Source organism: Bradyrhizobium sp. HKCCYLRH3061, assembly GCF_051168015.1.
Classification (GTDB): Bacteria; Pseudomonadota; Alphaproteobacteria; order Rhizobiales; family Xanthobacteraceae; genus Bradyrhizobium.
Map to the genome: position 1 here is coordinate 111398 of NZ_JBNPUE010000019.1, position 45422 is coordinate 156819.

Sequence of the window (45422 nt, forward strand, 5' to 3'; positions counted from 1 at the left end):
AATAGCCGAGGCAGGTCCGCGCGCCCGTCGCGCGTGATCCGCTCCTTCAAACCGACAAGCGAGCCAACGCCGATGTGCCTGCTCTGCGACGATGAAGCGGCCTACAAGGCCTATATGGACTATCTCGACGCCATGGAGCGGCAGGGCAAGGCCGCCGACCCGGACAAGGCCGTCAACGAGATCCTCGACCAGCTCGAAGCGGCCGCCAATACCAAGAAAGCCTCCCCTGCGAAGAACAAGTTCTTCGCGGACGACGCCGCCGACGACAAGACGCTCTCCCCGTTCTTCTGCAGCCCGATCAACAAATGACCGATTTGACTTCGCTGACGCTCGCCGAGGCCCGCAAGGGTCTCGCGAGCAAGACCTTCACGTCGCTCGAGCTGACCGACGCCCATCTCAAGGCGATCGAGGAGGCGCGGGCGCTCAATGCCTTCGTGATGGAGACGCCGGACCAGGCGCGCGCGATGGCGCGCGACGCCGACGCCAAGATCACCAAGGGTGAGGGCGGGCCGCTGGCCGGCATTCCGCTCGGGATCAAGGACCTGTTCGCCACCAAGGACGTCCGTACCACCGCGTGCTCGAAGATCCTCGGCAACTTCGTCCCGACCTACGAGTCGACCGTGACCTCGCAGCTGTGGCGCGACGGCGCCGTCATGCTCGGCAAGCTCAACAATGACGAGTTCGCGATGGGCTCGTCCAACGAGACGTCGTGCTTCGGCCCGGTCGGCAATCCCTGGCGCCGCGAGGGCTCCAACACCACGCTGGTGCCGGGCGGCTCGTCCGGCGGCTCGGCCTCGGCGGTGGCGGCGCTCTTGTGCATGGGCGCGACCGCGACCGACACCGGCGGCTCGATCCGCCAGCCCGCGGCGTTCACCGCCACCGTCGGCATCAAGCCGACCTACGGCCGCTGCTCGCGCTGGGGCATCGTCGCCTTCGCCTCCTCGCTCGACCAGGCCGGCCCGATCGCGCGTTCGACCCGCGATGCGGCGATCCTGTTGCGCTCGATGGCCGGCCACGACCCGAAGGACACCACCTCGGTCGACATCCCCGTGCCGGACTACGAGGCCGCGATCGGCAAGTCGGTGAAGGGCATGAAGATCGGCATCCCCAAGGAGTATCGGCTCGACGGCATGCCGGCCGAGATCGAAAAGCTCTGGAGCGAGGGCGCGGCCTGGCTGAAGGCGGCCGGCGCCGAGCTGGTCGAGGTGTCGCTGCCGCACACCAAATACGCGCTGCCGGCCTATTACATCGTGGCCCCGGCCGAGGCGTCCTCGAACCTCGCCCGCTACGACGGCGTCCGCTACGGTCTGCGCGTGCCCGGCAAGTCGATTGGCGAGCTGTACGAGAACACAAGGGCCGAGGGCTTCGGGCCCGAGGTGCGGCGACGCGTCATGATCGGCACCTATGTGCTGTCGGCCGGCTATTACGACGCCTATTACATCCGGGCGCAGAAGGTCCGGACCCTCATCAAGAAGGATTTCGAGGACTGCTTCGCCCAGGGCGTGAGCGCGATCCTGACGCCGGCGACGCCGTCGGCCGCCTTCGGCATCGGCGAGAAGGGCGGCGCCGATCCGGTCGAGATGTATCTCAACGACATCTTCACGGTGACCGTGAACATGGCCGGCCTGCCGGGCATCGCGGTGCCCGCCGGCAAGGACAGCCAGGGGCTGCCGCTGGGCTTGCAGCTGATCGGCCGGCCGTTCGACGAGGAGACGCTGTTCTCGCTCGGCGAGGTCATCGAGCAGGCGGCGGGACGCTTCACGCCGGTTCGGTGGTGGTAAGCGTCGCCGATTTCAAGACGAGCCTCGCGGGCGACGCGCCCGCGGCCGGCCTGACGCCGGTGCTCACCGGCCTGTGGTGGCTGGCGAGGGGCGACTGGGACCGGGCGCACAAGATCATTCAGGACGAGCCCGGCCGCGACGCGGCCTGGGCGCACGCACATCTGCATCGCGTCGAGGGCGACCTCGGCAATGCCGGCTACTGGTATCGCCAGGCCGGGCAGCCGGTCGCGAAAGATGCGTTGGATATCGAATTCGAGCGGATCGTCTCCGCACTGCTTGGGAGTTAGAGCCATGACGGCAACCAGCGGCAAGCTGATGAAGGGCGCCACCGGCGACTGGGAGGTCGTGATCGGCATGGAGATCCATGCCCAGGTCACCTCGAAGTCGAAACTGTTCTCGGGCGCCTCGACCGCGTTCGGCGGCGATCCCAACAGCCACGTCTCGCTGGTCGACGTGGCGATGCCGGGCATGCTGCCGGTCATCAACGAGGAGTGCGTGCGGCAGGCCGTGCGCACCGGGCTCGGGCTCAATGCCAAGATCAACCTGCGCTCGGTGTTCGACCGCAAGAACTATTTCTACCCCGACCTGCCGCAGGGCTACCAGATCAGCCAGTACAAGGACCCGATCGTCGGCGAGGGCGAGGTCACGGTCGAGCTCGACGGCGGCAGGACCGCCACTGTTGGCATCGAGCGCCTGCACATCGAGCAGGATCCGGGCAAGATGCTGCACGACCAGTCGCCGTCGCTGTCCTATATCGACTTCAACCGCTGCGGCGTGGCGCTGATGGAGATCGTCTCCAAGCCTGACATCCGCGACGCCGAGCAGGCCAAGGCCTATGTGACCAAGCTGCGCTCGATCATGCGCTATCTCGGCACCTGCGACGGCGACATGGAGAAGGGCTCCCTGCGCGCCGACGTCAACGTCTCCGTGCGCAAGCCGGGGGCTCCGCTCGGCACCCGCTGCGAGATCAAGAACATCAACTCGATCAGCTTCATCGGCCAGGCGGTCGAGGCCGAGGCGCGGCGCCAGATCGAGATCATCGAGGACGGCGGCACGATCGAGCAGGAAACCCGCCGGTTCGATCCCGACAAGGGCGAGACGCGCTCGATGCGCTCCAAGGAGGAGGCGCATGATTACCGTTACTTCCCCGACCCGGACCTGCTGCCGCTGGAGTTCTCGCAGTCCTTCGTCGACGAGCTGAAGGCGGCGCTGCCGGAGCTGCCGGACCAGAAGAAGGCGCGCTTCATCGCGGATTTCGGCCTGTCGCCCTACGACGCCTCCGTGCTGGTCGCCGAGCGCGAGAGCGCCGCGTTCTACGAGGCCGTCCTGGAGGCGCTGTCCGACCGGGCGCGCGACGGCAAGCTCGCCGCCAACTGGGTGATCAACGAGCTGTTCGGCCGGCTGAACAAGGAAGGCCGCGACATCGCGTCGTCGCCCGTCTCGGCGTCTCAGCTTGCGGCGATCGTCGCGCTGATCGGCGAAGGCACGATCTCCGGCAAGATCGCCAAGGACCTGTTCGAGATCGTCTGGAGCGAAGGCGGCGACCCGCGCGAGCTGGTCGAGAGCCGCGGCATGAAGCAGGTGACCGATCTCGGCGCGATCGAGAAGGTCGTCGACGAGATCATCGCCGCCAATCCGGACAAGGTCGCGCAGGCGAAGGCCAAGCCTCAGCTCGCCGGCTGGTTCGTCGGTCAGGTGATGAAGTCGTCGGGCGGCAAGGCCAACCCGCAGGCGGTGAACGATCTCCTGAAGAGCAAGCTCGGCATCTGAACGACGCTCGCTCGTCTTCGTTCCAGCGGCGCGCACCTGGTGCGCGCCGTTTGTTTTGGCGTCGCGGTCCGGCGAATCGCCGCATGCGATTCGCAAAAAAGCCACCGTTGCCGAGCGTTCGGACGCACACGAGGACGTGTGCAATGAAAATTTTTTCGTTGCCAAAATTTACGACTCAGAGTCCGCGCGTTGCTCTCACCATGCGAGTCTGCACGCCGGCACGCCGGCATCGCCGCGTGCGACGTGTCCTACAGCTGTTCAGAAAAATACTTGCAGCACAGGCTTTTTGCGCAATCGCGATTAGTAGCGATCGCGGCCTTGCGCAGAGCGACGTTTGGATTTTCGCGATCGATCGATGCGCTGCTTCGCGCGTTGCGCCAGCCGCGTGCGCGCGCGCCTGTCAACACTTCCTTAAGCCGGAAGCTGTTTTTTTTCACTCGTTGGTGTATCGATGAGGAGTGCAGCTCGATTCCCGAGTGCACGCATCGACTAAGCCATCTCACATCGGAGGGCAACATGGCCAAGAAAGCGAAGAAGGCGAAGAAGGCAGTGAAGAAGGTCGCGAAGACCGCGGCGAAGAAGACTGCCAAGAAGACCAAGAAGGTCGCCAAGAAGAAGTAACTCTCGCAGTCCTCTGCGAGATGAGTCCGGCAGCTGATGCCGGCACGTCGTTGGAACGTTAGGTCTGCATGGCTCCTCGAGAGCCGGGCGGATCTCCTGAAGCTCCAACAGACGATAGAGGGTGTCGGCGAGACATCAGGTCAACGGTCGGATCGAACTCGAGAGCGGCTTCGCTCGCGGTGCGGTCCGGTAGAAGAAACAGGATTTCTTCGTTCGGTGCAGATCGCGTTTCCGGTCTGCAATCTCACGAGCGGCTATCAGCCAGAGTGGGATCTGATCCTGACGTGTTCGCCGACGCCCTCGATCCCTGAGCACCGCGCCCTTGGCGACTGTGTGCCTCCAACCTCCCCATAGACGAACAGCATCATCGGCAGCTCGGCGCAGGCGTGCGCGCGCTGCGCAATCTCCCGCACTTGCTGTCGGGACGTGTCCAGTCGCGGTGCGGCTGTTGACCAGCGGCGTGGTGCGCTCCGCGCCAGCGCGGTGAGGCGCTTTCGCGGATGGTTATGAGTTTGCCAAACAGAACGGTAAACCGCTCTTTGCCGGGTTGAAGAATCCATTTCGAATCAATGCATTGAACCCGGCCCCGGAAAATGCGGGGTTCCGCGTTCAGGGCTCGTTCAGCACGATGTTTAAACTGCCTTTCAAACTTGATCGGTCATCCTTCGCGCATAAGCCGCGAGACGGCATGGGGATAACCAGGCGTTGAACAGTTGGACGGGGGCGTGCTCGGGTGACCGGCCGCCTCCTCGAAGCGAAGGAGAGCGACGATGTTTCAGGGACAACTCAATTTCGATGACGTGACCACCGCGGAGCAGGGCGCCAGCGGCGATGTGCTGTTTGAGCTCGGCATGCTCTATGCGAGCGGTCGCGACGGTGCGGTCGATCTGATCGCCGCGCACAAATGGTTCAATCTCGCCGCCCTCAGGGGCCGCGTCGATGCCGTGGCCATGCGCCGCGAGGTCGCCGAGCAGATGTCGGACGCCGAGATCGCGACCGCGCAGCGCGAGGCGCGCGCCTGGATGACCGCGCACTGAGCGAGCCAAGCCGCGGCTTGGCGGATCTCGCCCGATCGCTCATTCTCGTCGGAAGCGGGCCTCGTCGCGCGCCCATGAATCTCCTATCTGTCGTTCGGTGTGACGCAGACAAGCGGGATTGACGGCATGGGCCAGGCACGGCGACAGGCGCGGCGGCAAGAGCTGATCGACTGCCATGACTGCGGCAGCGGCGTTTCCTTCAGCGCAGTGGCGTGCCCGCATTGTGGATCGACCGAGCCGGCCGGGCCTGCGGTGCAAAGCCGGCGCGAATTGAAGCGTCTGCGGGTCGAGGCCCATAATGACCGCCGCCTCGTCGTGGTGACCGCCCTCTGTGCCGGTCTCGGCGCCATCTATGGTGCCGCGATGGGAGCAGGAGGCGCAGCGTCATGGTGGGCTGCGCTCGGCTATGGGTTCGTCGGCACCATCATCGGCGTGCCCGCCGCCTTCGTGATCAACATCAGCCGTGGCTTGTTCGATTGAACCGCGCGGGATCGAGCGGCAACCGTGATCACGACGGCCACGCTCCGTTGCGATCCGGCAGGTGCGTGAACGGCTCGGCTTTGATGCGGATGATCTGGGGGGAGGGGGCTGTTGGCCGCGCCCAAGGGCGGCTGGCGGAGACGGAGGGATTCGAACCCTCGATAGGGCTTTACAACCCTATAACGGTTTAGCAAACCGCCGCCTTCAGCCACTCGGCCACGTCTCCGGCGACGGTCGGTATGCCCGACGCCGCGCTGAGCCGCAAGCGGCAGATTGCATGCGGTTTCGAAATCCTCACAGGGCCGCGGCTTCGCCGGACCGGTGCGGGCGGTGGTCTTCACCTTCGGCTCATCGATCCGGGCTGGACCTGCCGTTTGATCGGCCGCGGCACGCGTCGAAGTCGACGGGCGGTGCGAGCCCTCTCGATGATCCCTGACGCGGAGGACCCCTAGTATAGAGGGTCGTCTGCAGCAAAGGCGGCCGGCGGGAGGGGACGCAGACGGCAGCGTCCTCCAGCCCGATTCTCGTTCAGCGCGTGGCTGGATTTCTCGGCCCCGGCGCCTGACTTGGGGCGGGTTCCGGGCGGGCGAGTGCTCGCGGCCTTAAGCACCTCAAATTGCGTTGTGACAAAACGACAACATAAACAGCGACTTAGATGTTCCCGCAGAACCACGGTTCCGTGCCTTTTGTGCAACACCGGTCCGAAAAGGCGCCGCTTGGGCGCCGCAATGATGGTTCCTTTGTTGCGTGTGCAAAGGCCTTCGGTAATTCTGCTCGCACGACGAAGGGGGGCATCCCGACGTCGTCCCGTTTAGGTCGTTCGCTCAAGTCCCTCGCGTTCATGCGGGTGTGTCCGATAGCGCGAAGCGGCTGAGCGACGGGTCGAAGAGGGATAACGGGTCCAACCCCAAGGGTGTCTCTCACCCAGCGGAGGCGGAACCTTCCCTGACTGAGCAACTTGGAGGTTTAACATTATGAACACGATCAAGAGCCTTGTCCTGGGCTCGGCGGCCGCTCTCGTCGCCATGTCCGGGGCTCAGGCAGCTGACCTTCCGATCAAGGCCAAGGCGGTCGAATATGTGAAGGTCTGCTCGCTTTACGGCGCTGGCTTCTACTACATCCCCGGCACCGACACCTGCATCAAGCTGGGCGGTTACCTGCGTGCTGAAACGTCGTTCGCCAGCAACGGCCAGTACAACAACGCGGTCAACGGCGTTGCCGGCGGCATGAACCGCCAGAGCAACTACTACTACAGCCGCGCTCGTCAGGACCTCAACATCGACACGCGCACCGCGACCGAGTACGGCGTGGTCCGCACCTTTGCTGACCTGACGTTCACCTGGACCAGCGGCACCTACGCTGGCTCGGGCTCGGCGACCGGCGCGACTGCCTACTCGACGGCTGGCGCTCCTGGCGCTCAGGCCGACGGCAACATCGCTCAGGGCGGCATCGGCGTGTACTACGCCTTCATCCAGTTCGCCGGCTTCACGATGGGTAAGGCCGTGTCGCAGTTCGACGCGCCCTGGACCAACTACCCGGGCAACAACTTCGACGGCCTGTGGGGCGGCGGCGGCACCGTGACCGGTGTCAACCAGTTCACCTACACCGCCGACTTCGGCTCGGGCATCACTGCGGCGATCTCGGCGCAGGACGCGAGCCAGTACTACACCACCAACATGTGGAACGTGTCGGGCATCACCGCGGCCAGCATCATCGGCGGTTCGTACGGCACCAACACCTTCGGTGGCAACGTGTCCCCGGACATCGTCGGCATGGTTCGTGTCGACCAGGCTTGGGGTCTGTTCCAGGCGTCGTTCGCGGCGCATGACAACCACACCGGCTACTACGGCGCCACCGAGCTCACCGGTCACCCGGCTGACAAGTGGGGCTGGGCTGCTCAGCTGGCCCTGTCGATCAAGAACATCCCGACCGGCCCCGGCGACACCATCAACATCCAGGGCGTCTACACCAACGGTGCGAGCCGCTACAACGCTCAGAGCCTGGTGCCGACCACCTACGCGATGTACGGCGGCAGCAGCACGGCTGGTGTCTACGGCACGCTCGGCTTCGCTGGCGTCAGCGACTCGGTCTTCGTGACCGGCGGTGAGCAGCAGCTGACCACGACCTACGGTATGCGCGGTGCGTACACCCACAACTGGAACCCGGCCTGGAACACCGCGATCTACGGTTCGTGGGCTGCCGTGTCCTACAACAGCACTGCCAAGGGCCTGATCTGCGGCAGCGCGGCGATGGGTGCGATCGCGGGCGCAGGCTTCACCTGCAACCCCGACTTCAACATCTCCTCGCTGGGCTTGATCACCCGCTGGACCCCGGTCAAGAACCTGACCTTCTCGGCCGACGTGGCCTGGACCAACCTCGACCAGAAGTACTCGGGCAACATTGTTTCCCCGGCTACGACCACGACTTCCAAGCCGGCTGCGGTCTATCAGCTCAAGGACCAGAACTCGGTGTCCTTGCTGCTCCGCGCTCAGCGCAACTTCTGATCCTGATCGTCTGATCGGGTTCAAGAGCCCCCGGCAGGAAACTGCCGGGGGTTTTTGCTTGTGTACGGGCGCTCATTCCGGAGTGACTCCGGGTCCGGTGCGCTCGAGAAGCGATCGATGCCAGATCGATGGATCGAGCCAATTGAGCAGAGCTTCGATTGCCTGTAGCTCGAAAGTCGCATTCGTTTCAGTAGGTTGGCTGCACGCTGGTATTTTTTTTAAAAATGGTGTTGAAAACAGATGAGTTGATAAGCTAATTTTCTCATGCCTGAGTAATCATTCGTCCTCGTGAGGACGACACCGCAGACGCAAGACGACGATCATACGATGTTAGACTCCAGGAAGCCTCCGGCGATGCCCCGCCGGAGGCTTTTTCACATCGGGATCTCCTCGGCACCCAAGATCTGACGTTGCCTCTCGATTGCAGAGCCTCAGCGTGATCTCCGCAGGCGCGTGCCATCAGCGCATACATCCATCGTCTCACCAAAAATCGTTGTGCATCGGCTTGACCGGGAAATGCCGGATGGTCACCATGACCGTCAGATGACGGGGCCACACCGTCACGCCAGTGAGGAATGTGTCCAAAGATGAGTTCGGAAGGCTCTGTGGGAGTGCTGCGTCCGTGGTCCGAGCAAGACGATCTGGCGGGCGCCATCACGCGGCTGCTGGAAGCGCGGCCCGAGGGCCGGGCCGAGCTTGCGGAATGTCTGGCGGTTGCGCAGCGGATCGACGCCAGCGACGACGAGTCCTGGTATCGCGAGTGGATGCAATGCGCGGACGCCATGAAGGCTGCCGCCGCCGACGCCGTGAGCAGCGGTCGTCCCGAGCTGGCGTTTCGCAAATGGTCGCGCGCAGTGGATTGTTATGAGGCTGCGGCCTGTCCGTTCAGCAGCTCGCGTTCCCGCCAGGACGTCGTGCTGTCCCGCATGCGCGAATGTGCGCGCGAATTCCTGCGCTGTGCCGATCCGCAAGGAGAGGTCGTCACAATCCACTGGCGCGCCGACTATCCGCTCGAAGCCTATTTCCTGCCGGCGCGTGGCGAGGCGGGCAGGGCGCCCACCGTCATCTGCATCGGTGAGCCCGGCCGTCGCAAGGAAACGTCGCTGTTCAAGCTTGCCGCCCATGCGGAGCAGCGTGGCTTGGCGCTGCTGGTGGTCGATCTGCTGGGCAGCGGACCGGACTGCCGCTTCGAGGAGATCGTCGGCCGTCGCGATCTCGAATCGGCCATCGCGAGCGTGACGGACTACGTGACGTCCCGCGATGACGTGGACGAAGGCCGGATCGCGATTCTGGCCGACGACTGGAGTTCGTCCTTTGTCGCGCGCGGCATCGCACTCGATCCGCGTTATGCTGCGGCGGTCTGCGACGCCGGCTTGTGGGATATTCACGAGCGTGTCTTCCTGTCGCGCCGACCCGGTGCGTGTGAGCGGGGCAGGCCGCCGATCGCGACGGAAGGGCTGGCGGCGCGGCAGATCATGTGTCCGCTGCTGGTGACGGTGCCGGAGCGTGGCTGGCTTCGAGCCGACATCGCAACCCGGCTGATCGCGCAGATCAAGCGCGAGCACCCGGACATCACTCTGAAGATCGTCTCCAGCGCGGGCGCCGATTGGCTCGAAGCCGATGCCTTCGTCTTCGACTGGATCGCCAGGCGCCTGGCGGGGTCTCAGCGGCCTCCTGGCTGATGCGACCACATATCTGGGCCCGCTGCCTGTAAGAGGCGATTGGGCCGTGGTCGCCTCGGGGGCCTCAGAGCCCCATCGTGAGTCGCGCGCTGGCCTTCTCGAAACGGTCCTTGAGGCCAGCCAGCTTGTCCGTGAACGTCGCCAGCTCGCGAGCGTCGAATTCCTCGAAGATGAAGCTGAAGATCTGCGCCTGCTGGGCTTCCAGCTCGGCGAACTGCTCCGATGTCTTGGTGGTGAGCGACATCCGGACCACGCGTGCATCGTTGGGGGCGGGCTTGCGTTCCATGAAGCCCTTCTTCTCCAGCAGCTTCGACTGCGTCGTGACGAACGAAGGGTCGACGTGCAGCCGCTTGGCCGCCGCATTCACGGCGACTCCCTCGCCTTGATCCAGCTCGGAGATCGCCATCAGGATCATCCATTGCGGGCCACTGATGCCGATTCGCTTGGCCCAGAAGTACCTCAGCTCCTCCAGATGGACGTTGATCGTGGAGATCTCCCTGGCGAAGCGAAGAATGGCGTCGCGATTCTTCGGCAGATGTTCGGCAGTCTGCGGTTGCGCGTCCGCTTCCACAGGTGCGGCAGACATGTTCTTCAAGGGCGCCATTGCTCAGGAGTTCCAGTACGAAGCTCGACCCTAAAGAAAAAAAATCCGCAACAAAATCACTTATCTAGGAGGACATGCGCCGTCCCCCGTGCGCTGCACAACTAGCTGCCATTGTGTTGCCCTCAAGACACATTTCGGCTTCATTCAATTACCTGACTGCATAAACTATTTTGCTTACCGAATGAGCGAAGGCATAGTTCCTGGCGACGGTGGGGGGTTACTCGATCGTCCCGTGACAGGTGGTTCGCTTAAGTCCCTCGCGTGATGCGGGTGTGTCCGATGGCGCGAAGCGGCTGAAGCGGTTTTTCGGGAGCAGAGGAAGCGGATCGTCCTGGGGGATCTTGGTCCGGTTCTTTCTCAAAAGAGCAACTTGGAGGTTTAAATGAAGACGGTTAAGAGCCTTGTCCTCGGCTCGGCGGCAGTTCTGCTCGCCATGTCCGCGGCTCAGGCGGCCGACCTTCCGATCAAGGCCAAAGCGGTCGAGTATGTGAAGGTTTGCTCCCTGTATGGTGCGGGCTTCTACTACATTCCCGGCACCGACACCTGCATCAAGCTCGGTGGCTATCTCCGTGCTGAAACGGCGATCGGCACGAACAGCGACTTCAACGGCACGTACAGCGGCCAGGGTGGTGCGCATAACCGCCTGAGCAACTACTACACGGCCCGCGCTCGTCAGGACATCAACATCGACACGCGCACGGCGACCGAGTACGGCGTGGTCCGTACCTTCGCTGACCTGACCTTCAGCTGGACCTCCGGCGGCTATGCCGGCACGGGTTCGGCCACCGGTGCGACCGCTTACTCGACCGCTGGTGCGCCGGGCGCACAGGCCGACGGCAATATCGCGCAGGGCTCGGTCGGCGTGTACTATGCCTTCATCCAGTTCGCCGGCTTCACCATGGGTAAGGCCGTGTCGCAGTTCGACACGCCCTGGGTCAACTATCCGGGCAACAACTTCGACGGTCTCGCCGGCGGCGGCGGCACGGTCACCGGCGTCAATCAGTTCAGCTACACTGCTGACTTCGGCTCCGGCATCACGGCCTCGGTCTCGGCTCAGGATGCGAGCGCCTACTACCAGAACAACCTCTGGAACGTGGCGGGTTCGACGGCGGCTGGCGTGATCGGTGGTGCTTACGGCACCAGCAACTACGGTGGCAACGTCTCTCCGGACTTCGTCGGCATGGTCCGTGTCGACCAGGCCTGGGGTCTGTTCCAGGCGTCGTTCGCGGCGCATGACAACCACGTCGCTTACTACGGCGCGTCCGAGACCTCCGGCCACCCGGCCGACAAGTGGGGCTGGGCGGCTCAGCTGGCCCTGTCGATCAAGAACATCCCGACCGGACCTGGCGACACGATCAACGTGCAGGGCGTCTACACCAACGGTGCGAGCCGCTACAACATCCAGAGCCTGATGCCGAACAACTACGCGATGTACGGCAGCACGGGTCTGGCTGGCGCCTATCAGAGCATCGGCTTTGCCGGTGTGGGCGACTCGGTCTTCACGACCGGTGGTGAGCAGCAGCTGACCACGACCTACGGTATGCGCGGTGCGTACACCCACAACTGGAATCCGGCCTGGAACACTGCGATCTACGGGTCGTGGGCTGCCGTCCGCTACAACGGCACGGCCAAGGGCCTGATCTGCACCAGCCCGGGCGTTGTCGCGGCCTTCAACGCGGGTTCGACCTGTAATCCGGACTTCGATCTGGCCACCCTCGGCTTGATCACGCGCTGGACCCCGGTCAAGAACCTGACCTTCTCGGCTGACTTCGCCTACTCCTGGCTCGACCAGAAGCACTCCGGTTCGGTCACCGCTCCGGCTGCTGCTGCTGTCGCGAAGCCGGCCGCGGTGTACGAGCTGAAGGATCAGCAGTCGGCTGTGCTGCTGCTCCGCGCTCAGCGCAACTTCTGATCCAGATCGTCTGACGACGGTTTGACGAACCCCCGGCAGGCAACTGCCGGGGGTTTTTCTTTGCCTCGCCAGCGCGTGCTCCAGCGCCGAGATCCGCATTCCTCGCCGCTCCGCTCTGTCGCTGACAAACATGCTGCAGACCCGCCCGAGAACCACACCGCGCGGCCACGCGACGGAGTGCGATCTGGATGGAATTTCGCGACCGCCTCGTGGCCATCCGGCTCAAACATGCGTGAGAGGCGGTCGGCGGGCGCTCGGTTCGACCGCACGTTTGAGCCAAGCTTGGCCTGCGTGATCCCGGGCAGGCGAGGGCCCGTGTCACGATCGCCGGGATGACAGAGCCAGAAAATTGGAGCCTCGCGCTCGCCGCGCTTCTCGACGCGCGTCCTGCTGCATTCCCGCCACGAGCGCGACACGCATTCGGCGGCGAAAGTCTTCCCTGACACATTACTCTTGGGGATCTGGCGACCGTGTGCCGTGCCGCGGCCGCGCCACATGCGTGATCCGGCCGGTCACGAGAATGGTCCGATAAAGCACCAACTCTGCCTCGCGATCGTTCCCACTGCAACGCTATGCGCGAGCACTGTGGTGCAGCTGGAGACGGGCTGACCGTTGGGGCGGTCGTTCGATGTCGAGCCGGGCCGGTCTGAACTGAGCAATTTGGAGGTTAGTATGAAGACTGTGAGGAGCCTTGTTCTGGGCTCAGGGGCGGCGTTGCTCGCCATGGGTGGGGCTCAGGCCGCCGACCTTCCGATCAAGGCCAAAGCGGTCGAGTATGTCAGGGTCTGCTCGATGTACGGCGCCGGATTTTTCTACATTCCGGGTACCGACACCTGCATCAAGCTCGGCGGCTACCTGCGTGCCGAGGCCGGCTTCGGTACGAATACGATCTTCCAGAATGCCGTGAACGGCGTCGCCGGCGGGCGAAATCGTCTCAGCAACTACTACACGACGCGTTCGCGCGCCGACCTCAACATCGACACCCGCACCGCGACCGAATATGGCGTCGTGCGCACCTTCTTCGACGGTGTCTTCCAGTGGACCGGGGGCAGCTATTCCGGGACCGGCTCCCCCACGGGCGCAACCGCCTATTCGACGGCGGGCGCGCCTGGAGCGCAGGCTGACGGCAACATCGCGCAAGGCGGGATCGGCGTCTTCTATGCCTTCATCCAGTTCGCCGGCTTCACCATGGGTAAGGCCGTGTCGCAGTTCGACGCACCCTGGGCCAACTACCCCGGCAACAATTTCGACGGTCTGACCGGCGGCGGCGGCACCATCACCGGCGTCAACCAGTTCACCTACACCGCGGACTTCGGCTCGGGCATCACGGCCGCGATCTCGGCCCAGGATGCGACGCAGTATTCGCAGTCGCAGATCTGGAATACGGCGGGACAGACGGCTGCCGGCGTGCTCACCGGCAGCTATGGCACGTCGAATTTCGGCGGCAACGTCGCGCCCGACATCGTCGGCATGGTGCGCGTCGATCAGGCCTGGGGCCTGTTCCAGGCGTCCTTCGCGGCGCACGACAACCACGCCGCCTTCTTCGGTGCCAACGAGACGACCGGGCATCCCGCCGACAAATGGGGCTACGCCGGTCAGCTCGCCCTGTCGATCAAGAATATCCCGACCGGCGCCGGCGACACCATCAATCTGCAGGGCGTCTACACCAACGGTGCCAGCCGCTACAACTTCCAGAGCCTCGCGCCGATCAACTACGCGATGTACGGCGGCAGCAACATGGCCGGCGCTTTCCAGAGCCTGGGCTTCGCGGGCGTGTCGGATTCGGTGTTCGGGGCGAATACCCAGCAGCAGCTGACGACGACCTACGGCGTCCGCGGCGCCTTCACCCACAACTGGGATCCGGCTTGGAACACCGCGGTGTACGGCTCATGGAGCGCCGTGCGCTATAATGCGACAGCGAAGGGCCTGATCTGCAACGGTGCGGGTATGGTCGCTCTCGGCATCGTCGGTGCGAACTGCAACCCGGACTTCAACATCTCTACTCTGGGTGTGATCACGCGCTGGACGCCGGTCAAGAATCTGACCTTCTCGGCTGACGTCGCCTGGACCCGGCTGGATCAGAAGTTCGCGGGCGTCGCCAATGCGCCGGCGGTTGCGGCGGTTGCCAAACCGGCCACGACCTATCAGCTGAAGGACCAGGATTCGGTCTCGCTGCTGCTGCGCGCTCAGCGCAACTGGTGATGAGAGGCGAATAGGGAGCAGGGAGTAGCGAATAGCGATTGACGACGATCCGATGTCGGTTTCGCTACTCCACCACAGCGCCGCGGCGCAGATCGGCCTCGATCTGTAGCCGCGAGCCGCCGCCGAAGCGGGCGCGATAGACCTGCAGGTTCTCCATCACCCGCTGCACGTAGTTGCGGGTCTCCGCGAAGGGGATCAGCTCGACCCAATCCACCGCGTCCACCTTCGGATCGCGCGGGTCGCCATAGCGTTCGACCCACTTCCTCACGCTGCCGCGGCCGGCATTGTAGGCCGCGAACGTCATGATGTACGAGCCGCGATAGTCCTCGAGCAGGCCGCCGAGCTCGGCCGCGCCGAGCTGCGCGTTGTAGACCGGGTCGGTCTTCATCCGGTTCAGATCGAAGCTGACGCCCGCGCGCTTGCAGACGTAGCGGCCGGCATCCGGCGTGACCTGCATCAGCCCATAGGCCTGGGCCGGCGAGACCACCGCCTGGTTGAAGGCACTCTCCTGACGCGCGATCGAGAAGACCACGCTCGGCTCGACCTCCGGTCCGAGCGAGCGGAACGCAGGAATGCCGGTGACCGGATAGGCGTAATGGTCGAACGGTAGCCCGCGATTGAGCGCGGCCTTGCCGACCAGCAGCATCGCCCGCGCATCGCTGTTTCGCGCGGCGGCCTCCGCGATTCCGACCAGGACGTCGGGGTCGCCGTTGTCGCCCATATCGGCAAAGATCGGGATCGCGACCTCGCCCTCGTCGAGCTCGTAGAGCAGTTGCACCGCGCGCACCACCTCGAGCCGCTCGACGCCGCGTCCGCGGCCGCTCGGAGCGGCATTGAGGCCCAGCTGCGGCAGGCCGAGCTTCGCCCGCGCCAACTGGCCGTAATAGCTCGTGGACTGCTCGGCCGCCGACATATAGGCCGCGCGCGCCTCCTGCATGCGCCCCATCGCTTCTGCCGCGCGGCCCTGCCAATAGCCGGCCCGGGCCAGGGTGGTCGGATTGACGCTGCCGATGCCGATGCGCGCAAAGTGCTGGGCCGCCGTGGCGGGATCGTTGAGGAAGCGCAACGCGATCCAGCCGGCGGTGAATTCCTGCTCGGTCTTGTAGATGTCGCGGTTCGGCAGCGCCGCGTCCCGCGCGATCAGGTAGGCGCTGCGATAATCGCCGGTATCGATCATCTTGCGCGCCAGCAGGCGGCGCTCGATCCACCATTCGTCCAGATTGTGCAGGCGGCCGGGATCCCTGGGCGCGCTGAGCATCAACTGCGCCGCCTCGGCGAACTTCTCGTCGCGCCGCAGCACCTGGATGCGGCTGAAGATGTAGCCGGCATCGCCGTGCAGCTCGCGCGGCACGGCATCGAGCAGGCTCTGGCTGTTGGAGGCTTTGCGGTAGGTCGCGATTCGCGCCTTTGCGAGCGCCACGTGGCCCGAGCCGAGCCGCCGTGCAGCGCGCATCGCCGCCTCGTGCTCGCTGCCATACAGCAGTGTGTCCATCCGCGCCTTGTGATCGCCGCCGGACAGCAGGGCGCCGTACTGGTCCAGGATGTTGGTCTCGGTCTCCTCGGACATCGCGTCGTTGCGCCAGGCATCGCGCACCAGGCGCTCGGCGTTGGCGCGGTCGCCGCGATTGAGCATCACCCGGGCCAGCGCGAACTTGCCCTTCGCCGACAGCGGCGATTCGTTCTCGAACCACGACCAGACGACGGAATCGTCGCGCTTGTCGTCCCACAACGCGGCCTCGAGCCGGCGTCGCAGGAAGGTCTGCGATGGCCAGGACGGATTGGCGGTGATGAATGCGCGGTAGCGCTCGACGCTGGCATTGTTGTTGTCGCTGCGCAGGATCACCCATTCGGCGAGCTTCCGCGCGACGGGATCCGAGATCGCCTGCACGACCTCGGTGGCGTCGCCGGGCTTGCGCTTGCGGACGAGCTCGATCACGTTTTCGAGCGCCTCCTTGTCGGATTGCGAGGTCGATGACGTCGCAGCGATCGCAGCCGGCACCACGGGCTTGCGGGAGGCGGGCAGGGCGGCATGCTGGCGGACCGGCAGGGCCGCAGCCGCGGCACCGGGCGTGATGTCTCTTGGCGCCGCGCCGGCGCCTTTGGGAGTGTTCTTGATCTCGGCCTTCGCCTCGGCGTGCGCGTCGACCTTGCTCTTCGTCCCGGCCGCCTCGTTGGTGTTCGTCTTGGAGACCGCGCCGCGCGCGATCGGACGCGCCTTCGGCACGGGAACCTTGGCCGTATGAGCCTTGGATCCCGAAACCTTGGACTCTGAAACCTTGGACTTGGCAGCCTGGTCCTTGGCGAGGGCGCCATGTCCGGCGAGAGCCCATCCGAGTGTCAGGCCGGCGGCCAAGGACACCGAGAGTGACACCGACAGGGCGGTCGATCGCAATGCAGTGGCGCGGGCAGAAAAGGGCACGGCGTTCCTTTTGCGGCGGATGACTTCGATCCCCTGACCAACATGGGTCTATCGAAAAGGTGAACAAATCCTAAATATACAGGGAAGGATTGCAACCTGCGCCAACACCGCGGCGAAATCACGACCGAAGGGCGGCGTGCGGCCGCGCGGGTCGGAGAGAAGGGTGCTCACGCGTTTATCGGTGCGGAGCGTGCGGGGCCGGGGTATCGCGGGCGCGGCAAAGCGGCTCGAGTGATTCGTGTGCCTGTTGAGAAGGCAGCCCAACCGCGGGCGGGCCTTCCGCCCCGTCGGTAGACCCGGTATGAAGTGGCTCGCACAGGGGCCAAACGGCGTTTGGGAGGGAGTTTCATGGCAGCCAAGACGAATTTCCGGGGTTCTTTCACCGCCTTGGTCACTCCTTTCAAGAACGGGTCCGTGGACGAGGCCGCTTTTCGCAGCCTCGTGAACTGGCAGATCGACGAGGGCACCAACGGCCTCGTGCCGGTCGGCACGACGGGCGAGAGCCCGACGCTCAGTCATGACGAGCACAAGCGGGTGGTCGAGTGGTGCATTGCCGAGGCCCGGGGACGCGTGCCGGTCGTCGCCGGCGCCGGCTCCAATTCGACCAAAGAGGCGGTCGAGCTCGCCCAGCACGCCGAGAAGGCGGGGGCGGACGCGGTGCTGGTGGTGACGCCCTATTACAACAAGCCGACGCAGGAAGGCCTGTATCAGCACTTCAAGGCGATCAACGACGCGATCGGCATTCCGATCATCATCTACAACATTCCGCCGCGCTCGGTGATCGACATGTCCGTCGACACCATGAAGCGCCTGTTCGAGCTGAAGAACATCGCCGGCGTGAAGGACGCCACCGCCAGCATGGTGCGGGTGTCGCAGCAGCGCGCCGCGATGGGCGAGGAGTTCAACCAGCTCTCGGGCGAGGATGCGACGATCATCGGCTACATGGCGCATGGCGGCCATGGCTGCATCTCCGTCACGTCGAACGTCGCGCCGCGGCTGTGCTCGGAATTCCACCAGGCCTGGCAGAAGGGCGATGTCGCCACCGCGCTGAAGATCCACGACAAGCTGATGCCGCTGCACACCAACCTGTTCATCGAGTCCAACCCGGCGCCGGTGAAATACGCGTTGTCGCTGCTCGGCAAGATCGAGGAGAAGCTGCGGCTGCCGATGGTGCCGGTGTCGGAGCCGACCCGGGTCGCGGTGCGCGAGGCGATGGTTCATGCCGGACTGATCAACTGAGCCGACGTATCTTGAGGGGGATGCGAGCATGTTGAAGGAATTCCGTGAATTCGCGATGAAGGGCAACGTCGTCGACCTCGCGGTCGGCGTCATCATCGGCGCGGCGTTCGGCGCCATCGTCAACTCGCTGGTCGGCGACGTCATCATGCCGATCATCGGCGCGGTCACCGGCGGCCTTGATTTCTCCAACTACTTTATCCCGCTGTCCAAAGCGGTAAATGCCGGCAACCTTGCCGATGCGAAGAAGCAGGGTGCGGTGCTGGCCTATGGCAGCTTCCTGACGATCACGCTGAACTTCGTGATCGTTGCCTTCGTTCTTTTCATCGTCATCCGGCTGATGAACACGTTGAAGCGGAAGCAGGAGGCTGCGCCGGCCGCTCCGCCGAAGCCCACACCCGAGGTCGAGCTTCTGACCGAAATCAGGGATCTCCTGAAGAAGGCCTGACGTGGCAGACAAGAACGAGCCCAAGATCACCGTCGCCGCAGAGAACCGCAAGGCGCGGTTCAATTATGCGATCGAGGACACCATCGAGGCCGGCATCGCGCTGACCGGCACGGAGGTGAAGTCGGTCCGCAGCGGCAAGTCGACGATCGCGGAATCCTATGCGGATTCGCGCGACGGCGAGATCTGGCTGATCAACGCCAACATTCCCGAATATCTGCAGGCCAACCGCTTCAATCACGAGCCGAAGCGGCCGCGCAAGCTGCTGCTGCATCGCAAGCAGATCAACAAGCTGATGGGCGCGGTCGAGCGCGAAGGCATGACGCTGATCCCGCTCAAGCTCTATTTCAACGAGCGTGGCCGCGCCAAGCTGCTGCTCGCCGTCGCCAAGGGCAAGAAGCTGCACGACAAGCGCGAGAGCGAAAAGAAGCGCGATTGGGGCCGCGAGAAGGGCCGGCTGCTGCGGGCGCGCGGCTAACGAGACCTTTGCCGCGCGCTCCTCGGCGGCACGCCTGAGCCTTGGGACAGCATCCGATGAATCAGAAGAACCTCTTGGATGTCGACTGGAGCCGGATTCCGGCTCCGACCGACGACGGCGCAGCCGATCATCTGGTCGGGACGATCATTCCCGCGATCGGACTGCGTGCCACCGACGACACGCTGGTCACGCTGTCCGATCTGCCGGGACGGACCGTCGTCTTCGCCTATCCGCGGACCGGCGAACCCGGCAAGGTGTCGCTGGTCGAGGACTGGGACATGATCCCGGGGGCGCGCGGCTGCACGCCGCAGACCTGCAGCTTCCGCGACCTGTTCGGCGAGTTGAAATCGGCAGGCGCCGCGCATGTGTTCGGCCTGTCGACGCAGAGCAATGCCTATCAGACCGAGATGGCCTCGCGCCTGCATCTGCCGTTTCCGGTGCTGTCGGACGAAAAGCTCGAGCTGACCAATGCCCTGCGGTTGCCGACGATGGAGATCGCCGGGCTGACCATGATCAAGCGGCTTGCCATGATCGTGGACGACGCCTGCATCACCCACGTGTTCTATCCGGTGTTTCCTCCGGACAGGAACGCGGGCGACGTGCTGGCGTGGCTGAAGGACAACCGCGTCGCCGCGTGAGGATGGGGCGGACCGACCTAATCCAGATCCGCCTTCACACGCGCGAACACGGCGTGGAACATCTCGGTCGTGAGCACGCCGGTGTTCGTATTGTAGCGTGAGCAGTGATAGCTGTCGTACAGCCTGATCCCGCCGGCCTGGTGCACGGCGCCGTGGGCGAAGGGCGCCGCGACCGCGCGCAGGCCCAGCAGCTTCAGCAGCGTGTCGTGGGAGATGCGGCCGAGCGCGACGATGCTGCGCAGCCGCGGCATCGCGGCGATGGTGGCGCCGAGGAAGCTCCGGCACTGGTTGATCTCGGCGGGCAGCGGCTTGTTCTGCGGCGGCACGCAGCGCACCGCGTTGCTGATTCGGCAATCCACCAGCGTCAGCCCGTCGTCGGGACGTGCCTCGAATCGGCCCTTCGCAAATCCGTAGTGCAGCAGCGTCCCGTAGAGCAGCTCGCCGGCATAGTCGCCGGTGAAGGGACGCCCGGTCCGATTGGCGCCCTGCAGCCCCGGCGCGAGCCCGACGATCAACAGCCGCGCATCGGGATCACCGAACGACGGCACAGGCGCGTTGAACCATGACGGCTCGCGCGCGCGCTGCGCCTCGCGGAATTCCACGAGGCGAGGGCACAGCGGACAGTCTCGATCGGGATTGGTCGAAGACAGGGCAGGCGGCGCAGGCTGAGTGCCCGTCCGCCTAGTCCTCGAAATCGTCATCGTTGGGCGTGGTGGTGGCGGTGGTCGTGGCGCGGGCGGCCGGCGTGGTGGAGCGCTGCAGGAATTGCGGGGAATGGTGGCGCGGCTCGCGCGGGGCGGGGCGCTCCGACGGGTCGCGGCCGAGCTTGGACTGCAACTCCATGAGGTCGGTGAAGACGTCGGCCTGACGGCGCAGCTCGTCGGCGATCATCGGCGGCTGGCTGGAGATGGTCGAGATCACGGTGACGCGAACGCCGCGGCGCTGCATCGCTTCGACCAGCGAGCGGAAGTCGCCGTCGCCCGAGAACAGCACCATCTGGTCGATATGCTCGGCGAGCTCCATGGCATCGACGGCGAGCTCGATGTCCATGTTGCCCTTGACCTTGCGTCGGCCGCTGGCGTCGATGAACTCCTTCGTCGCCTTGGTGACGACGGTATAGCCGTTGTAGTCGAGCCAGTCGATCAAGGGCCGAATCGACGAGTACTCCTGATCCTCGATGATCGCGGTGTAATAGAATGCGCGGAGCAGCGTGCCGCGGCTCTGAAATTCCTTGAGCAGGCGCTTGTAGTCGATGTCGAAGCCGAGCGTCTTGGCCGTGGCGTATAGGTTGGCGCCGTCAATGAAGAGCGCAATCTTGTTGGTCGAAGATGACATTCAGTGTCTCGCGTTCAGTTAGATTCTATTTTGGGCGCGACTCCAGTCGGTCGCGCACTCCATTTCAAGATACTGCCAAGGCGTCGGCGGTCCATCTGGTGTGAGGTTACCGCAAACCGGAGTGATCGGGGCAACAAAGGCGTACTTGTGACGACGTAATGAAGCGTTTTCTTGTCCAAGGCCCGAATTCCGCGGGTCTGGACGGAGCGCCAGTCAAGGTTGCCGAATTCGGTACTCCTTGCCCCTTACCGAACCCTGACGCCAGTTTTGCCTTGCGAAAGCCAGCCAGCCTCTATAACTAGCCCAGCATAATCAGCATATTAAGCACACAAAGGACCGGAGCGACAATGGCGCGCGTCACTGTGGAAGATTGTATCGATAAAGTCGACAACCGGTTCGACCTGGTTCTCCTGGCCGCGCATCGCGCGCGCATGATCTCGTCGGGATCACAACTTACAATTGATAGAGATAATGACAAGAATCCCGTCGTCGCACTCCGGGAAATTGCGGATTCGACCATTTCTCCCGAGGATCTGAAGGAAGAACTGGTGCATTCGCTGCAGAAGTTCGTCGAGGTCGACGAGCCGGAGCCGGACACGGTGCCGCTGATCGGCTCGGCCGGTGCCAGCGTCGATGCCGACGACACCGAGGTCGCCGTCGAGCGCATGACCGAGGAAGAGCTGCTGAAGGGCCTCGAGGGCCTCGCTCCGCCGGAAGAGCAGCCGGAAGAGGACGAGTGACGGTCTCGTCACCGTCAGCGCGAGCTCCAGCTGACTTGTGAGAATGTGAAGGCCCGGACCACGTCCGGGCCTTTGCATTTGAACGTGATTCCGTGATTACCATAGGGCTGCGACAAACGCCTGCCATCCGGCAGATTTGGTCACGAAGATAAAGGTTTAGTCATTTTCCATGGTGGTTTCGGGCCACACTCCTCAGCAGATGCAGGCGGCGGCCGAATCGGCCGCGTTGGCGCCTTCGCCGCCGGCTGAGCGGCCGCGGCCGCCGAAGCCGCGCTCCCGCATGATGCGACAGTACGATCTCGTGGAACGGGTCCGCTCCTACAATCCGGATACGAACGAGGATCTGCTCAACCGCGCGTATGTGTACGCCATGAAGGCGCATGGGTCGCAGACCCGCGCGTCCGGCGACCCGTATTTCACGCATCCGCTCGAGGTCGCGGCCATTTTGACCGACCTGAAGCTGGACGACGCCACCATCGTCGCGGCGCTGCTGCACGACACGATCGAGGACACCGAGGCGACCCGCGCCGAGATCGACCGCTTCTTCGGCCCCGAGATCGGTGCGCTCGTCGAGGGATTGACCAAGCTGAAACGGCTCGAGCTGGTTTCGCGCGAGGCCAAGCAGGCCGAGAATCTGCGCAAGCTCCTGCTGGCGATCGCCGACGACGTGCGTGTGCTGCTGGTCAAGCTCGCCGATCGCTTGCACAACATGCGCACGCTGGAGTTCGTGCCGGAGGCATCCCGGCGGCGGATCGCTGAGGAGACGCTCGACATCTACGCGCCGCTCGCGGGCCGCATGGGCATGCAGGAGATGCGCGAGGAGCTCGAGGATCTCTCGTTCCGGACGCTCGACCCGCAGGCGTACAGCGTGGTGATGCAGCGGCTCGATGCGCTGGCGGAGCGCAATCGCAACCTGATCGGCGAAATCGAGAGCCAGCTGGCCCGCAAGTTTCGCGAGCATGGCCTCACGGCACGGGTGTTCGGCCGCCGCAAGCGGCCATTCTCGATCTGGACCAAGATGGAACGCAAATCCATCGGGTTCGAGCAGCTGTCCGACATCTTCGGCTTTCGCGTCATCATGCCCGATCTCGAATCCTGCTACCGTGCGCTCGGTATCGTGCATACGACCTGGCCAGTCGTGCCCGGCCGCTTCAAGGACTACATCTCGACGCCGAAGCAGAACGACTATCGCTCGATCCACACCACCGTGATCGGCCCAGGCAAGCAACGCGTCGAGCTGCAGATCCGTACCGAGGACATGGACCAGATCGCCGAACTCGGCATCGCCGCCCACGCCTTTTACAAGGACGATCTCGCCTCGCCGACGGAGCGGCTGAAGCGCGAATCGAATGCCTTCGCCTGGCTGCGCCACACTATCGGCATTCTGTCGGAGAGCGCGAATCCGGAGGAGTTCCTCGAGCACACCAAGCTCGAGCTGTTTCACGATCAGGTGTTCTGCTTCACGCCGAAGGGCAAGCTCATCGCGCTGCCACGCCACGCAAACGTGATCGACTTCGCCTATGCCGTGCATACCGACGTCGGCAACAGCGCCGTCGGCTGCAAGATCAACGGCAAGTTCGCCGCGCTGTCGTCGGAGCTGCAGAACGGCGACGAGGTCGAGGTGCTGACCTCGGACGCGCAGTCGGCGCCGCCCTCGGCCTGGGAGACGCTCGCCATCACCGGCAAGGCACGCGCCGCCATCCGGCGCGCCACCCGAACCGCCGTGCGCGATCAATATGCCGGGCTGGGCCGGCGCATCGTCGAACGTCTGTTCGAGCGGACCAAGCTCGAATATGCCGACGACAAGCTCAAGGGCGCGCTGCCGCGTCTGGCGCGCGCCTCGATCGAGGACGTGATGGCGGCGGTCGGCCGCGGCGAGATCAAGGCCTCCGACGTCGCGCGCGCAATGTATCCGGACTACAAGGAAGAGCGCGTCGTGCGCTACGGCGCCAAGAAGACGGCCGCCGCGCCGGCAGCCAAGGCTGCCGCGCCTGCGGCCGAGCCCCACCGCGGCCCGTTTGCCATCCCGATCAGCGGGCTCAATTCCGGCCTGCCGGTGAAGTTCGCGCCCAACGGCGGTGCCGTGCCGGGCGACCGCATCGTCGGCATCGTGACGCCGGGCGAGGGGATCACGATCTATCCGATCCAGTCGCCGGCGCTGAAGGATTTCGAGGAGGAGCCAGAGCGCTGGCTCGACGTGCGCTGGGACGTCGACGAGACCTCGCCGCAGCGCTTTCCGGCGCGCATTCGCGTCGAGAACGTCAACGAGCCGGGCAGCCTCGCCCAGGTCGCCACCGTGATCGCCGAGCATGACGGCAACATCGACAACATCAGCATGAGCCGCCGCTCGCCTGACTTCACCGAGCTCACGATCGATCTCGAGGTCTATGACCTCAAGCATCTCTCGGCGATCATCAACCAGTTGCGCGCCAAGACCATCGTGGCGCGGGTCGACCGGGTGAATGGCTAATCTGCGGGGATGGCTGCGGCGTTCTGCTTCGGGATGAGCTAAACAAGCCGTAGTCTACTCGAAAGTCCTGCGAGCCGGCCCATGTCCGATCCGTCGAAGTCACATCCTCCGAAGCTGCGCCTTGGCGTCAACGTCGACCACATCGCCACCTTGCGAAATGCCCGCGGCGGCCGCAGCCCCGATCCGGTGCGTGCCGCGCTGCTTGCGATCGAGGCCGGGGCCGACGGCATCACGGCGCATCTGCGCGAGGACCGCCGGCACATCCGCGACGACGACATGGCGCGGCTGAAGGCCGAGATCTCCAAGCCGCTGAACTTCGAGATGGCGGCCACTGAGGAGATGGTGCGGATCGCGCTTGCGACGCGCCCGCATGCCTGCTGCCTGGTGCCGGAGCGGCGCGAGGAGCTGACCACCGAGGGCGGCCTCGACGTGGTCGGCCAGCACAACGCGCTGGCGCCGGCGATCGCCCGGCTCGGCGATGCCGGCATCCGGGTCTCGCTGTTCATCGCCGCCGACCCGGCGCAGATCGAGATGGCGGCGCGGCTGCGCGCGCCCGTGATCGAGATCCACACCGGCGGCTGGTGCGACGCCGTCACCGACGGCCACCACGACAAGGCGGACGCGGAGTGGGAGCGGATCGTCACCGGCACCCGGCAGGCCTATGCAGCCGGGCTCGAGGTCCATGCCGGCCACGGGCTCGACTATGCCACCGCCGAGCGGATCGCGACGCTGCCGGAGATCGTCGAGCTCAACATCGGCTACTTCATGATGGGGGAGGCGCTGTTCGTGGGCCTCGCCGAGACCGTCCGCACCATGCGCGAGGCGATGGATCGCGGCCGTGCGCGGTTGGGGACGGCGGCATGATCATCGGCATCGGCTCCGACCTGATCGACATCCGCCGCGTGGCCGAGGTGATGGACCGGCACGGCGAGCGCTTCCTGAACCGGATCTTCACCGCGGCCGAGCGCGCCAAGGCGGAGCGGCGGGCCAAGAACGAGAAGATGGTGGTCGCCACCTACGCCAAGCGGTTCGCCGCCAAGGAGGCCTGCGCCAAGGCGCTCGGCACCGGGATCCGTCAGGGGGTGTGGTGGCGCGACATGGGCGTCGTCAATCTGCCCGGCGGCCGGCCGACCATGCAGCTCACGGGGGGCGCGGCCGAACGGCTGAAGGCGCTGACCCCCGAGGGCCACGAGCCGCGCATCGACCTGTCGATCACCGACGACTGGCCGCTGGCGCAAGCCTTCGTCATAATTTCGGCGGTGCGCCGCGAGACATCCTGACGGGCGGCCGCCCCAGCAGGAAAAACAAAAATGCGATCGATTTCAGCGAGTTATGTAGTTTTGATGCGGCGATTGATTGCGCGGCCCCGCGCAGTCGTCTAAAACCCGCCGGGATCGAACCGGCTGCATCACGGGCGGATTCTGGGTCAAACCGGAGTTGGCCTTAACCACCAGAATCAGGACAGACTCCCTTAAGCCGCGGAACGGTATGGTGTTCGCGGACGGAGGGGTGTTCGGCAACGGCTGGCGAATCGTCGGACCATTCGCCAAGGGACATTGAAAGAGCGATGAGCGTGACCTCCGGAACCAAGACTGAGAGCGGCCTCGGTGAAACCGTTCGTGTCGTCGTTCATGCGCTACTGATCGCGCTGGTGATCCGTACGTTCCTGTTCCAGCCGTTCAACATCCCGTCGGGATCGATGAAGGCGACCCTGCTGGTCGGCGACTATCTGTTCGTATCGAAATATTCGTACGGCTATAGCCACTACTCGATCCCGCTGTCGCCGCCGCTGTTCTCGGGCCGCATCTTCGGCTCGGAGCCGAACCGCGGCGACATCGTCGTGTTTCGTCTCCCGAAGGACGATACCACCGACTACATCAAGCGCGTGATCGGCCTGCCTGGCGACCGCATCCAGGTGCGCGAAGGGCTGCTCTACATCAACGACAAGCCGGTGCAGCGCGAGCGGCTGTCCGACTTCATCGGCGAGGATCCCTGCGGGCAGCCGGACTCGACCGCGCGCGTCAAGCGCTGGAAGGAGACGCTGCCGAACGGCGTCAGCTATGAGACGCTGGACTGCGTCGACAACGGCTATGTCGACAACACCGCGGTGTATACCGTGCCGGCCGGCAACTTCTTCATGATGGGCGACAACCGCGACAACTCGACCGACAGCCGCTTCCTCAGCCAGGTCGGCTACGTGCCGTTCGAGAACATCGTCGGCCGTGCGCAGCTGATCTTCTTTTCCATTGCCGAAGGCGAGCATGCCTGGGCGTTCTGGCGCTGGCCGGTATCGGTGCGCTGGAATCGAATCTTCAAATTCGTGCGATGATCGACGACTCACCCGATATCCAGACCACGCAGGCTGCTGCATCGAGCCCGCAACCCGGCACGGGTGCGCTGGAGGCGTCGCCCAAGGCTGTGTCGCGGCCGAAGTCTGAGATCAAGCCCGAGCAGAAGAGCGAGCCCAAGACCGAGCCAAAGACCGAGCCAAAGGCCGATTCCAGGACCGAGGCGAAGCCGGTCTCCAAGCCAGACATGAAGACCGTCGAGTCCGAAACGGGGCCCGCTGGCCCGACCGACGATGGGGTGGACCCGACCGCGCTCGTTGCCGAGGCCGAATCCGATGGCAAGCCGCGCAGCAAGGCGAAGGGCAGCCGCCGTGCCAAGAGCGCGGGGACCGGCGCCGCCAAGGGCGCCAAGGCCGCGGACAAGGCCGCCAATGCGGCGATCGAGGCGCGCATCGGCCATCACTTTGCCGATCCGTCGCTGCTCAGCACCGCCTTCACCCACGTCTCGGCGCTGAAATCGTCCAAGAAGCGCGGCGACAGCTATCAGCGGCTCGAATTTCTCGGCGACCACGTGCTCGGCCTGATCGTGTCCGACATGCTGTACCGCTCGTTTCCGAGCGCGGACGAGGGGGAGTTGTCGAAGCGGCTCGCCGATCTCGTGCGCAAGGAGAGCTGCGCCGACGTCGCCAAGTCGCTCGGCCTGCTCGACGACATCAAGCTCGGCGCGGTCGGCGCCGGCGCCGGGGCGCGGTTGCGCAAGTCGGTGCTGGGTGACGTCTGCGAGGCGGTGATCGGCGCGATCTTCCTCGACGGCGGCTACACCGCCGCGGCGGGCTTCGTCGAGCGCAACTGGACCGAGCGCATGCACAAGCCGCGGCGCCCGCTGCGCGATCCGAAGACGGTGCTGCAGGAATGGGCGCAGGGCAAGGGCCTGCCGACCCCGGTTTACCGGGAGGTGGAGCGCACCGGCCCGCATCACGATCCGCAGTTCCGTGTCGCCGTCGACCTGCCGGGGCTGGAGCCGGCCGAAGGCATCGGCGGCTCCAAGCGCGCGGCAGAAAAGGTGGCGGCATCTGTCATGATCGAGCGCGAAGGCGTCAGCGGCGGCAGCAATGACGGCTGAACAACAATCGGTGCCGGCTGCCGGGACCCGCTGCGGTTTCGTCGCGCTGATCGGCGCGCCCAATGTCGGCAAGTCGACGCTCGTCAACGCCCTGGTCGGCTCCAAGGTCACGATCGTCTCGCGCAAGGTGCAGACGACGCGGGCGCTGATCCGCGGCATCGTCATCGAGGGGGCGTCTCAGATCATCCTGGTCGATACCCCCGGCATCTTCGCGCCGAAGCGCAGGCTGGACCGCGCCATGGTCACGACGGCCTGGAGCGGGGCGCACGACGCCGATGTCGTCTGCGTGCTGCTCGATGCCAAGAAGGGCATCGACGACGAGGCGCAGTCCATCATCGACAAGGCGGCGGCGGTCGCGCACGAGAAGATCCTAGTGGTCAACAAGGTCGACCTGGTGCCGCGCGAGAAGCTGCTGGCGCTGGTCGCGGCTGCCAACGAGAAGCTGTCGTTCGCACGCACCTTCATGATCTCGGCGATCTCCGGCGACGGCGTCGACGATCTCAGGCGGGCGTTGGCGGAGATGGTGCCGCCCGGCCCGTTCCACTATCCCGAGGACCAGATGTCGGACGCGCCGATGCGGCACCTCGCGGCTGAGATCACCCGCGAGAAGATCTATTCGCATCTGCATCAGGAGCTGCCCTACCAGTCCACGGTCGAGACCGACAGCTGGACCGAGCGCAAGGACGGCTCGATCCGCATCGAGCAGACGATCTTCGTGGAGCGCGACAGCCAGCGCAAGATCGTGCTCGGCAAGGGCGGCGCGACGATCAAGTCGATCGGCGCGCAGGCGCGCAAGGAAATCGCAGAGATCACCGGCGTGCCGGTGCACCTGTTTCTGTTCGTGAAGGTGCGTGAGAACTGGGGCGACGATCCCGACCGCTACCGGGAGATGGGGCTCGAGTTCCCCAGGGAATGACAATGAGCGTGCCGCGCAACGTGCTGTGGTTCGAAGTGCTGCTCTACATCTCGCTGATGCTGGACGCGCTGTCCGTTGCGGTGTCGGACCGGACGCCGACCTTCGACATGACCGAGGACATGATCACCGCGCAGACCGTGCTCAACGGGGTGGTCATCCTGCTGCTGTTCTATTTCGTCTATCTGGCGGCGCAGCGCCGCAGGAACTGGCCGCGCTGGGTGCTGCTGGGGGCGCTGGTGCTGTCCGACATCTCCCTGGTGCAGGTGATCGGCCAGAAGGGCATGACGCTCGATGCCGGCATCGAGGTCATCTCCTGCGCGCTGACGACGATGGGTCTGTACTACTCGTTCACGGGCGATGCGCGCGGCTGGTTCAACGCGTGACGCTTTGACCGTAAGGGCCGTAGAGCGCGGCGCGCCCACCAAGGTTGGGGGCTAGCGCAGAAGGCCACCAAGACGTCATTGCGAGCGCAGCGAAGCAATCCAGGGCTGCGATCCGACTTTGGATTGCTTCGCTGCGCTCGCAATGACGAGTTTTGTGGCGGCAGCGCGCACAAGCTAAGTTGATTGTCCACCCGCGGACGGCACTAGGAGGCAAGCGCGTGTGGAATCATTTGGGCGGCTCGTGAGATGGAATGGACCGACGATGGCATCGTGCTGGGCGTGCGGCGGCACGGCGAATCCTCCGCTGTCGTCGAACTGCTGACCCGCGAGCATGGCCGGCATCTCGGTCTCGTGCGCGGGGCCAGCGGCAAGCGCATGCGGCCGGTGCTGCAGCCGGGCAACACGGTGCGCGCGACCTGGCGCGCGCGGCTCGACGAGCATCTCGGCATGTACGCCATCGACGCGCTGACCTTGCGGGCGGCGGGGCTGATCTCCGCGCAACACGGCGCCTACGGCGTGACGCATCTTGCCTCGCTGGCCCGGCTGTTGCCGGAGCGCGATCCGCACGAAGACGTGTATCTGCGGCTCGAACATGCGCTCGATGATTTCGAGGATGTGGGCAGCGCCGCTGTCCACATCGTGCGCTTCGAGCTGGCGATCCTCGCCGAACTCGGCTTCGGGCTCGATCTCGACTCCTGCGCTGCGACCGGCGAGACCTCGGACCTGATCTACGTATCGCCGAAGTCGGGCGGCGCGGTGTCGCGCACGGCCGGCGCGCCATGGGCCGACCGCCTGCTGCCGTTGCCGCCCTTCCTGCGCGAGGGCGAGCAGGGCGATGGCTGGTCGCAGCAGGATCTGCTCGACGGTTTCCGGCTGACCGGCCTGTTCCTTCTGCGTCATGTGCTGGAGCCGCGCGGGCAGGGCCATTCCGACGCCCGCGAGGGCTTCATCAACGCGGTGACGCGGGCAAGGCCCGCCTTGCGATAGGGCTCGTTTTCGACGTTCGTCGTCATGTGCCCGCGCGCTCGTTCGTCAACGTCGAGACTGACGACACCGCGGGCATCGCGGCAAAGCTGATCCCGATACCGTCTCCGATTGTGACGTCATTCACATCCGTCTTCACACGACCGACGCAGGATCATGCAACAATCCTGGTTGATGATAGTTCTCAGATCATTTTGAGGTTGCGTCGGCCGCGGGTCCTGGCGAAGATTGCAGCCCTTCGACGAGATGCGTTTCGTGCGCGCCTTTTTTCATCACCGTGGGGCATTTCGATCATGAGCGATTTCGAGAACCGCAAATCCAGCAACGGGTTCACGTCCAAGCTGTGGCGTGGAGAGCGCATGACGATGATCGGCTTCGACGTTGCCGAGCCCGAACCCGATCTGGTCGGATTCTCGATCGAGGTGAAGTCGCCGGGCGCACGGGATTTTTCTCAGTTGCGCAACAGGATCGCGTTTTCCTATCCGGCGGGAGCCGGCGCGGCGGTCGACGGCAACCGGAATTTCCCGTCGACCGAGGCGCCGTTCCAGAAATTCCGCTGGATCCATTTTCCCTACCGGCCCAAGGATGGCGTCTATACGTATCGTGTCGCCAAGCAGCACATGCGCAACGACGGCACGCTGGTGGCGGGGACCAGCCTCACGCTCGACATCACGCAGAGCGCCGTGACCTATGACGGCCTGGTCGACGTCGGTTTCACCCGCAACTTCGCCTCGTCTCAGGCCTATCGCGATCAGTTCGGCAACAATGCCGAGATCATTCCCGTCGAGAGCCGCGACGGGCCGGGCTTCGACAAGCTCGACCTCACCAACGAGGCCGGCGACAGCGTCTATGAGTGGCTGGGGTTCGAGGCCTACGACCTCCTGTTCGGCTTCTTGAAAGAGGCCCTTGCGGATCCCGGGCTCACGCTCGACGTGATGGCCTATGACCTCAACGAGCCCGATGTGATCGGCCAGCTCGAGCAGTTCGGTCCGCGGCTGCGGGCGATCATCGACGATTCCAACGCCAAGGATAACAGTCACAAGCTGCCGGGCAGCGCGGAGTCGCGCAGCGCCAAGCGCTTCAAGCAGGCGGGTGCTGCCGTGCTGCGCACGCATTTCAGCAACCTCCAGCACAACAAGGTCCTGATCACGCGCCGCGACGGCAAGCCCGAGAAAGTGCTGTGCGGCTCGACCAATTTCACCTTCCGCGGCCTCTATATTCAGGCCAACAACATGCTGGTCTTTCATTCGCCTGATGTCGCCGGGCTGTTCGGCGAGATGTTCGACATCGCCTTCGAGGACCCCTCGGTCTTCCGGAAGAATGATTTCTCCAAGAAGTGGCACGCCGTCCATACCGAGGGAAAGCCGACCGTACAGCTCTGCTTCTCACCGCACCAGGCCACCGATCTCTCGCTCAATCCGATCCGGGCCGCGATCGATCAGGCCACCTCGTCGGTGTTCTACTCGGTCGCGTTTCTGAGCCAGCTCGGCGACGGTCCGACCAAGGAGGCGTTCGACCGCGTGATGGAGCGGCCGATCTTCAGCTACGGCACGGTCGACAAGCGCGGCGCCCTGGAGCTGCGCAAGCCCGACGGCTCGATCGGTCTCGTCGATTTCGCCTATCTCGCGAGCAAGGCGCCGGAGCCGTTCCGCAGCGAATGGTCCGGCGGCAAGGGCCGCAACATCCATCACAAATTCCTGGTGACCGATTTCAGCCTGCCGACCGCGAAAGTGTTCACCGGATCGAGCAACTTCTCGCCGAGCGGAGAGAAGGGCAACGGTGACCATCTTATCATGATCGAGGACAGAAAGATCGCCACCTCCTATGCGATCGAGGCCACCCGCGTGTTCGATCACCTGCAGTTTCGCAACCGGATGCGCGACGCGTTCAAGGGCAAGTCCGAGCGGCAGCGCTCCGCGTCCGCGCCTGCGTCGATCACGCTGCGCAAGCCGACGGCGTTGTCCGGCAAGCCGGCCTGGTTCGAGCGCTTCTACGTCGACGGCTCGCAGGCCGAACGCGATCGATTGCTGTTCTCGTCCTAGATATCGTTACGGACAGAGTTGGAGACGACCATGCCATTGAACGACTATTCGCTTCTCAAGGGTCGGCCCATCAACAATCGTCTGGCGTCGGGAAGCAGTCCGCACTATCAGGTGCAGGTCTCCGCCGACGGTGAGCTCTATCGCATCGCCATCAATGTCCGTTCCCAGGATGGCAGCGAGGTCGAGTTCCTGGTCCGCTCGCGCTTCGAACATCCGATCGTCGACGGCCTGAAGGCGTTTTCGGAGGGGCTGCATCCATTGGAGAGCAAGCCCGGCGGCGTGGCGCTCGATTTCATCCGGGGCAATCTGATGCAGCCGTGGGAGCTCAAGCCGCTGCCGCTGTCGGCCGCGGGCCCCGACAACGATCTCAACGAGAAAATCGACGCCTACGTTCAGCGCGCCATGTCCGACGAGACGGCTCTCATTTATGCCTTCGGCGTCGCATGGGGACCGGAGGAGAAGGCCGACCGCTATTTCGGCTTCAAGCCCGGCCGCGGTATCCACGATATCCATTTCAACCAGGGCAATCCGGCCGGCAAATACGCCGGGGACAACGGTCCCTGGCAGGACGGTGGACTGATCTTCGAGTTTCCCGACCAGCAGCAATGGGTCGCCATCTTCCTGAAGTTCCAGACCCAGGCCTGGCATTCGGACGATGTCAGCGGCGGGGTCATCCTGCCGCCCGATCCCGATCACCCGAACGCGCCGCATACGCCGCCCGACCGCGACCACATTCCGCCGCTCGACGTGCCCGACGGGCTGGTGCGGATCATCGCGGCCTATGTCAACGACGTGCGCACGCCGGAGCACGAGACGGTCACGCTGCTGAACACCGCCGATGTCGACGTCGATCTCACCGGCTGGCAGATCAAGGACAAGCAGAAGAACGCCATGCAGCTCAGCGGCACGATCGCGCGCGGCGCCACCTTGGTGGTGCCCATCGTCGCGCCGGTCGCGCTGTCGAACCGGGGCGGCATCATCACGCTGTTGAATGCCGCAGGCGTGAAGGTGCACGGCGTCTCCTATACGCGGGAACAGGCGGCGCAGCCGGGCCGAACCATCCCGTTCCAGTCGTGACCGCGTGTCGCGCGGCGGAGCCGTCTCGTCGAAGCGTGGGCTCTCTGCTGGCGCAGAGGCGGGGTGACGTGTACTCCTGTCACGTAAGGGCCAAGGCAAGAGGGCGGCACATTGCTGCGCCCCGCGCAGGTCACGGCGTGAGAGGAGAACGTCATGGGAGTGCTGGTCGATGGCCAATGGCACGACGTCTGGTACGACACGGCTGCATCCGGCGGCCGTTTCATCCGCAAGGATTCTGCGTTCCGCAGCTTCGTCACGGCTGACGGCCGTCCGGGCCCGTCCGGCACCGGCGGCTTCGCGGCCGAAGCGGGCCGCTATCATCTCTATGTCAGCCTGGCCTGCCCGTGGGCTCACCGCACCCTGATCATGCGCGCCCTGAAGGGGCTCGATGACATGATCTCGGTATCGGTCGTGCACTGGCTGATGCGCGAGCGGGGCTGGACCTTTGCCGAGGGTCCGGGCGTCGTGGCCGACAGCGTCAATCACGCCGGCCTTCTGCACCAGGTCTACACCGCCGCAGAGCCGCATTATTCCGGCCGCGTCACCGTGCCCGTACTGTGGGACAAGCAGAAGCGCACCATCGTCAACAACGAGTCGTCCGAGATCATTCGCATGCTGAACTCGGCGTTCGACGGCGTCGGCGCCAGGCAAGGTGACTATTATCCGCAAGCCCAGCGTGACGAGATCGACGCCATCAATGCGCGCGTCTACGATACGCTGAACAACGGCGTCTACAAATGCGGCTTCGCGACCACGCAAGGGGCGTATGAGGAGGCGATCGGCCCGCTGTTCGCCACGCTCGACTGGCTGGAGGAGCGGCTGTCGGCGCGCCGCTTCCTGCTCGGCAACACCTTGACCGAGGCCGACATCCGGCTGTTCACGACCCTGATCCGCTTCGATGCCGTCTATGTCGGCCACTTCAAGTGCAACATCCGCCGCATCGCCGACTATCCGCATCTCGCAGCCTACACGCGCGATCTCTACCAATGGCCGGGAATCGCCGCGACAGTGAATTTCGAGCACATCAAGCGGCACTATTACGAGAGCCATCGCACCATCAATCCGACCGGCATCGTCCCGGTCGGGCCGCGGCAGGATTTCACCGCCGCATGGGCGCGAGCGCCTGGCGACGAATTGACGAGGATCCATGGCGGGTGAACGCAACCTCGATACGCTGCTGCGCACGATGGCTCCCGAGCTGCAGGACGGCGTGTTCGTGTTCTGCACTGTCGACACGCATCAGGACATCCCGGCCGGGCTGACGCCCCTCATGCTGTTCCGGGAGCGCGAAGCGATCACGCTCATCGTGCGGCGCGAGGAAGCAGAGCGGGCAGGGTTGCCCTGCCGGTTCGCCTCGCGCCTGATCACGCTCTCGGTGCTATCAGCGCTTGATGCGGTGGGTTTCCTTGCCGCGGTGACGACGAAGCTCGCGGCCGCCGGCATCAGCGTCAACGCGGTCTCGGCGTTTCACCACGATCATCTGTTCGTGCCGGAAGCACGAGGCAAGGAAGCCGTGCTACTCTTGCATGAGCTGTCTCGCAGCGCCGCCACCTAGCGATGGCAGGACGACGATCAGTCAGGCTTTGCTTCTGCCGACGTGATGCGATCGGCCTCGCCGGAGTCCACTCGGTTTCTTGCGTGTCGTGGCCGGCGACCGCTTCGTGTCACGCGCGGCGCGGGGGGGCCGGCGTGGCGCGATCAGCGTTCGCTCGGCCTGCGCGCGCACCAGGTCCATCAACATCATCGCTGCGGGCGACGGGGTCCGCCCCTTCAGCCGCAGGATGCCGAACTGCGCCATCAGCAGATCCGATGCGCGCGGCTCTTTCAGCTCGGCCACGTTGAGGCGGATCAACTGACCGGAGGCCAGCTCGTGGGTGAGAACGGCGTCGCCCGCGACGAGCACGATGTCGGAGCGAATGGCCATTTGCACCAGCAGGCTCGCGTTCTCGGATTCGAGCGCGACGTCGAAGCCGCGGCCCTCCGGCGCAGCGATGAGCGCTTCCAGGCGCCTGCTGAATTCCGGCGGCAGCGCAACGGAGGCGAAGTGCTGGCCGGCAAGCTCGCGTGCCGAAAGCTCCCGTCGGCGCGCCAACGGATGAGTCGCCCGACAGTAGAAGTATCCCGGAAGGCCGCCGAGCGGCTCGATGTCGAGGCTGTCGTCGGCGCGGATGTCGGTGATGTGCGCGAGGAAGAAATCGAGCTTGCCTTGCTGCAGCACCTCCATCAGGGCGCGCCAATTGTCCTGCACCACGATGATGCGCACGGACGGGTGCTCCGAATACAGCCGCGCCATGGCATCCGGCAGAAGCGTCAGCCCGGTGAAGGCGCCGACGCCCACCGTCACCTCGCCGGCATCTCCCGAGCGGAGCAGGCGCATCTCGCGGCCGAGATCGTCGGCGCCAGACAACAGCGACCGGGCCCGTGCCACCAGCCGTTCGCCGACCGGGGTGATCTCCACCGAGCGCGAGCTGCGGTCGAACAGCCGCATCCCGGCGGCGTCCTCCAAGGTCTGCAAGCTGCGGCTCAGCGCCGACTGCGTGACGTGGGCGCGCTGGGCCGCCCGGGCGAAATGCCGCTCTTCCGCGAGGAAGACCAACTGCTGCAGCTGGCGCAGGGTGGGGGTGTACATCGATGAGCCGAAATCATTGATCCAGCCATAACAATTCATTGGATTTCTGAGACCGTCAATTCCAAAATGGCGCAAATACAAACAGGGGAAATGCCATGGCGGGGTTGGCCAAGTCGCCCCGCGCTGCGGCAGTCTCCCGGCAACAGGCTCTTCTCATGCCCAACGGCGCGCAAGCTCTGATACGGACCCTGGTCAATTCCGGCATTCGGGTCTGCTTCACCAATCCCGGCACCTCGGAGATGCATTTCGTCGCGGCGCTGGATTCGGCGCCGGAGATGCGCGCCGTGCTGTGCCTGTTCGAAGGCGTGGCGACCGGCGCGGCGGACGGCTACGCCCGCATGACCGGCACGCCGGCGGCAACGCTGCTGCATCTCGGCTGCGGCCTCGGCAATGGCCTCGCCAATCTGCACAATGCGCGCAAGGGCAAGGTGCCCGTCGTGAACATCGTCGGCGACCACGCCACCTACCATGTCCCGTATGACGCGCAGCTCCAGTCCGACATCGAGACCGTCGCGCGCAACGTCTCGCCGGAATTCGTCTGGACCTCGCAGGTGACGTCGGAATTGTGCCGCGACGCGGTGGCGGCCGTGAAGGCGGCGTGCTCCTGGCCCGGACAGGTTGCGACGCTGATCCTGCCGGCCGACGTGTCCTGGGGGGAGGGCGGCGTCGCCGAGCCGGCGCCGGTGATCGAGCCGCCGGCGGCCGCCGACGATGCGACCGTGCAGGCGGTCGCCGAGGCGATCAGGGCGGGCGGCCGCAGCGCTTTTCTGCTCGGTGGCACCGCGCTGCACGAGGAGTCGCTGCTGGCGGCCGCGCGCATCGCGGCGGCCTGCGGCGTGAAAGTCTACGCCGAGACCTTTCCGACGCGCATGCAGCGGGGAGCGGGCCTGCCGGCCGTCGAGCGCATCGCCTATCTCGCCGAGATGGCGCAGATCCAGCTCAAGGAGATCGACACCCTGATCCTGGTCGACGCCAAGGCGCCGGTGTCGTTCTTCGCCTATCCCGGCAAGAAGAGCTATCTGCCGCATGACGGCTGCAAGGTGCTGACCTTGTCGACGCCGGCGCAATGCGCCGCGGGCAGCCTGGTCAAGCTTGCGGCCGCGCTGGAGGCCAACAGCGCCACGCCGGCATTGTCACCGGCCTCGCGGCCCGGGCGTCCGCGCGGCAAGAAGCTCACCGCGGAAAAGGTCTGCAAGGCCGTGGGTCATCTCCTGCCCGAGAACGCCATCATTATCGACGAGGCCATCAGCTCCGGCCTGATGCTGTCGAAGTTCACCGCGGGCGCGCCGCGCCACGATCTGATCACCTTGACCGGCGGCGCCATCGGGCAGGGGTTGCCGAACGCGATCGGCGCTGCGATCGCCTGTCCGGACCGGCCGGTGATCGCGCTGATCGGCGACGGCAGCTCGATGTACACGATCCAGTCGCTGTGGACGATCGCGCGCGAGCGGCTCAACGTCACCGCCATCATCTTCAACAACGCCTCCTACTCCGTGCTCAATGTCGAGCTGGAGCGGGTCGGCGCCGAGGAGATCGGACCGAAGGCGCGGGCGCAGCTCGATTTGCACGGGCCGGTCCTGAAATTCGTGCAGATCGCCGACGGCATGGGCGTGCGATCGACACGCGTCACCACGCCGGACGAACTCACCAGCGCGTTGCAGGGGGCGCTGGCGCGGCCGGGGCCGCATCTGATCGAGGCGATGGTGCCGCCGGCGCTGACCGGCCTCAAGCTGAAGCTCCTGCCGCATCTCCTGGGATCGCTCGACCGCGTCCCGCTGCCGGTGGCGCGGATGCTCAAGCGCAAGATCGCGCCGTGACATGAGCGCGACGCTGCAATCCGACCTCGTCATCGCCGGCGGCGGTCTCGCCGGCATCGTCACCGCGCTGGAAGCGCTGCGCGCCGGCAAGTCGGTGACCATCGTGGACAGGGACACGCCGGAGCGGTTCGGCGGGCTGGCGTTGTGGGCGTTCGGCGGCATGGCGCTGATCGGCACGCCGTTGCAGGCGCGCATGAAGATCCCGGATACGCCGGAGATCGCGCTGCGCGACTGGATCAGGTTCGGCGAGCTCGACGCGGCCGAGCACTGGCCGCTGCAATGGGCGCGCTACTACGTCGAAAAATCTCGCACCGAGGTCTACGACTGGCTGCTGGCGCACGGCGTGACCTTCATGCCGGCCGTGAACTGGGTCGAGCGCGGCCGGCACGGCGACGGCAATGCGCTGCCGCGCTACCACATCGTCTGGGGCACCTCGCAGCGGCTGACGCGCGTGATGATCGCGGCGATGCGCGCGGCCGATGGCGGCGGCAGGCTGACGGTTCTGCACCGCCATCGCGTCGTCGGCCTCGATCGCGCCGGCGGCGCCGTGGCGGGCGTCGTCGCCGTCAACGAGGAGACCGGCGCCGAGATCCGCATCGCGGCCCCGCTGACGGTGCTGGCGATGGGCGGCCTCAATGGCAGCCACGCGGAGGCCCGCGCCAACTGGGTCAAAGGCCGGCCGCTGCCGGCGGCGATGCTCAATGGCGCGCATCCGCACTCCGACGGCAAGCTGCATCACCACGCGGCCGGGGCGCTGGGCGCCGAGATCACGCATGCCGGCGAGATGTGGAACTACGCCGCCGGAATCCCGCATCCGTTTCCGCATTTCGAGGGCCATGGCCTGTCGCTGGTGCCATGCAAATCGGCGCTGTGGCTCGACCATCGCGGCGAGCGGATCGGGCCCGAGCCGCTGGTGACCGGCTTCGACACCCATGATCTGTGCCAGCGCGTCGCGGCGCAGGAGAAGCCGTATACGTGGCATCTGTTGAACTGGCGCATCGCCGCCAAGGAGTTCGCCATCTCCGGCGCCGAGCACAATCCGCGCATCCGCGACCGGCAGATGCCGATGTTCCTCAAGGAGACGCTGCTCGGCAATCATCGCCTGGTGCGGCAGATGCAGCGCGAGAGCCGGCATTTCCTGGTCGACGAGACGCTGGCTGGCCTCGCCGCCAAGATGAATGCGCTGACCGGCACCGGCGACGTGAAGCCGGAGGTGCTCCAGGCCACCGCCGACGCCTTCGACGCGAACTTTGGGAATGGCGACAAGCTCCACAACGACGACCAGTTGCGCCGCATTCTGCATGCGCGGCAATGGGGGCCGGACAAGCTCCGCACCTGCAAGCCTGCGCCGCTGCAGGCGCCGGGCGCCGGGCCGTACATCGCCATTCATATGCAACTCATCACCCGCAAGAGCCTCGGCGGCCTCAAGACCGATCTGCAGAGCCGGGTCCTCGACACCACGGGCGCGCCGATCGGCGGCCTCTACGCGGTCGGCGAAGCCGCCGGCTTCGGCGGCGGTGGCGCCTCGGGCAAGCGCTCGCTGGAAGGCACGTTCCTGCCGGGTTGCATTCTCACCGCACGGGCGGCGGTGCGCGCGATGTGACGGCTACGGGAACCGTACGAGTCCGCGGAACCGCCGCTGAATTATTGCTCGGTCACTGTCGATCCGGTGCTGCTACGTTCGTCTTCGAGGCACAGGAGATGGAGACCCGTCATGAAGATCTACTGGATCAAGGCTCAGGCGCCGCGCCGCGTGCTGGCGCTGGTGAAGCATCTCGGCGTCCCGGCCGAGTTCATCGACATCACCGGCCAAATGAAGACGCCGGATTATGCCGCGCTCAATCCCAACATGAAGGCGCCGGTGCTGGTCGACGGCGACACCGTGCTATGGGAGTCGACCGCGATCATGGCGCACCTCTGCATCCGCGAGAGCTGCGACATGTGGCCGGCGCGCGATCCGCAGGAGCAGATCGAGGTGCTGCGCTGGCTGGCGTGGACCGACTGCCACTGGGCGCCCGCGGTCGGGCCGTTCTATTTCGAGCACATCGTGAAGAAGACGTTTGGGATCGGTTCGCCGGACCGTGCCGCGCTGGTCGCGAAGGTGCCGAACCTAAAGACGTTCGCCGCCGTGCTCGACGCGCATCTCAGCTCGCATAGCCACATTGCTTGCGACCGGCTCACCATCGCCGATTTCGCGGCCGCTTCGATGGCGACCGACTGGCGCGAGGCCGAGATGCCGATGGAGGCGTTTCCGAACATCGTGCGCTGGCTCGACGGGCTGATGCGGCTGCCGGCGTGGGCCGATCCGTGGCCGGAGAAGCGCTCGGTCGCGGCCTGAGGCTCACGGCTGCGCGATGCCGTGGCCGAGCTGCTTGGAGATCTCGGCCGCGCAGGCGCGCAGGCGGTTCGCGAGCGGCGACTGCCAGCCGGCATCGAAGGTGCCGGCTGGTCCCATCGCGGTGATGACCAGCGCGACGTGGCCGGCGTGATCGAACACCGGCGCGGCGAAGGCATTGACGCCAGGCAGGGGATCGCCGACGGCGCGCGCCAGTCCCTGCGCGCGCACCTCGGCCAGCATCTCCGCCACTTTCGGGCTCCTCAGTGCGCGCTTCGGATTGTAGCCGACACCGAGACGGTCGAGGCCGGCGTCGAGCGCGGCCTTCACCGTCTTCGGCGGCAGGAATGCCGCGAAGGCGCGGCCGGTCGCGGTTTCCAAGAGCGCCATGATCGAGCCGACGCGCATCACGATGTGCACCGGATGGCTCGGCTCCTCCAGCCGCACCACGGTGGGGCCATTGGTGCCCCACACCGCGAGCGAGACCGCGTGATCGATGGCGCCGGCGAGCGCCGCGATCTTCGGAGTGGCGATCCGCACCGCCGACAGCCGCCGCAGGCTGATCAGTCCGAGCTCGAGCGCGAGCGGGCCGATCTCGTAGCGTCCGGTGGTTTCGTCCTGCTCGATCAAACCGATGCGCGAGAAGCTGACGAGATAGGGATGCGCCTTGGCCGGCGGCAGCCCGGCCTCGCGCGCGAGGTCGCGCAGCATCATCGGCTCGCCGCTGCGCGCCAGCGCCTGCAGCAAGGTGCCGCCGACCTCGATCGATTGGATGCCGCGGCTCTCTCGTCCCATGTCTTGTTGTGCCCCTGATTCGGCGCCGTGCCTACACCGCCAGGAAGCCGCCGTCGACCGGCAGGGTCACGCCGTTGACGTAGGACGCCATGTCCGAGACCAGGAACGCCACGGGGCCGGCGAGCTCCTCCGGCTGGCCGACGCGGCCGAGCGGCGTGCGGCTCATGAAGCCGGCGAGCCGCTCCGGATCGTTGCGGGTCGTCTCCGTCATCGCGGTGGCGATCACGCCGGGCGCGATGGCGTTGACGCGGATGCCGTCGGCGGCGAGCTCGCGCGCCAGCGCCTGGGTCAGCGACTTCACGCCGCCCTTGGAGGGCGAGTAGCCGAGCGTGTTGCTGATGCCGATGAAGGAGGCGACGGAAGCGATGTTGACGATGGTGCCGCGCGTCGCGCGCAACGCGGCGAGAAACGCGTAGGTGACGTTGAACACGCCGTTGAGATTGACGTCGATCACCCGCTGCCAGTTCTGCGCGGCCCGCGGCGAGTCGATATTCTCTCGGATGATGATGCCGGCATTGTTGATGAGAATGGAAATCGGTCCGACCTCGGCGCGTAGCTGCGCGGCCAATGCCGCGCAGCCTGCGGCGTCGGTGACATCGAGCTTGTAGGCCCACGCCTTGCGGCCATGGCCGCGGATCTCGGCGGCGCAGCGCTCCGCACCCTCGATGTCGATGTCGGTGATCACGACATCGGCGCCGCGGCCCGCGAGTCCCAGCGCAATCGCACGGCCATTGCCGTTGGCGCCGCCGGTGACCAGCGCCAGCTTTCCGGCCAACATCTGATGGTCGCTCATGCGGCGCTCCTTTGGCCCGCGCGTTCCGCGAGGTGCCGGCCGGCAATGTAGCCGAAGGTCAGCGCCGGTCCCAGCGTGATGCCGGCGCCCGGATAGTTGCCGCCCATGATGCTCGCCATGTCGTTGCCGGCGGCATAGAGCCCCTCGATCGGCTGGCCCTGGGCGTCGAGCGCGCGGGCATGCGCGTCGGTGCGGATGCCGGCATAGGTGCCGAGATCGCCGATCACCATCTTGATCGCGTAGAACGGCCCGTCCTTGATCGGCGCCACGCACGGGTTCGGCCCGTGCAGCGCGTCGCCCTGATAGCGGTTGTAGGCGCGCGAGCCTTTGCCGAAGGTCGGATCCTGGCCCAGCGCGGCATCGGCATTGAACGCGGCGACGGTTGCTTCGAGCCCCCGCGGATCGATGCCCGTCGTGCTTGCCAGTTCGGACAGCGTCGCGCCGCGCTTGAGATAGCCGGTGTTCAGATGATGCCCGAGCGGCATCGGGAACGGCGGCACGCAGCCGAGGCCATAGCGGCGCAAGGAGCGGTGGTCGGTGATCAGCCAGGCCGCGATCTCGCGTCCCGGCTTGGCCGCCTTGACCATCGCCTGCACGAAGTCGTGGTAGGAGTTGCCTTCATTGGCGAAGCGCACGCCATCCGCGGTCACCGCGATCACGCCCGGCTTGGCGCGGTCGATGAAGTGCGGCATCACGCCCTTGCTGCCGTCCTTGCGCGTGGTGACGGAGACCGGCACCCAGGCCGCCGCATGCGGCAGGCCATCCTCGACCCGGCCGCCGACGGCTTCCGCGAGCCGCAGGCCGTCGCCGGTGTTGCCGACAGGGCCGGGCGACACATGCTCCTGTCCGGTCGGCGCATGCGGAAACATCGCCTTGCGCCTGTCGACGTCATGCGGGAAGCCGCCGCAGGCCAGCACCACGCCGAGCCGCGCATTGACGCGGATACGCCGGCCCTGGCGCGTCACCACGGCGCCGCGCACGGCATCGCCGTCGCGGATCAACTCGGCCACCGGCGACGACAGCCACAGCGGAATCCCGAGATCGAATGCCGACTTCGCGAGCCGCCCCGCCAGCGCATTGCCGTTGGTCAAGGTCATGCCGCGGCCGTGGCGCAGCACGTCCAGCGCATGCTTCGACAGCCGCTTGGCGACGTAGAACGCTGACGCCAGCGACTTGGTCGCGCGCATGAAATGGATGATCTCCTTGCCGGAGCCGAGCATCATGCCGAACACGGTGAGCTCGGGCAGCGGCTGGCCGAGATCCTTGATGTGGTCGCCGAGTTCGCGACCGTCGAACGGCCGCGTGACCATCGAGCGGCCGCCTTGCGTGCCGCCCGGCGCCTCGGCGTGGTAGTCCGGAAAGGTCAGCGGCATGTCGAACTTCAGCGCGGTCTTGCTGGTGAAGAAGTCGACTGCCTCCGGGCCCTTGCTCAGGAACGCGTCGACCCGCGCCGCATCGTAACTGTTTCCGGCCTCGTGGCGCAGATAGCTGCGCGCCAGCTCGGGCGGCTCGTCGATGCCCCAGGCCTTGGCCAGCGACGTGCCCGGAATCCACAGCCAGCCGCCGGAGCGCGCCGTGGTGCCGCCGAAGCGCGGCTCCTTCTCGGTGACGACGACCTTCAGCCCGGCCTGGGCGGCGGTGACCGCCGCCGACAGCCCGGCGCAGCCCGAGCCGACCACCAGCACGTCGCAATCATGGGTTTCGCCGGCCTGGTGATCTGCTCCGCTCATGCGCGCGCTCCTACTTCTTCAGCAGCGGGCACTTGGATTCGGAGAACGGCCGGAACGCATCCTCGCCCTTCACGGTCTTGACGATCTCCAGATAGTCCCACGGCTCCTTGGATTCCGACGGCTTCTTGACACGGGCCAGGTACATGTCGCGGATGACGCGGCCGTCCTCGCGTAGCTTGCCTCCATGGACGAACGTATCCTCGATCGGCAGCTCGCGCATCTTGGCCATCACCGCCTTGGGGTCGTCGGTGCCGGCTGCCTTGATCGCCTTGAGATAGTGCAGCACCGAGCCATAAACGCCGGTCTGGATCATCGTCGGCATGATCTTGGTGCGGGCGAAGAACTTCTTCGACCAGGCGCGGGTGGCATCGTCCATGTTCCAGTACGACGCCGTCGTCATGTAGGTGCCTTGCGCCGCCTCGAGCCCGATCGCATGCACGTCGGTGTCGAACATCAACAGCCCGACCAGCTTCTGGCCGCCCTTGACCAGGCCGAACTCGCCGGACTGCTTGATGGCGTTGTCGGTGTCCTGGCCGGCATTGGCGAAGGCGACGACGTCGGCCTTCGAGCTCTGCGCCTGCAGCGCGAACGAGGAGAAATCGGCGGTGTTGGTCGGATGCTTGACGCCGCCGAGGATGGTGCCGCCGAGCTCCTTGATGAAGCGCGTCGCGTCCTTCTCCAGTTGCTGGCCGAAGGCATAGTCCGCGGTGATGAAGTACCAGGACTTGCCGCCCTGGCCGATCACGGCGGAGGTGGTCACCTTCGACAGCGCATAGGTGTCGTAGGTGAAATGCACGGTGTTCGGGCTGCACAGCTCGTCGGTCAGCGAGCTCGCGCCCGGACCGGACAGCAGCGCGATCTTGTTGCGCTCGCGCACCATGTTGTGCACGGCAATCGCGATGCCGGAATTGGGAATGTCGACCACGGCATCGACCTTGCCGTTGTCGAACCAGTCGCGCACGACCGTCGTTCCAACGTCGGTCTTCATCTGGTGATCGGCGCTGATGATCTCGATCGGCTTGCCGAGCACGGTGGGGCCGAATTCCTCGACCGCCATCTTCGCCGCCTCGACCGAGCCCGGCCCGCTGTTGTCGCGTCCCCAGCTCGAGAGATCGGTGAGCACGCCGATCCGCACCACGTCGTCGGAGACTTGAGCCGATGCGTTGGTCGCAATGAATGACGTCGTTGCCAGAAACGCGCAGGCGAGCCACTGCCGTCGCATGAAGATCCTCCCCGTTTGCCCCGCTCTGTCGGCGGTGGCAGCGAGTTAGACATTGACGAATTGATTTGTCAATTACGAATGGGTGCGATGCAGCGCACAACGACTGTGGAGGTCGTCGCGGATATCGGATGGCGGCTGGGGAGCGCGATGCGCGCTACACGCGCGGCATGATCTGCAATTCGAGCAGCGCCAGTCGTTGCATCGCGGCAGGATCCCGCTCTCCGGTCTTGGCGGCACGCAGCACCGATTCGGCAAGCAGGGTGACATGGGTCGAGCTCACCGGCTCGGGCAGCGCGGCGATGGCACTGTCGAGGGCCTGCGTCATCAGCACGATGACATCAGGCGAAAACGCAGCGTCTGAAAAATCCTTCATGCAGAACTGTCCGCAGCAGGGGCTTCAGTCGAAAATCGGTTGACGCAACGCGTGTTGATGTTGTCGGCAACGCGCCAGCCGCGGCTCCGGTTCCGGCTCTTCCGAGCTTCGGATCAGCAGAATCGCTGATCTGCCATGCGCAAACTGCCCGTCGAGCCAATCTGCCGCAGGCCGATCAGCTTGTGTCGTCGGGCAAATCAGGACGATGCTTCCGCCCATCCCGCCTCACCGAAGGGGCGTTACGCGCGATCGTCACGATACGCGAGGCGGGGAGCGGTGGCCTGTCGGATCGCAGCGTGCTCTATGCGCGTGGACGAACGAGTCCGGCAGGACGATGAAATCGCAGCGTCCTGGCGCCCCGATGCTGGCGTCAAGCCGGCGATGGATGCCTCAGGCATCGCGCTGACGACGGTGGCTAACAAGCCCGGACACCGGGGAGACTGCGTATAAATCGTAAGCCCATCGCGCAGGGAGGGCCGGGTCGTCCGGCTGACCTGTGGTACCTGCCGCCTGCATTTTTTTCGCAGGCGGGCCACGGGCCTCAGTCGAGGTCCGGCCTTC

The 45422-nt window shown here is 65.5% G+C and carries 40 protein-coding genes, 1 tRNA gene and 1 pseudogene; 30 read left to right on the plus strand and 12 right to left on the minus strand.

Going from position 1 to position 45422, the window contains the following annotated elements; all coding sequences use genetic code 11:
* Positions 1-72 precede the first annotated feature (72 nt).
* Genes ACQR2C_RS26685 through gatB form a run of 4 tightly spaced genes read left to right on the plus strand, consistent with a single transcriptional unit; the run spans position 73 to position 3551 of the window.
* Positions 73-309 carry a hypothetical protein gene (locus ACQR2C_RS26685; protein ID WP_315804080.1) on the plus strand — a complete coding sequence of 79 codons (237 nt, stop codon included), beginning with the start codon at positions 73-75 and terminating at the stop codon, positions 307-309.
* Positions 306-1781, plus strand: a complete 1476-nt coding sequence (gene gatA, locus ACQR2C_RS26690) for an Asp-tRNA(Asn)/Glu-tRNA(Gln) amidotransferase subunit GatA (RefSeq protein ID WP_316181889.1) — start codon at positions 306-308, stop codon at positions 1779-1781. Before ACQR2C_RS26685 ends, gatA begins: the two co-directional genes overlap by 4 nt.
* Positions 1772-2068 (plus strand): hypothetical protein, encoded by a 297-nt coding sequence (locus ACQR2C_RS26695; protein WP_434882462.1) that lies wholly within the window; start codon positions 1772-1774, stop codon positions 2066-2068. Before gatA ends, ACQR2C_RS26695 begins: the two co-directional genes overlap by 10 nt.
* 4 nt (positions 2069-2072) lie before the next feature.
* A complete protein-coding gene (gene gatB, locus ACQR2C_RS26700) occupies positions 2073-3551 on the plus strand; it encodes an Asp-tRNA(Asn)/Glu-tRNA(Gln) amidotransferase subunit GatB (protein WP_434838245.1) in 1479 nt (492 codons plus the stop codon).
* 248 nt (positions 3552-3799) lie between these two features.
* Here gatB and ACQR2C_RS26705 read toward each other — a convergent pair whose 3' ends face one another.
* The gene (locus tag ACQR2C_RS26705; protein WP_434838244.1) at positions 3800-3988 is read right to left on the minus strand and encodes a hypothetical protein; all 189 of its coding nucleotides are present in this window, start codon (positions 3986-3988) and stop codon (positions 3800-3802) included.
* Between the two features lie 954 nt (positions 3989-4942).
* Here ACQR2C_RS26705 and ACQR2C_RS26710 point away from each other — a divergent pair.
* Together ACQR2C_RS26710 and ACQR2C_RS26715 are read left to right on the plus strand one after the other, a co-directional pair.
* Positions 4943-5209 (plus strand): hypothetical protein, encoded by a 267-nt coding sequence (locus tag ACQR2C_RS26710; protein WP_315740271.1) that lies wholly within the window; start codon positions 4943-4945, stop codon positions 5207-5209.
* A gap of 126 nt (positions 5210-5335) precedes the next feature.
* Positions 5336-5689, plus strand: a complete 354-nt coding sequence (locus ACQR2C_RS26715) for a hypothetical protein (RefSeq protein ID WP_315804076.1) — start codon at positions 5336-5338, stop codon at positions 5687-5689.
* 132 nt (positions 5690-5821) lie between these two features.
* Here the strand turns inward: ACQR2C_RS26715 and ACQR2C_RS26720 are convergent.
* Positions 5822-5915 (minus strand) — tRNA-Ser (locus ACQR2C_RS26720).
* Between the two features lie 748 nt (positions 5916-6663).
* Between ACQR2C_RS26720 and ACQR2C_RS26725 the strand changes: the two genes are divergently transcribed.
* Together ACQR2C_RS26725 and ACQR2C_RS26730 are read left to right on the plus strand one after the other, a co-directional pair.
* Positions 6664-8193, plus strand: a complete 1530-nt coding sequence (locus ACQR2C_RS26725) for a porin (protein ID WP_315804013.1) — start codon at positions 6664-6666, stop codon at positions 8191-8193.
* Positions 8194-8798: 605 nt separating this feature from the next.
* On the plus strand, positions 8799-9875 hold the full coding sequence (locus ACQR2C_RS26730; protein WP_315804012.1) for an alpha/beta hydrolase family protein: 1077 nt from the start codon (positions 8799-8801) through the stop codon (positions 9873-9875).
* Positions 9876-9939: 64 nt separating this feature from the next.
* On the opposite strand, the gene ACQR2C_RS26735 is transcribed toward ACQR2C_RS26730, so the two are convergent.
* Positions 9940-10461: a MarR family winged helix-turn-helix transcriptional regulator gene (locus ACQR2C_RS26735; RefSeq protein ID WP_315804011.1), complete on the minus strand. Its 522-nt coding sequence runs from the start codon at positions 10459-10461 to the stop codon at positions 9940-9942.
* A gap of 400 nt (positions 10462-10861) precedes the next feature.
* Here ACQR2C_RS26735 and ACQR2C_RS26740 point away from each other — a divergent pair, with 400 nt between their 5' ends.
* On the plus strand, positions 10862-12391 hold the full coding sequence (locus ACQR2C_RS26740) for a porin (RefSeq protein WP_315804010.1): 1530 nt from the start codon (positions 10862-10864) through the stop codon (positions 12389-12391).
* A gap of 672 nt (positions 12392-13063) precedes the next feature.
* Positions 13064-14593, plus strand: a complete 1530-nt coding sequence (locus ACQR2C_RS26745) for a porin (protein ID WP_434882463.1) — start codon at positions 13064-13066, stop codon at positions 14591-14593.
* Between the two features lie 64 nt (positions 14594-14657).
* Here the strand turns inward: ACQR2C_RS26745 and ACQR2C_RS26750 are convergent, their stop codons facing one another.
* A complete protein-coding gene (locus tag ACQR2C_RS26750) occupies positions 14658-17012 on the minus strand; it encodes a lytic transglycosylase domain-containing protein (RefSeq protein ID WP_434874496.1) in 2355 nt (784 codons plus the stop codon).
* A 348-nt stretch (positions 17013-17360) separates the two neighbouring features.
* Between ACQR2C_RS26750 and dapA the strand changes: the two genes are divergently transcribed.
* Genes dapA through ACQR2C_RS26770 form a run of 4 tightly spaced genes read left to right on the plus strand, consistent with a single transcriptional unit; the run spans position 17361 to position 19809 of the window.
* Complete coding sequence (gene dapA / locus ACQR2C_RS26755) at positions 17361-18251, plus strand: 4-hydroxy-tetrahydrodipicolinate synthase (RefSeq protein ID WP_315752947.1); 891 nt, start codon at positions 17361-17363, stop codon at positions 18249-18251.
* Between the two features lie 28 nt (positions 18252-18279).
* On the plus strand, positions 18280-18696 hold the full coding sequence (gene mscL / locus ACQR2C_RS26760) for a large conductance mechanosensitive channel protein MscL (protein ID WP_316181903.1): 417 nt from the start codon (positions 18280-18282) through the stop codon (positions 18694-18696).
* Position 18697: 1 nt separating this feature from the next.
* Positions 18698-19171 (plus strand): SsrA-binding protein SmpB, encoded by a 474-nt coding sequence (gene smpB, locus ACQR2C_RS26765; RefSeq protein WP_315804006.1) that lies wholly within the window; start codon positions 18698-18700, stop codon positions 19169-19171.
* A gap of 56 nt (positions 19172-19227) precedes the next feature.
* Positions 19228-19809 carry a peroxiredoxin gene (locus ACQR2C_RS26770; RefSeq protein WP_315804005.1) on the plus strand — a complete coding sequence of 194 codons (582 nt, stop codon included), beginning with the start codon at positions 19228-19230 and terminating at the stop codon, positions 19807-19809.
* A gap of 17 nt (positions 19810-19826) precedes the next feature.
* Here the strand turns inward: ACQR2C_RS26770 and ACQR2C_RS26775 are convergent, their stop codons facing one another.
* Positions 19827-20510, minus strand: coding sequence for a uracil-DNA glycosylase (locus ACQR2C_RS26775; RefSeq protein WP_315804004.1), 684 nt, complete (start codon positions 20508-20510; stop codon positions 19827-19829).
* Positions 20491-21144, minus strand: coding sequence for an NYN domain-containing protein (locus tag ACQR2C_RS26780; protein WP_315804003.1), 654 nt, complete (start codon positions 21142-21144; stop codon positions 20491-20493). Before ACQR2C_RS26780 ends, ACQR2C_RS26775 begins: the two co-directional genes overlap by 20 nt.
* A 347-nt stretch (positions 21145-21491) precedes the next feature.
* Between ACQR2C_RS26780 and rpoZ the strand changes: the two genes are divergently transcribed.
* The 13 genes and pseudogenes from rpoZ to ACQR2C_RS26845 all read left to right on the plus strand — a co-directional run bounded on the left by rpoZ (position 21492) and on the right by ACQR2C_RS26845 (position 34722).
* Positions 21492-21884 (plus strand): DNA-directed RNA polymerase subunit omega, encoded by a 393-nt coding sequence (gene rpoZ, locus ACQR2C_RS26785; RefSeq protein WP_006612728.1) that lies wholly within the window; start codon positions 21492-21494, stop codon positions 21882-21884.
* 169 nt (positions 21885-22053) lie between these two features.
* Positions 22054-24354: a RelA/SpoT family protein gene (locus ACQR2C_RS26790; RefSeq protein ID WP_434882464.1), complete on the plus strand. Its 2301-nt coding sequence runs from the start codon at positions 22054-22056 to the stop codon at positions 24352-24354.
* An 81-nt stretch (positions 24355-24435) separates the two neighbouring features.
* Positions 24436-25218, plus strand: a complete 783-nt coding sequence (locus ACQR2C_RS26795) for a pyridoxine 5'-phosphate synthase (protein WP_434882465.1) — start codon at positions 24436-24438, stop codon at positions 25216-25218.
* On the plus strand, positions 25215-25634 hold the full coding sequence (gene acpS, locus ACQR2C_RS26800; RefSeq protein WP_315804001.1) for a holo-ACP synthase: 420 nt from the start codon (positions 25215-25217) through the stop codon (positions 25632-25634). Before ACQR2C_RS26795 ends, acpS begins: the two co-directional genes overlap by 4 nt.
* Positions 25635-25921: 287 nt before the next feature.
* Entirely contained in the window at positions 25922-26683 is a 762-nt protein-coding gene (gene lepB / locus ACQR2C_RS26805; RefSeq protein WP_315804000.1) for a signal peptidase I, read from the plus strand.
* Positions 26680-27765 carry a ribonuclease III gene (gene rnc, locus ACQR2C_RS26810; protein WP_434882466.1) on the plus strand — a complete coding sequence of 362 codons (1086 nt, stop codon included), beginning with the start codon at positions 26680-26682 and terminating at the stop codon, positions 27763-27765. The genes lepB and rnc overlap by 4 nt, the downstream gene beginning before the upstream one ends.
* Complete coding sequence (gene era / locus ACQR2C_RS26815; protein ID WP_315803998.1) at positions 27755-28681, plus strand: GTPase Era; 927 nt, start codon at positions 27755-27757, stop codon at positions 28679-28681. The genes rnc and era overlap by 11 nt, the downstream gene beginning before the upstream one ends.
* Positions 28682-28683: 2 nt before the next feature.
* The gene (locus ACQR2C_RS26820; RefSeq protein ID WP_315803997.1) at positions 28684-29064 is read left to right on the plus strand and encodes a hypothetical protein; all 381 of its coding nucleotides are present in this window, start codon (positions 28684-28686) and stop codon (positions 29062-29064) included.
* Positions 29065-29310: 246 nt separating this feature from the next.
* On the plus strand, positions 29311-30051 hold the full coding sequence (gene recO, locus ACQR2C_RS26825) for a DNA repair protein RecO (protein ID WP_316237450.1): 741 nt from the start codon (positions 29311-29313) through the stop codon (positions 30049-30051).
* 290 nt (positions 30052-30341) lie between these two features.
* Positions 30342-32090: a phospholipase D-like domain-containing protein gene (locus ACQR2C_RS26830; protein WP_434882467.1), complete on the plus strand. Its 1749-nt coding sequence runs from the start codon at positions 30342-30344 to the stop codon at positions 32088-32090.
* Between the two features lie 30 nt (positions 32091-32120).
* Positions 32121-33167 carry a DUF2278 family protein gene (locus ACQR2C_RS26835; protein WP_315803994.1) on the plus strand — a complete coding sequence of 349 codons (1047 nt, stop codon included), beginning with the start codon at positions 32121-32123 and terminating at the stop codon, positions 33165-33167.
* Positions 33168-33320: 153 nt separating this feature from the next.
* Positions 33321-34305: pseudogene (locus ACQR2C_RS26840) on the plus strand (glutathione S-transferase family protein).
* Between the two features lie 9 nt (positions 34306-34314).
* Positions 34315-34722: an ACT domain-containing protein gene (locus ACQR2C_RS26845; RefSeq protein ID WP_315803992.1), complete on the plus strand. Its 408-nt coding sequence runs from the start codon at positions 34315-34317 to the stop codon at positions 34720-34722.
* A gap of 21 nt (positions 34723-34743) precedes the next feature.
* Here the strand turns inward: ACQR2C_RS26845 and ACQR2C_RS26850 are convergent, their stop codons facing one another.
* The gene (locus tag ACQR2C_RS26850; protein ID WP_434882468.1) at positions 34744-35796 is read right to left on the minus strand and encodes a LysR family transcriptional regulator; all 1053 of its coding nucleotides are present in this window, start codon (positions 35794-35796) and stop codon (positions 34744-34746) included.
* Positions 35797-35951: 155 nt separating this feature from the next.
* Here ACQR2C_RS26850 and ACQR2C_RS26855 point away from each other — a divergent pair, with 155 nt between their 5' ends.
* The 3 genes from ACQR2C_RS26855 to ACQR2C_RS26865 all read left to right on the plus strand — a co-directional run bounded on the left by ACQR2C_RS26855 (position 35952) and on the right by ACQR2C_RS26865 (position 39951).
* Positions 35952-37613 (plus strand): acetolactate synthase large subunit, encoded by a 1662-nt coding sequence (locus ACQR2C_RS26855; protein WP_434882469.1) that lies wholly within the window; start codon positions 35952-35954, stop codon positions 37611-37613.
* 1 nt (position 37614) lies between these two features.
* Positions 37615-39216 (plus strand): FAD-binding protein, encoded by a 1602-nt coding sequence (locus tag ACQR2C_RS26860; RefSeq protein WP_434882470.1) that lies wholly within the window; start codon positions 37615-37617, stop codon positions 39214-39216.
* Positions 39217-39327: 111 nt separating this feature from the next.
* Positions 39328-39951 carry a glutathione S-transferase family protein gene (locus ACQR2C_RS26865; RefSeq protein WP_434882471.1) on the plus strand — a complete coding sequence of 208 codons (624 nt, stop codon included), beginning with the start codon at positions 39328-39330 and terminating at the stop codon, positions 39949-39951.
* Positions 39952-39954: 3 nt separating this feature from the next.
* Here ACQR2C_RS26865 and ACQR2C_RS26870 read toward each other — a convergent pair whose 3' ends face one another.
* The 5 genes from ACQR2C_RS26870 to ACQR2C_RS26890 form a co-directional block, all read right to left on the minus strand.
* Positions 39955-40743, minus strand: a complete 789-nt coding sequence (locus ACQR2C_RS26870; protein ID WP_315803987.1) for an IclR family transcriptional regulator — start codon at positions 40741-40743, stop codon at positions 39955-39957.
* A 31-nt stretch (positions 40744-40774) separates the two neighbouring features.
* Complete coding sequence (locus ACQR2C_RS26875; protein WP_434882472.1) at positions 40775-41536, minus strand: SDR family NAD(P)-dependent oxidoreductase; 762 nt, start codon at positions 41534-41536, stop codon at positions 40775-40777.
* Positions 41533-43266, minus strand: a complete 1734-nt coding sequence (locus ACQR2C_RS26880; RefSeq protein WP_434882473.1) for an FAD-dependent oxidoreductase — start codon at positions 43264-43266, stop codon at positions 41533-41535. The genes ACQR2C_RS26875 and ACQR2C_RS26880 overlap by 4 nt, the downstream gene beginning before the upstream one ends.
* Positions 43267-43276: 10 nt before the next feature.
* Entirely contained in the window at positions 43277-44488 is a 1212-nt protein-coding gene (locus tag ACQR2C_RS26885) for an ABC transporter substrate-binding protein (RefSeq protein WP_434882474.1), read from the minus strand.
* Positions 44489-44642: 154 nt separating this feature from the next.
* Positions 44643-44861, minus strand: a complete 219-nt coding sequence (locus ACQR2C_RS26890) for a hypothetical protein (RefSeq protein WP_315803983.1) — start codon at positions 44859-44861, stop codon at positions 44643-44645.
* Positions 44862-45422 lie beyond the last annotated feature (561 nt).

Bases quoted from the DNA above. Each gene is read 5' to 3' on its own strand.
- ACQR2C_RS26685 (WP_315804080.1), top strand. From the start codon at position 73: ATGTGCCTGCTCTGCGACGATGAAGCGGCCTACAAGGCCTATATGGAC.
- gatA (WP_316181889.1), top strand. From the start codon at position 306: ATGACCGATTTGACTTCGCTGACGCTCGCCGAGGCCCGCAAGGGTCTC.
- gatB (WP_434838245.1), top strand. From the start codon at position 2,073: ATGACGGCAACCAGCGGCAAGCTGATGAAGGGCGCCACCGGCGACTGG.
- ACQR2C_RS26710 (WP_315740271.1), top strand. From the start codon at position 4,943: ATGTTTCAGGGACAACTCAATTTCGATGACGTGACCACCGCGGAGCAG.
- ACQR2C_RS26715 (WP_315804076.1), top strand. From the start codon at position 5,336: ATGGGCCAGGCACGGCGACAGGCGCGGCGGCAAGAGCTGATCGACTGC.
- ACQR2C_RS26725 (WP_315804013.1), top strand. From the start codon at position 6,664: ATGAACACGATCAAGAGCCTTGTCCTGGGCTCGGCGGCCGCTCTCGTC.
- ACQR2C_RS26735 (WP_315804011.1), bottom strand. From the start codon at position 10,461: ATGTCTGCCGCACCTGTGGAAGCGGACGCGCAACCGCAGACTGCCGAA.
- ACQR2C_RS26740 (WP_315804010.1), top strand. From the start codon at position 10,862: ATGAAGACGGTTAAGAGCCTTGTCCTCGGCTCGGCGGCAGTTCTGCTC.
- ACQR2C_RS26745 (WP_434882463.1), top strand. From the start codon at position 13,064: ATGAAGACTGTGAGGAGCCTTGTTCTGGGCTCAGGGGCGGCGTTGCTC.
- dapA (WP_315752947.1), top strand. From the start codon at position 17,361: ATGGCAGCCAAGACGAATTTCCGGGGTTCTTTCACCGCCTTGGTCACT.
- mscL (WP_316181903.1), top strand. From the start codon at position 18,280: ATGTTGAAGGAATTCCGTGAATTCGCGATGAAGGGCAACGTCGTCGAC.
- ACQR2C_RS26770 (WP_315804005.1), top strand. From the start codon at position 19,228: ATGAATCAGAAGAACCTCTTGGATGTCGACTGGAGCCGGATTCCGGCT.
- ACQR2C_RS26775 (WP_315804004.1), bottom strand. From the start codon at position 20,510: ATGACGATTTCGAGGACTAGGCGGACGGGCACTCAGCCTGCGCCGCCT.
- ACQR2C_RS26780 (WP_315804003.1), bottom strand. From the start codon at position 21,144: ATGTCATCTTCGACCAACAAGATTGCGCTCTTCATTGACGGCGCCAAC.
- rpoZ (WP_006612728.1), top strand. From the start codon at position 21,492: ATGGCGCGCGTCACTGTGGAAGATTGTATCGATAAAGTCGACAACCGG.
- ACQR2C_RS26790 (WP_434882464.1), top strand. From the start codon at position 22,054: ATGGTGGTTTCGGGCCACACTCCTCAGCAGATGCAGGCGGCGGCCGAA.
- ACQR2C_RS26795 (WP_434882465.1), top strand. From the start codon at position 24,436: ATGTCCGATCCGTCGAAGTCACATCCTCCGAAGCTGCGCCTTGGCGTC.
- acpS (WP_315804001.1), top strand. From the start codon at position 25,215: ATGATCATCGGCATCGGCTCCGACCTGATCGACATCCGCCGCGTGGCC.
- lepB (WP_315804000.1), top strand. From the start codon at position 25,922: ATGAGCGTGACCTCCGGAACCAAGACTGAGAGCGGCCTCGGTGAAACC.
- rnc (WP_434882466.1), top strand. From the start codon at position 26,680: ATGATCGACGACTCACCCGATATCCAGACCACGCAGGCTGCTGCATCG.
- era (WP_315803998.1), top strand. From the start codon at position 27,755: ATGACGGCTGAACAACAATCGGTGCCGGCTGCCGGGACCCGCTGCGGT.
- ACQR2C_RS26820 (WP_315803997.1), top strand. From the start codon at position 28,684: ATGAGCGTGCCGCGCAACGTGCTGTGGTTCGAAGTGCTGCTCTACATC.
- recO (WP_316237450.1), top strand. From the start codon at position 29,311: ATGGAATGGACCGACGATGGCATCGTGCTGGGCGTGCGGCGGCACGGC.
- ACQR2C_RS26830 (WP_434882467.1), top strand. From the start codon at position 30,342: ATGAGCGATTTCGAGAACCGCAAATCCAGCAACGGGTTCACGTCCAAG.
- ACQR2C_RS26835 (WP_315803994.1), top strand. From the start codon at position 32,121: ATGCCATTGAACGACTATTCGCTTCTCAAGGGTCGGCCCATCAACAAT.
- ACQR2C_RS26845 (WP_315803992.1), top strand. From the start codon at position 34,315: ATGGCGGGTGAACGCAACCTCGATACGCTGCTGCGCACGATGGCTCCC.
- ACQR2C_RS26850 (WP_434882468.1), bottom strand. From the start codon at position 35,796: ATGTACACCCCCACCCTGCGCCAGCTGCAGCAGTTGGTCTTCCTCGCG.
- ACQR2C_RS26855 (WP_434882469.1), top strand. From the start codon at position 35,952: ATGCCCAACGGCGCGCAAGCTCTGATACGGACCCTGGTCAATTCCGGC.
- ACQR2C_RS26860 (WP_434882470.1), top strand. From the start codon at position 37,615: ATGAGCGCGACGCTGCAATCCGACCTCGTCATCGCCGGCGGCGGTCTC.
- ACQR2C_RS26865 (WP_434882471.1), top strand. From the start codon at position 39,328: ATGAAGATCTACTGGATCAAGGCTCAGGCGCCGCGCCGCGTGCTGGCG.
- ACQR2C_RS26870 (WP_315803987.1), bottom strand. From the start codon at position 40,743: ATGGGACGAGAGAGCCGCGGCATCCAATCGATCGAGGTCGGCGGCACC.
- ACQR2C_RS26875 (WP_434882472.1), bottom strand. From the start codon at position 41,536: ATGAGCGACCATCAGATGTTGGCCGGAAAGCTGGCGCTGGTCACCGGC.
- ACQR2C_RS26880 (WP_434882473.1), bottom strand. From the start codon at position 43,266: ATGAGCGGAGCAGATCACCAGGCCGGCGAAACCCATGATTGCGACGTG.
- ACQR2C_RS26885 (WP_434882474.1), bottom strand. From the start codon at position 44,488: ATGCGACGGCAGTGGCTCGCCTGCGCGTTTCTGGCAACGACGTCATTC.
- ACQR2C_RS26890 (WP_315803983.1), bottom strand. From the start codon at position 44,861: ATGAAGGATTTTTCAGACGCTGCGTTTTCGCCTGATGTCATCGTGCTG.